The 56,065-nt window shown below is 47.5% G+C and carries 64 protein-coding genes, 2 tRNA genes, 2 pseudogenes and 1 CRISPR repeat array (1 of these 69 cut by a window edge); of the genes and pseudogenes, 46 read left to right on the forward strand and 22 right to left on the reverse strand.

Annotated features, from left to right (window positions below):
* The first annotated feature begins 490 nt into the window (after positions 1–490).
* Together NDI34_RS10705 and cutA are read left to right on the forward strand one after the other, a co-directional pair.
* Positions 491–1,396 carry a pentapeptide repeat-containing protein gene (locus NDI34_RS10705; RefSeq protein ID WP_190411915.1) on the forward strand — a complete coding sequence of 302 codons (906 nt, stop codon included), beginning with the start codon at positions 491–493 and terminating at the stop codon, positions 1,394–1,396.
* 65 nt (positions 1,397–1,461) lie between these two features.
* A complete protein-coding gene (gene cutA, locus NDI34_RS10710) occupies positions 1,462–1,797 on the forward strand; it encodes a divalent-cation tolerance protein CutA (protein WP_190411914.1) in 336 nt (111 codons plus the stop codon).
* Here the strand turns inward: cutA and NDI34_RS10715 are convergent.
* The 3 genes and pseudogenes from NDI34_RS10715 to NDI34_RS10725 form a co-directional block, all read right to left on the reverse strand.
* Positions 1,794–1,973 (reverse strand): annotated as a pseudogene (locus NDI34_RS10715) (ADP-ribosylglycohydrolase family protein); the annotation flags it as partial. The gene cutA and the pseudogene NDI34_RS10715 overlap by 4 nt on opposite strands.
* Positions 1,974–2,289: 316 nt before the next feature.
* Positions 2,290–2,994, reverse strand: a complete 705-nt coding sequence (locus tag NDI34_RS10720; protein ID WP_348232643.1) for a PD-(D/E)XK nuclease family protein — start codon at positions 2,992–2,994, stop codon at positions 2,290–2,292.
* Positions 2,995–3,180: 186 nt separating this feature from the next.
* A CRISPR array of direct repeats spans positions 3,181–4,152; the repeat unit is 35 nt; unit sequence GTTTCAACGACCATCCCAACTAGGGGTGGGTTGAA.
* A 192-nt stretch (positions 4,153–4,344) separates the two neighbouring features.
* A tRNA-Thr gene (locus NDI34_RS10725) sits at positions 4,345–4,416 on the reverse strand.
* Between the two features lie 155 nt (positions 4,417–4,571).
* Here NDI34_RS10725 and NDI34_RS10730 point away from each other — a divergent pair.
* Both NDI34_RS10730 and NDI34_RS10735 read left to right on the forward strand, forming a co-directional pair.
* Positions 4,572–4,868 carry a DUF3493 domain-containing protein gene (locus NDI34_RS10730; protein ID WP_190430332.1) on the forward strand — a complete coding sequence of 99 codons (297 nt, stop codon included), beginning with the start codon at positions 4,572–4,574 and terminating at the stop codon, positions 4,866–4,868.
* A 222-nt stretch (positions 4,869–5,090) separates the two neighbouring features.
* The gene (locus NDI34_RS10735) at positions 5,091–5,864 is read left to right on the forward strand and encodes an FHA domain-containing protein (protein ID WP_339380224.1); all 774 of its coding nucleotides are present in this window, start codon (positions 5,091–5,093) and stop codon (positions 5,862–5,864) included.
* Between the two features lie 124 nt (positions 5,865–5,988).
* Here NDI34_RS10735 and recA read toward each other — a convergent pair whose 3' ends face one another.
* Positions 5,989–7,068: a recombinase RecA gene (recA, locus tag NDI34_RS10740; RefSeq protein WP_190411910.1), complete on the reverse strand. Its 1,080-nt coding sequence runs from the start codon at positions 7,066–7,068 to the stop codon at positions 5,989–5,991.
* Positions 7,069–7,776: 708 nt separating this feature from the next.
* On the opposite strand from recA, the gene xseA reads away from it, so the two are divergent.
* Together xseA and xseB are read left to right on the forward strand one after the other, a co-directional pair.
* On the forward strand, positions 7,777–9,018 hold the full coding sequence (xseA, locus tag NDI34_RS10745) for an exodeoxyribonuclease VII large subunit (protein WP_348232670.1): 1,242 nt from the start codon (positions 7,777–7,779) through the stop codon (positions 9,016–9,018).
* A 27-nt stretch (positions 9,019–9,045) separates the two neighbouring features.
* A complete protein-coding gene (xseB, locus tag NDI34_RS10750; protein ID WP_190411908.1) occupies positions 9,046–9,315 on the forward strand; it encodes an exodeoxyribonuclease VII small subunit in 270 nt (89 codons plus the stop codon).
* Positions 9,316–9,324: 9 nt separating this feature from the next.
* Here xseB and NDI34_RS10755 read toward each other — a convergent pair whose 3' ends face one another.
* The 11 genes and pseudogenes from NDI34_RS10755 to NDI34_RS10805 all read right to left on the reverse strand — a co-directional run bounded on the left by NDI34_RS10755 (position 9,325) and on the right by NDI34_RS10805 (position 19,656).
* Positions 9,325–10,581 carry a DNA double-strand break repair nuclease NurA gene (locus tag NDI34_RS10755; protein WP_190411907.1) on the reverse strand — a complete coding sequence of 419 codons (1,257 nt, stop codon included), beginning with the start codon at positions 10,579–10,581 and terminating at the stop codon, positions 9,325–9,327.
* A gap of 128 nt (positions 10,582–10,709) precedes the next feature.
* Complete coding sequence (locus tag NDI34_RS10760; protein ID WP_348232644.1) at positions 10,710–11,507, reverse strand: HAD family hydrolase; 798 nt, start codon at positions 11,505–11,507, stop codon at positions 10,710–10,712.
* A 124-nt stretch (positions 11,508–11,631) separates the two neighbouring features.
* Positions 11,632–11,703: transfer RNA gene (locus NDI34_RS10765), tRNA-Gln, on the reverse strand.
* Positions 11,704–11,857: 154 nt separating this feature from the next.
* Positions 11,858–12,687 (reverse strand): annotated as a pseudogene (locus NDI34_RS10770) (IS1 family transposase).
* 308 nt (positions 12,688–12,995) lie between these two features.
* Positions 12,996–14,807 (reverse strand): R3H domain-containing nucleic acid-binding protein, encoded by a 1,812-nt coding sequence (locus NDI34_RS10775; RefSeq protein WP_190428646.1) that lies wholly within the window; start codon positions 14,805–14,807, stop codon positions 12,996–12,998.
* 183 nt (positions 14,808–14,990) lie between these two features.
* Complete coding sequence (locus tag NDI34_RS10780; RefSeq protein WP_348232645.1) at positions 14,991–16,223, reverse strand: LdpA C-terminal domain-containing domain; 1,233 nt, start codon at positions 16,221–16,223, stop codon at positions 14,991–14,993.
* A 111-nt stretch (positions 16,224–16,334) separates the two neighbouring features.
* On the reverse strand, positions 16,335–16,943 hold the full coding sequence (locus NDI34_RS10785; RefSeq protein WP_348232646.1) for a VWA domain-containing protein: 609 nt from the start codon (positions 16,941–16,943) through the stop codon (positions 16,335–16,337).
* A 134-nt stretch (positions 16,944–17,077) separates the two neighbouring features.
* A complete protein-coding gene (locus NDI34_RS10790) occupies positions 17,078–17,683 on the reverse strand; it encodes a VWA domain-containing protein (protein WP_348232647.1) in 606 nt (201 codons plus the stop codon).
* A gap of 162 nt (positions 17,684–17,845) precedes the next feature.
* Positions 17,846–18,340, reverse strand: a complete 495-nt coding sequence (locus NDI34_RS10795) for a hypothetical protein (RefSeq protein WP_348232648.1) — start codon at positions 18,338–18,340, stop codon at positions 17,846–17,848.
* A gap of 76 nt (positions 18,341–18,416) precedes the next feature.
* Positions 18,417–19,022: a VWA domain-containing protein gene (locus tag NDI34_RS10800; RefSeq protein WP_190411901.1), complete on the reverse strand. Its 606-nt coding sequence runs from the start codon at positions 19,020–19,022 to the stop codon at positions 18,417–18,419.
* 178 nt (positions 19,023–19,200) lie between these two features.
* Positions 19,201–19,656, reverse strand: a complete 456-nt coding sequence (locus tag NDI34_RS10805) for an NAD(P)H-quinone oxidoreductase subunit N (RefSeq protein WP_348232649.1) — start codon at positions 19,654–19,656, stop codon at positions 19,201–19,203.
* Between the two features lie 1,215 nt (positions 19,657–20,871).
* Here NDI34_RS10805 and rplC point away from each other — a divergent pair.
* From rplC to NDI34_RS10990, 37 genes are all read left to right on the forward strand, one after another.
* Positions 20,872–21,510 (forward strand): 50S ribosomal protein L3, encoded by a 639-nt coding sequence (rplC, locus tag NDI34_RS10810; RefSeq protein ID WP_190411899.1) that lies wholly within the window; start codon positions 20,872–20,874, stop codon positions 21,508–21,510.
* A 100-nt stretch (positions 21,511–21,610) separates the two neighbouring features.
* Positions 21,611–22,249 (forward strand): 50S ribosomal protein L4, encoded by a 639-nt coding sequence (rplD, locus tag NDI34_RS10815; protein ID WP_190411898.1) that lies wholly within the window; start codon positions 21,611–21,613, stop codon positions 22,247–22,249.
* A complete protein-coding gene (locus NDI34_RS10820; RefSeq protein ID WP_190411897.1) occupies positions 22,236–22,538 on the forward strand; it encodes a 50S ribosomal protein L23 in 303 nt (100 codons plus the stop codon). Before rplD ends, NDI34_RS10820 begins: the two co-directional genes overlap by 14 nt.
* A gap of 116 nt (positions 22,539–22,654) precedes the next feature.
* Positions 22,655–23,518, forward strand: coding sequence for a 50S ribosomal protein L2 (gene rplB, locus NDI34_RS10825; RefSeq protein ID WP_190411896.1), 864 nt, complete (start codon positions 22,655–22,657; stop codon positions 23,516–23,518).
* A gap of 91 nt (positions 23,519–23,609) precedes the next feature.
* Positions 23,610–23,885 carry a 30S ribosomal protein S19 gene (rpsS, locus tag NDI34_RS10830; RefSeq protein WP_190411895.1) on the forward strand — a complete coding sequence of 92 codons (276 nt, stop codon included), beginning with the start codon at positions 23,610–23,612 and terminating at the stop codon, positions 23,883–23,885.
* 66 nt (positions 23,886–23,951) lie between these two features.
* Positions 23,952–24,314, forward strand: coding sequence for a 50S ribosomal protein L22 (gene rplV / locus NDI34_RS10835; RefSeq protein ID WP_190411894.1), 363 nt, complete (start codon positions 23,952–23,954; stop codon positions 24,312–24,314).
* An 86-nt stretch (positions 24,315–24,400) separates the two neighbouring features.
* Positions 24,401–25,129 (forward strand): 30S ribosomal protein S3, encoded by a 729-nt coding sequence (gene rpsC, locus NDI34_RS10840; RefSeq protein WP_190411893.1) that lies wholly within the window; start codon positions 24,401–24,403, stop codon positions 25,127–25,129.
* 104 nt (positions 25,130–25,233) lie between these two features.
* Entirely contained in the window at positions 25,234–25,656 is a 423-nt protein-coding gene (rplP, locus tag NDI34_RS10845; protein WP_190411892.1) for a 50S ribosomal protein L16, read from the forward strand.
* 3 nt (positions 25,657–25,659) lie between these two features.
* The gene (gene rpmC, locus NDI34_RS10850; RefSeq protein ID WP_190411891.1) at positions 25,660–25,902 is read left to right on the forward strand and encodes a 50S ribosomal protein L29; all 243 of its coding nucleotides are present in this window, start codon (positions 25,660–25,662) and stop codon (positions 25,900–25,902) included.
* Positions 25,903–25,908: 6 nt separating this feature from the next.
* Positions 25,909–26,157, forward strand: coding sequence for a 30S ribosomal protein S17 (rpsQ, locus tag NDI34_RS10855; RefSeq protein WP_190411890.1), 249 nt, complete (start codon positions 25,909–25,911; stop codon positions 26,155–26,157).
* Between the two features lie 224 nt (positions 26,158–26,381).
* Complete coding sequence (rplN, locus tag NDI34_RS10860) at positions 26,382–26,750, forward strand: 50S ribosomal protein L14 (protein WP_190411889.1); 369 nt, start codon at positions 26,382–26,384, stop codon at positions 26,748–26,750.
* On the forward strand, positions 26,750–27,118 hold the full coding sequence (gene rplX, locus NDI34_RS10865; protein WP_242028859.1) for a 50S ribosomal protein L24: 369 nt from the start codon (positions 26,750–26,752) through the stop codon (positions 27,116–27,118). The genes rplN and rplX overlap by 1 nt, the downstream gene beginning before the upstream one ends.
* An 80-nt stretch (positions 27,119–27,198) precedes the next feature.
* Complete coding sequence (gene rplE / locus NDI34_RS10870) at positions 27,199–27,744, forward strand: 50S ribosomal protein L5 (protein ID WP_190411887.1); 546 nt, start codon at positions 27,199–27,201, stop codon at positions 27,742–27,744.
* A gap of 24 nt (positions 27,745–27,768) precedes the next feature.
* Positions 27,769–28,170 carry a 30S ribosomal protein S8 gene (gene rpsH, locus NDI34_RS10875; RefSeq protein ID WP_190411886.1) on the forward strand — a complete coding sequence of 134 codons (402 nt, stop codon included), beginning with the start codon at positions 27,769–27,771 and terminating at the stop codon, positions 28,168–28,170.
* Between the two features lie 154 nt (positions 28,171–28,324).
* Entirely contained in the window at positions 28,325–28,864 is a 540-nt protein-coding gene (gene rplF, locus NDI34_RS10880; RefSeq protein WP_190411885.1) for a 50S ribosomal protein L6, read from the forward strand.
* A 2-nt stretch (positions 28,865–28,866) separates the two neighbouring features.
* Complete coding sequence (rplR, locus tag NDI34_RS10885; RefSeq protein ID WP_190411884.1) at positions 28,867–29,229, forward strand: 50S ribosomal protein L18; 363 nt, start codon at positions 28,867–28,869, stop codon at positions 29,227–29,229.
* Positions 29,230–29,361: 132 nt separating this feature from the next.
* A complete protein-coding gene (gene rpsE / locus NDI34_RS10890) occupies positions 29,362–29,886 on the forward strand; it encodes a 30S ribosomal protein S5 (protein WP_190411883.1) in 525 nt (174 codons plus the stop codon).
* 132 nt (positions 29,887–30,018) lie between these two features.
* Positions 30,019–30,483: a 50S ribosomal protein L15 gene (rplO, locus tag NDI34_RS10895; protein ID WP_190985362.1), complete on the forward strand. Its 465-nt coding sequence runs from the start codon at positions 30,019–30,021 to the stop codon at positions 30,481–30,483.
* A gap of 48 nt (positions 30,484–30,531) precedes the next feature.
* Positions 30,532–31,872: a preprotein translocase subunit SecY gene (gene secY, locus NDI34_RS10900; protein ID WP_190411881.1), complete on the forward strand. Its 1,341-nt coding sequence runs from the start codon at positions 30,532–30,534 to the stop codon at positions 31,870–31,872.
* A complete protein-coding gene (locus tag NDI34_RS10905; RefSeq protein WP_190985363.1) occupies positions 31,872–32,438 on the forward strand; it encodes an adenylate kinase in 567 nt (188 codons plus the stop codon). Before secY ends, NDI34_RS10905 begins: the two co-directional genes overlap by 1 nt.
* A gap of 195 nt (positions 32,439–32,633) precedes the next feature.
* Positions 32,634–32,861, forward strand: coding sequence for a translation initiation factor IF-1 (infA, locus tag NDI34_RS10910; RefSeq protein WP_015203280.1), 228 nt, complete (start codon positions 32,634–32,636; stop codon positions 32,859–32,861).
* 127 nt (positions 32,862–32,988) lie between these two features.
* Positions 32,989–33,102 (forward strand): 50S ribosomal protein L36, encoded by a 114-nt coding sequence (gene rpmJ, locus NDI34_RS10915; protein ID WP_071782548.1) that lies wholly within the window; start codon positions 32,989–32,991, stop codon positions 33,100–33,102.
* Positions 33,103–33,163: 61 nt separating this feature from the next.
* On the forward strand, positions 33,164–33,547 hold the full coding sequence (gene rpsM, locus NDI34_RS10920) for a 30S ribosomal protein S13 (protein ID WP_190411879.1): 384 nt from the start codon (positions 33,164–33,166) through the stop codon (positions 33,545–33,547).
* A 117-nt stretch (positions 33,548–33,664) separates the two neighbouring features.
* Entirely contained in the window at positions 33,665–34,060 is a 396-nt protein-coding gene (rpsK, locus tag NDI34_RS10925) for a 30S ribosomal protein S11 (protein ID WP_190411878.1), read from the forward strand.
* A gap of 135 nt (positions 34,061–34,195) precedes the next feature.
* Positions 34,196–35,164, forward strand: a complete 969-nt coding sequence (locus NDI34_RS10930; RefSeq protein WP_190411877.1) for a DNA-directed RNA polymerase subunit alpha — start codon at positions 34,196–34,198, stop codon at positions 35,162–35,164.
* A 107-nt stretch (positions 35,165–35,271) separates the two neighbouring features.
* Positions 35,272–35,622, forward strand: coding sequence for a 50S ribosomal protein L17 (rplQ, locus tag NDI34_RS10935; RefSeq protein ID WP_190411876.1), 351 nt, complete (start codon positions 35,272–35,274; stop codon positions 35,620–35,622).
* Positions 35,623–35,680: 58 nt separating this feature from the next.
* The gene (gene truA / locus NDI34_RS10940; protein ID WP_190411875.1) at positions 35,681–36,529 is read left to right on the forward strand and encodes a tRNA pseudouridine(38-40) synthase TruA; all 849 of its coding nucleotides are present in this window, start codon (positions 35,681–35,683) and stop codon (positions 36,527–36,529) included.
* Positions 36,530–36,630: 101 nt separating this feature from the next.
* Positions 36,631–37,086 carry a 50S ribosomal protein L13 gene (gene rplM / locus NDI34_RS10945; protein WP_190411874.1) on the forward strand — a complete coding sequence of 152 codons (456 nt, stop codon included), beginning with the start codon at positions 36,631–36,633 and terminating at the stop codon, positions 37,084–37,086.
* Entirely contained in the window at positions 37,086–37,499 is a 414-nt protein-coding gene (gene rpsI, locus NDI34_RS10950; RefSeq protein ID WP_190411873.1) for a 30S ribosomal protein S9, read from the forward strand. Before rplM ends, rpsI begins: the two co-directional genes overlap by 1 nt.
* Before the next feature lie 113 nt (positions 37,500–37,612).
* The gene (rpmE, locus tag NDI34_RS10955) at positions 37,613–37,867 is read left to right on the forward strand and encodes a 50S ribosomal protein L31 (protein WP_190426504.1); all 255 of its coding nucleotides are present in this window, start codon (positions 37,613–37,615) and stop codon (positions 37,865–37,867) included.
* 93 nt (positions 37,868–37,960) lie between these two features.
* Complete coding sequence (gene prfA, locus NDI34_RS10960; RefSeq protein WP_190426507.1) at positions 37,961–39,073, forward strand: peptide chain release factor 1; 1,113 nt, start codon at positions 37,961–37,963, stop codon at positions 39,071–39,073.
* A 573-nt stretch (positions 39,074–39,646) separates the two neighbouring features.
* Positions 39,647–40,144: a hypothetical protein gene (locus NDI34_RS10965; protein ID WP_190429488.1), complete on the forward strand. Its 498-nt coding sequence runs from the start codon at positions 39,647–39,649 to the stop codon at positions 40,142–40,144.
* Between the two features lie 395 nt (positions 40,145–40,539).
* The gene (locus NDI34_RS10970; protein WP_348232650.1) at positions 40,540–42,234 is read left to right on the forward strand and encodes an ABC-F family ATP-binding cassette domain-containing protein; all 1,695 of its coding nucleotides are present in this window, start codon (positions 40,540–40,542) and stop codon (positions 42,232–42,234) included.
* Between the two features lie 295 nt (positions 42,235–42,529).
* Positions 42,530–42,709 (forward strand): hypothetical protein, encoded by a 180-nt coding sequence (locus NDI34_RS10975; RefSeq protein ID WP_348232651.1) that lies wholly within the window; start codon positions 42,530–42,532, stop codon positions 42,707–42,709.
* A gap of 401 nt (positions 42,710–43,110) precedes the next feature.
* The gene (gpmI, locus tag NDI34_RS10980) at positions 43,111–44,709 is read left to right on the forward strand and encodes a 2,3-bisphosphoglycerate-independent phosphoglycerate mutase (RefSeq protein WP_348232652.1); all 1,599 of its coding nucleotides are present in this window, start codon (positions 43,111–43,113) and stop codon (positions 44,707–44,709) included.
* A 111-nt stretch (positions 44,710–44,820) separates the two neighbouring features.
* Entirely contained in the window at positions 44,821–45,054 is a 234-nt protein-coding gene (secG, locus tag NDI34_RS10985; protein ID WP_190411866.1) for a preprotein translocase subunit SecG, read from the forward strand.
* A gap of 23 nt (positions 45,055–45,077) precedes the next feature.
* Positions 45,078–46,043 (forward strand): peptidase, encoded by a 966-nt coding sequence (locus NDI34_RS10990; protein WP_348232653.1) that lies wholly within the window; start codon positions 45,078–45,080, stop codon positions 46,041–46,043.
* On the opposite strand, the gene NDI34_RS10995 is transcribed toward NDI34_RS10990, so the two are convergent.
* From NDI34_RS10995 to deoC, 4 genes are all read right to left on the reverse strand, one after another.
* The gene (locus NDI34_RS10995; RefSeq protein WP_190529477.1) at positions 46,036–47,226 is read right to left on the reverse strand and encodes a glycosyltransferase family 4 protein; all 1,191 of its coding nucleotides are present in this window, start codon (positions 47,224–47,226) and stop codon (positions 46,036–46,038) included. The genes NDI34_RS10990 and NDI34_RS10995 overlap by 8 nt on opposite strands.
* 77 nt (positions 47,227–47,303) lie before the next feature.
* Positions 47,304–48,995: an MFS transporter gene (locus NDI34_RS11000; RefSeq protein ID WP_348232654.1), complete on the reverse strand. Its 1,692-nt coding sequence runs from the start codon at positions 48,993–48,995 to the stop codon at positions 47,304–47,306.
* Between the two features lie 6 nt (positions 48,996–49,001).
* Positions 49,002–50,006 (reverse strand): DNA repair protein RecO, encoded by a 1,005-nt coding sequence (recO, locus tag NDI34_RS11005; protein ID WP_190985368.1) that lies wholly within the window; start codon positions 50,004–50,006, stop codon positions 49,002–49,004.
* A gap of 86 nt (positions 50,007–50,092) precedes the next feature.
* Positions 50,093–50,782: a deoxyribose-phosphate aldolase gene (gene deoC, locus NDI34_RS11010; RefSeq protein ID WP_190536842.1), complete on the reverse strand. Its 690-nt coding sequence runs from the start codon at positions 50,780–50,782 to the stop codon at positions 50,093–50,095.
* Between the two features lie 253 nt (positions 50,783–51,035).
* On the opposite strand from deoC, the gene NDI34_RS11015 reads away from it, so the two are divergent.
* On the forward strand, positions 51,036–51,512 hold the full coding sequence (locus NDI34_RS11015) for a DUF3592 domain-containing protein (RefSeq protein ID WP_190536841.1): 477 nt from the start codon (positions 51,036–51,038) through the stop codon (positions 51,510–51,512).
* Positions 51,513–51,716: 204 nt separating this feature from the next.
* Here the strand turns inward: NDI34_RS11015 and NDI34_RS11020 are convergent, their stop codons facing one another.
* Positions 51,717–52,760, reverse strand: coding sequence for a metal ABC transporter substrate-binding protein (locus NDI34_RS11020; RefSeq protein WP_348232655.1), 1,044 nt, complete (start codon positions 52,758–52,760; stop codon positions 51,717–51,719).
* Positions 52,761–52,859: 99 nt separating this feature from the next.
* Between NDI34_RS11020 and NDI34_RS11025 the strand changes: the two genes are divergently transcribed.
* Both NDI34_RS11025 and NDI34_RS11030 read left to right on the forward strand, forming a co-directional pair.
* On the forward strand, positions 52,860–53,672 hold the full coding sequence (locus NDI34_RS11025; RefSeq protein ID WP_348232656.1) for a metal ABC transporter ATP-binding protein: 813 nt from the start codon (positions 52,860–52,862) through the stop codon (positions 53,670–53,672).
* Between the two features lie 148 nt (positions 53,673–53,820).
* Positions 53,821–54,720, forward strand: a complete 900-nt coding sequence (locus tag NDI34_RS11030) for a metal ABC transporter permease (protein ID WP_190411858.1) — start codon at positions 53,821–53,823, stop codon at positions 54,718–54,720.
* Between the two features lie 23 nt (positions 54,721–54,743).
* Here the strand turns inward: NDI34_RS11030 and NDI34_RS11035 are convergent, their stop codons facing one another.
* A complete protein-coding gene (locus NDI34_RS11035) occupies positions 54,744–55,151 on the reverse strand; it encodes a hypothetical protein (RefSeq protein ID WP_190411857.1) in 408 nt (135 codons plus the stop codon).
* A 615-nt stretch (positions 55,152–55,766) separates the two neighbouring features.
* Positions 55,767–56,065, reverse strand: partial view of a ribosome-associated translation inhibitor RaiA gene (gene raiA / locus NDI34_RS11040; protein WP_190425827.1) — the 3' end only. It continues 358 nt past the right edge of the window; 299 of the gene's 657 nt are visible here — the last part of the coding sequence; its start codon lies beyond the right edge, outside the window; the stop codon is at positions 55,767–55,769.

The raw sequence follows: 56,065 nt of genomic DNA on the forward strand, positions 1-56,065 counted from the left end.
CATCTACGTTTAAAGGCGCTTGGTTTGAGTTGTTTGAGTTGTTCGTAGGTCATACTGGCTTTCCCCCTTAACCTACTTTTACTCACACTCTCGCTATTCACGCAAGAAGTCTAATCTTCGCTAGAAAACTATGTTGATTGTTGAATGACACTTCACCTGTCTATAAAAATTAGAGGAATTTATAGATAAACTGACCACCGTATTTTTACGGAAAATGGGTTTTGTAGAGGATTGTTATTAGAAAAATTACTGAATTATTGAGTTTTAAGAAAATATAAAAAAATATTTGTTACATCATCTATTTAAACCTTATAAGGAGGGTAATCTAGAGAAGTAAAATATTGATTAAGGCGTCGGCAAATAACAGATAAAACTGGAATAAAGAAAGATTCTGTTATAAAAACAACCGCAGAAAATGTGGCTATTTAGCCTGGTAAGATTCGTTTCAAGTCTCTTCAACAGTTTATATAAACTAGGGAGCGATCGCGCTATGGAAGTAAGCCATTTACTTAAGCTTTATGAAGACGGACAAAGAGACTTTGCCGGGATCGATCTCAACGGAAGTGACTTGAGGGGAGTGACGCTCATTGGGGTCAATCTCACGGGCGCTAACCTGAGAGGAGCTAATCTGAGTCGAGCTTTCCTAACAAAGTCAGACTTAACGGGTGCTTGCCTAAACTGGGCCGATCTAAGTTTTATCAAACTGAGCGAAGGCAAACTGGTAGAAGCAGACTTGACGAAAGCGAACCTCAGTGGAGCGTTTCTAGTGAAGTCAAAATTGCCTGGAGCCAAACTGAGCGGTGCAAATCTCAGCAGTGCTAATCTTCGAGTAGCTAACCTTTGGGGTGCTAATCTCTGTGGAGCAAATATGCAAAGGATTAATCTGCGGGAAGCAAATCTCAGTGGCGTTAACCTTAGTTGGGCTAATTTGTGCGAAGCGAGACTCACAGGCGCGAAATTGTATGGCGCTTCCTTAAATGGTGTTAACTTCAGAAGAGCTTTTTTAAAAGGATTAGACCTGGGCGGAGTTGATTTAGAGGGAGCCAACCTTAATGATGCCAGACTGAGTGGCGCTAACCTGGAAGGCGCTAACCTGAGCGCAGTAGATCTCAGCCAAGCGACACTGCGTAGGGCCAATCTGAAAGGAGCAGATCTGCGGGGAGCAAACCTGGCAAAGGCGTCTTTGGAAGGGGCAGACTTAAGCTGGACGATTCTGAGTAGAGCAAACTTGAGTGAAGCAGATTTGAGTGAGGCAAAGCTGGTAGGAACTAACTTGGAAGATGCTCAAATGAATGGCGCTGTGCTGCCATCAGAACACCAAAACTCATACTCAGAAGCAACTGTTAGTGGTAGTGTGACACCTTTTGAACAACCAGTTAGAGCAATGGTTGGGTAGTTGGGAGAAAGCTAACTGATAATTTCTGATAGATTTGGGATTTTTTGTGGACTAAGTTACAGGTTATGGATCGGGATTCTGGTACAACTCGTTACGCTGTAGTGTTCGTAACGGCGTCTTCGCGACAAGAGGCAGAAGCGATCGCGCAAAATTTAGTTGCATCCCAGCTAGCGGCTTGCGTTAACTTAATGCCAGTGCATTCTGTCTATACTTGGCAAGGTAAGGTTAACTCAGAAGAGGAATGGCAGCTAATCATTAAAACAGATTTAGCGCACTTCCCCGCCCTCGAAGCCAAGATTCGAGAGTTGCACTCTTATGAAGTACCAGAAATTATTGCTTTGCCAATCTTAGCTGGCTCTCCACCCTATCTTCAGTGGATTTCAGATAATGTGAGAAATTAGCTATAGATAGCTGCTTCCAGACGTGTTGCTAAGTCAATGATGTCTTCAATCCTGGCAATTTGCTCGATCCATTCTTCAAGAATATTTTCAATACTGTAATAAATTCCTGCTAAGCCACCAGTAACGGCAGCAGTGGTATGCGTATCGTTGCCTAAATTCACCGCTTTTAGTACCGCCACGATTTTGCGAAGCAGAAGATAAGGGAGCTATTATCTGACCAGGTGCCAGCAGGTTGATTATAAGTTCCAGAACCTATCATCTCTGTTACAGGCGACTTCACCCGATCCATCTGGTAATAAATTTGGCTGGGAAACCCAACGTATCATTGATATAAGCACCGATTAGCCCTGCTAAAACTTTAGAGCTTCTTTTCATTTCAAGTGTTTTATCCGGACTGCTGATGATTCCAGGGTAGTTGGCGATCGCGACTGTGCGTGCATTCAGTCCGTAGTGATTTAAGAGCTAGCAGGGATGGCATTATCTTAAGGAGAATTAGATGCTTGAAGGCGTCATTGTTCCTCTACGCTGCCAAAATTCCCCAACTCTGCGCTCCCACTGCTGCCAGTAAATCATCATATTATCTGGTTCAAACCAGAACACCTCAGCAGGCATTTCCGGAACCGCTACAACCAGCAAGGCATGACGCAGATGGATACCATACTCTTGGTAAAATTGATTAACCGCGCCCATATAAGCCGCTAACTGAAGCGGGCTATCACGGAGGCGTTCAACTGACCCTTTCGGCTTATCAGCGGTTTTCCAGTCACAGACGCAGGGAATGCCCTTATAACTCGCAACGCAATCCACTCGACCCGCATAACTCAAATCGTAGTGGAAGACAGAACCTTCCACGAGCCTTACCTCGTGAATGTCTTGCAACACCGGCTCTATGCTATCCCAGTAAGGTTTAGCCGCGTCTGGACAGGCGGCATTTTCCCCCAGTAGATAACGCTGAATGTGCTTGTGAGTGGACGTACCGCGACGGCTAGCAGCACCAGAAATTCGGTTGGCTTCCTCTGCTCCAACTCGGTTGCGCCAGTTGAAGAGTGCTTCTCGATCTTCTTGCGGTTTGGTGGCGTTGAGGATAGTGGAGACGCTAGGAAAGCGATCGCCCTTAGCATCCACATAATATTGTTTCCCAGATTCCCGCAGCGTTTTAGCACGGTGATGAGGCAGCAGATTGATATTTAACGTCATTATTGTCTAGTTATTAAATCAACCAGTTAGGATGATAGCTGCCGATATGGAACGTTCAACCAGAGGCTGAGACGTCCTCTTTAAACACCTTGCTCAGGCTGATTCCGTTCCTGCTCTCTCCCCACTAAACGCAAATCCATTCGCATGATGGGACGACCTTTACAAGTCCTTGCCTGTTGTTGCTGTCATTTGTACACCATCCCAACTAGGGGTGGTAGAGTCTATCCGGATAGACTCTACCACCCCTAGTTTCAACGACCATCCCAACTAGGGGTGGGTTGAAAGCCATCGAAAAAAGGTACGCCGCCCAGCGCGACTTTGGTTTCAACGACCATCCCAACTAGGGGTGGGTTGAAAGGGTGGAGGATTTGAATGCCCGGTACGAGAAGCAGGTTTCAACGACCATCCCACCTAGGGGTGGGTTGAAAGAACCGAGATATGTGCTGGGAAGGGTTAATTGAATCAGGTTTCAACGACCATCCCAACTAGGGGTGGGTTGAAAGATGATAGCGAACGGATGACCATCAATCAATTGCAGTTTCAACGACCATCCCAACTAGGGGTGGGTTGAAAGCTGTTGGGATGTTTAGCCGGCGAATATCCCTAAAAGTTTCAACGACCATCCCAACTAGGGGTGGGTTGAAAGGCTCTTTGATTTCATTTTTAAGGGCTGTTCGTTCTTTGTTTCAACGACCATCCCAACTAGGGGTCGGTTGAAAGGTCAGCGACCTGAAGAATTCCTACCAGGCTAGCCAAGTTTCAACGACCATCCCAACTAGGGGTGGGTTGAAAGTTAACAGCTTCCTCACGGGCATAGAGCAGAAATCATGTTTCAACGACCATCCCAACTAGGGGTGGGTTGAAAGAAAATCCGATGACCGTGTTGGATCGAATTTTCAACGTTTCAACGACCATCCCCACTAGGGGTGGGTTGAAAGAGCAAGGGAGAAGAACAGGCGATCGCCTCCTATACCGTTTCAACGACCATCCCCACTAGGGGTGGGTTGATAGCGATCGCTATCAAATGCAAGATGCTGACAGTAGAGGGTTTCAACGACCATCCCAACTAGGGGTCGGTTGAAAGCGGGCAATCTTCTGGGCTTGATCTTTAAATACCCCAAGTTTCAACGACCATCCCACCTAGGAGTGGGTTGAACTGTAGGTGTTAGAGTGGATTGAAAGGAGCATTCGATTCGTGATCGTTGTGCGCTTTGAGTGATAGATATTAAATGACATCAATTTGTCACTGCTGCTTCAGCGACACTAATCTGTCCTAACGACAGATAATTATTCGCAGCGACAACAAATAGTCACCGACGACAAATAATTAGTCACTGTACATTTGATTCAAGCCGATGGGCGGATTTGAACCGCCGACCGTTCGATTACGAATCGAATGCTCTACCACTGAGCTACACCGGCACTGCCGATTTACTATCGTAGCAGGTTTAGATAGAAACTGTTGCACCCAATTTCTGGAAGAAATGCGATCGCGTTCAAATTTATAGCACCAGCCGCCGCTGCTGCCGACCACCATCATGCCAAGATGGATCTAAAGTCGGTGGGGATCGAGACGGATGGTAGACCCAAAATTAAAAAATCGCACCCGCAACATCAAAGGCACTCGGAAAGTCAGTGCTGAACAGTATGCACAACTAAAAGCTGAACTTGCTACTCCCTACAAAGGTCTTAGGCAATTTGTTTATGTGGCGTGCGGCGCTTCTGGCTTTATCGGAGGGATGGTCTTTCTTGCCAAGTTAGCCTCCGGTCGGGAAATTGCCTCAGCCGTGCCTAACTTAGCACTACAAATTGGCGTAGTTGCTTTGATGGTTTGGCTGTTTCGCCTAGAACAAAAATCCCAACGTAAGCCATAAAGCTGATCGTTTCCAGTAATCTTGCGGATTCCTCTAAGGGGTAAGACAATCTAAGCTTGAAAGAAGGGATCTGGTGAGTATTTCGCACCCTGAGAACTTGCGAGTAAAATAGGCTAGATTCAGTTATTTGGCTTAACGACATTCTTGCAGTCTTTGGCTTCCCTTGTTGAAAGCCGATAAGGTTCTGCGTTACTTCATCGGCTGAGCCTCACCTAAGATTAAGTGTCATCCCAACACATGGAACTAGAACAACGCTTGGGTCTATATCAGGTATTCCTTAAGCTCTATGAGCATCATCGTGGTTTACTAGATGAGATTCTGAAGCTAGAAGATAGCGGCAATAAATTTCTTAGTGGCATTGCACCTCGATATATCCAAGGCGTAGCGCAGGAGCAGCAAGTCTATCTAGTCACAAATTTAATAGATGCTAAAACGCAAATGTTGTTTCAGCCGCAGCGAATTTGGACACTGGGGCGGGCGCGTCAAGCTGCCCTACCGATTCCGGATAGACGGTTGTCTCGCAATCATGCAGCGATTCGATATATCGACGATCAGGGGTTTTATCTGGTTGACCTGAATAGTACAAATGGGACTTTCGTTAATGGCGAACCCGTATACAAACGTGTTCTTCTCAAGGACGGCGATCGCATTCGTCTAGGTGGTCTGGCTTTCTCCTTTTTCCTGGGCAATACTATCTGCATGGTGGATAATGTCTCTTCAACCCTAATGGCAGAAATTAATGCCCTGACAAATGCAGAGCAATCGCTTCCGGTTACAGAAGTAGAAACACCTACCTCTCCTACAACAGTTCAGCCTCCCAACACCGAGTGCCAAAAAGAGACTCTACATTTCCTCTCTGGCCCCTCTGCCATTAGAGATCCATTAGTCCCAGTTTTGGAATCTCCTGTAGACCCTCAGCTAACTCCGACTCAGCAATCAGAAATTTTAGACCGTTTTTTCAGTAGACGAATTTCCGATCCAGGCACACAAAACTAAACTTTATAAGAATTTATACGAAAAACCCGTTTCCAATAAGAAAACGGGTTTTTTATGTGTAACAGTAGCCCTAAGCTTCCCAAAAAACTATTTATAGGGTAGACTCGCCCACCCTACAGCGCTTTTAGTCGTCTAAAAGTTCTTCCTCTAACTCTTCGTCTTCGGCGTCAACTCGCGTGACAGAGTTGGCAGGAACAACTGCCCCCATCTCTAGCTTTTGACGTACCTTTTGCTCAATTTCTTGAATTAATTCAGAGTTTTCTTCCAGGTACTTAATGCTGTTATCCCGGCCTTGGGCAATGTTATCACCGTTGTAGCTATACCAAGCTCCTTTACGGGTAATGACCCCAGTTTGTTCTGCCAGGTCAACCATACACCCTAATGTCGAGATTCCCTTGCCAAAGATAATGTCAAACTCTGCGACGCGGAAGGGCGGGGCGACTTTATTTTTGGCAACTTTAACTTTAGCTCGGTTACCAAACTCTTCGTTGCCTTTTTTCAGCGTTTGAATCCGACGAATATCCAAGCGCACTGAAGCGTAAAACTTTAAGGCATTACCACCAGTGGTTGTTTCTGGGTTGCCGTAGGTGACGCCAATCTTTTGTCGCAGCTGGTTGAGGAAAACGACCGTACAACCGGATTTACCGATGTTTCCGGTAATTTTGCGAAGAGCTTGACTCATCAAACGGGCTTGCAAACCCATGTGGGAATCGCCCATTTCGCCTTCAATTTCAGCGCGAGGCACCAAAGCAGCTACCGAGTCAATGACCACGATATCCACTGCCGCAGAGCGAACTAGCTGATCGACAATTTCTAAGGCAGCTTCTCCGGTGTCGGGTTGAGAAACCAAAAGATTGTCAATATCAACGCCTAGTACAGCTGCGTAAGCGGGATCTAGGGCGTGTTCAGCATCAACAAAAGCAGCAACTCCTCCTAATTTTTGCACTTCAGCGATCGCGTGCAAAGCGAGGGTTGTCTTACCAGAACTTTCCGGGCCATATATTTCAATCACCCGTCCCTTCGGCAAGCCACCGCCTAAAGCTAAATCCAGGGTCAGCGCTCCAGTGGAAATTGTTTCCACCTTCATGCGGGTGGCATCTCCTAGGCGCATAATTGCTCCTTTGCCAAAGCTGCGCTCAATTTGGTTTAGCACCAGGCTCAGGGCTTTGTCCTTGTCGGGATTGTTCGTGATTTGGATAGCCATTAATGCCTCAAGAACAGAATCAGGTGTGGTGAGATTTTTTTCACACTTAGCAAAAGTTGCTTTTGTGTGGGCTTCTCCGCCTTGCGGACTGGAGTTTCCTGCTTCGATGGCTGGTTCTGATAGTAGAAATGTCTAACAAGACATCCTTACAGCCTCCACAGGCAGAAACGATGGAATCCACCGCCTTTTGATACAAAATGAATGCTGGTTTTAGCCATTTGCCCACTCAGGTTTACCAAGTTTTTGGCTTTGTAAGTGAGTAGGAAATTTCCACTAACTAGGGTTACTTCAACGATTGGCACCGAAACTTAAAATTGTCCCAAATAGCGACAAATTTTAGTTTCAGATATTTTATTATATCACTTTTAGCAACAAATGAGAGCCGCAAGTGCCCTTACATCAAGCTTTACACGGATGGGGGAACCCCCTGGCAAGGCTCGCGATAGGAATCTCTATTGTAGTTCAAATGTTCTACTTTTACCCAACACTGAGAGAGAAAATCGGTCAATAAACGTCTAGCCTGTTTTAAGCAACAAGTGAGATTTGCGATCGCCACTTTGGTCACGTCAGTTTTGTCAAAAATCAACGAATGCAGCCGAGTCTCGCTAATCTAGAGACAGAAACTGTAAATGGCTTGATCTAGGCTTATTTGAGCATCCTCTGCGTTTCCTGATGCCTCAATTCCTATATTTTCCTTATCTTTCGGCGATGAACTATTATCTTTCCAATCAGCTGGTTCCAGATACAGCTGTATCGGTGGCTGGGTTAACGTCTTATTTGCAACTGCTGTTAGAGCAGGATGAACAACTACAGCAAGTCTGGGTGACAGGTGAAGTCTCTAGCGCCTCTCAGTATCGCAGTGGACTATTCTTCACCCTGCAAGATCCGGATGCTAAGGCGGCAATGAGTTGTGTGATATGGAACAGTCAGCTAAATAAGCTGATGCAGCTGCCGGTGCAAGGAGAGCAGTTGATTGTTTTGGGCAGTATCCGAGTTTATCCCCAGCGAGGACAGTACCAGCTGATTGTCTGGCAGGCGCTACCAGCGGGAGAGGGGTTACAGGCATTGCGCTATCGCCAGCTGCGAAATCGGTTGGAGGCAGAAGGATTGTTCGATCCAGAACGCAAGCGATCGCTCCCCACTCATCCCCAAACCATCGCTGTTGTCACGTCGCCACAAGCTGCTGCCTGGGGAGATATTCAACGCACGCTCAAGCAACGTTATCCGGGTTTGCAAGTTTTGTTTTCACCGGCGTTAGTTCAGGGCGAACAAGCCCCAGCATTGATTGTCTCGGCGATTGAGCGAGTGGAACGGGATGGTCGCGCTGAAGTCCTAATTTTGTCGCGCGGGGGTGGTGCGGTTGAGGAGCTAGCTTGCTTCAATGATGAACGGGTAGTGCGAGCGATCGCAAATTGTTCGATTCCCGTGATTACTGGAATTGGTCATCAGCGAGATGAATCTTTGGCTGACTTAGTTGCCGATGCTTATGCTCACACTCCCACAGCCGCCGCCGAACAAGTAGTTCCAGAACTGGCAAGTCTTTACGCAGAACACCAGGAACGTGTCCTCGCCTTGACTGAAGCTGTGAATCAACACATGGAAAACGCTCAAGAACAATTACAAAGAGTGCGAAGCCGCTTGCGGCGGATTCCGTTAGACCGACAAATTCACCAAGAAAAACAAGCGATCGCTTGGAAACGTCAACAACTGTTACAAGGAACGGCGCGACATTTAGCACAGGCAAACCAACACTGTCAGATGCTCCGACAAAAGCTAGCCACGCTTGATCCTGAAAGCGTTCTGCAACGAGGTTACGCCGTAGTCCGACAACAAGATGGTGCGATCGCGCGTTCCACAGAAGGACTGGCACTCGGACAGGAACTACAAGTTCAGCTAGGCACAGGACAAATTAAAGTCAAAATTAGTGAAATTATAAATAGCAAAGAGTAGCTATTTCACGCGATACGGGGATTTTTTATGAGCAAACGCACCAGCACCACCGACGGCTCAAGCGATCGCCGCGTCAATACCCAATTTCCGAAAGATTGGAACTACGAAGCGACGGTTGCCAAAGTTGAAGGGATCATTCGGCAAATTGAAGCCGGGAAGCTAGAACTTGCCGACGTTTTTGAAGAATTTACCGCTGCGGTAGAATACTTGCGCCAATGTGAAATCTTTCTGCAAGAGCGGCAACAGCAGATGAATTTATTAATTGAGACCCTGGCAGACGAGCCAACGTCCTTTTGAGAGATGCCATCAGGCGATACTACCGCGCTTCCTGGCTTCTTTATAGGAAGTCCCGACATTTCTCAAACCAGCCTTAATCATTTGTTGTTCGAGTAAGGCAAAGAAACGAGCGCGATCGCCCCCTCGCACGACTGCCTGATTGTGTGCCTCTGCAAGCGCCACCGGATAGCCATAACCCTTCTGCACCTGAGCCAACATCAAGCTGAGCGAAACATCCAGCTTCTCTGGATTCTCCGCCACCCAAGCGGGAACTTCCACGCGAGCAATTTCAGTCCCGACATGGACGTAGCAGAAGTAGATTTGATGGGCACCGTACAACTCCAGAATTCGTGCAGAACTGCGCCATAGAGGACTGCGTTGACCGGGCTGCAATTGAGACGCCCAGAGGGCAGTATCCCGCAAAGGATCGAAAACCTGGCAGGGTGCCCGGTCAAACTGACCAGGACAATGAGTCATACAGTCGGGAACTGGATGCGGACAGGCTGGCAAACGCAGGAAGTTCAGTGCTTCGCTGCTGCGAGAAGCGCTCAGGTAGCCCATAATTGGAATCCCCGTATCGCGTAGAACATCCCAAGCTTCCAGAATCGGAGGCAAAATATGGTCGCGGGCTTCTCCTGGTAACTGCTCCAGAAACCAATAAATTAGCGATCCATCTACCATTGCTAGGGCAGGGATTGGGGATTTGGGATCGGGAATTGAAGATGGAATTTCCGATTTTCTGTTTCCGTTTCCCTGTCTTGACGTGACTTGTGAAGGTCGGTTAATCCAGCTAGCAGCCAATTCTGCCAACACAGACGCCTCCGAAGCCGTGCGTCGATAGCCCATCCATTCCTCAGGGCGAATTCCCCACTGGCGGGAAATATATAGGTCTTCCGAACGATAAAAGACTTCTGGCAGGCTATCTAAGAGCGGATACAAGCTTTGTCCGTAATGCAGCACCACCCGACCCACATTAATCAGATAGCAGTAGGCAATTTCATGGTGACTCGGAGCAATCTGAGACCCGTCTGTAGCAATAATCGTATGGACAGCCGGAGGGGTAGGAAGGTCAATGGCAGTGCTTAGAGATTCAATGGGTGCGGCTGCTGCAAACCCCAAGCGATCGCGCCACTTTTCTTGCAGATGTACTAAATCTGCCTGAGACTTTTGAGCCAGCGTCAGTAAGTGCTGGGCGCGTTCCAAGCGTTGGCGACTGGCAGCAGCCTCTACCGTCAGGTGTTGACTAATCCCCTGCATTTGCCGCGCGAGTTTGGTTAGGTCAAGCATAGTCAGCTATCCGCTTTTCGCCTATCAGCTCTCAGCTTAAAGCATGAAACATCAAGGCGATCGGGATGAATTTATAATTTACACTTGATACTTCTCCATCCCTCTAACCTTGGGTTCCCTTTTCTCATCTAAGTCCAAGCCGAAAAATCTTGAGCAAACTGAGACAGAGATAAAAGCTGAATTCGTTCCTGATACGCGACCGACTCTCGTTGAGCAGCAGTATTGTAACCCCAATCGGCAAGAAACAGCTTGATATCATTGAGGTCTGGTTGCTGTTGCACAGTTTGCAGAGTTTTCAAGCGATCTTCCACAAACCAAAGGTGAACCGACGAATCGCTACTGAGTTCGCGCAAAATTTCGTACTTAGGACGCCGATTTTCTTTCCCAATAATGCATCGATCGGGTAGTTGGATACCCTGTTGCTGCAACAACTGGCGGACAAAGCGTCCCTCTTTGGTAGTGACGATGTACGTTTGGATGGGTGTATCTGGAAGCGATGCCTTCTCCGATTCCATCCGATGCATTTTTTCAACAACACCTGGATAGAAACGATGCAAGGCTAGCCAACCCTCTAAATCCCTATCAATCCAGTCATCCCGGATACGATCGAGCTTCGTGCCGATATCAGCCGCATTCAAATTATCTTCTTGCAAGATTTGCTGAGCCACCCCTGACCAATCTTGCAACATCTTTTCGTCAGGAATGCCCAATATTAGCGCCCGGATTGCCACCGGCATTTCCCAACCGATTTCTATAATCGGTCGTCGCTGGTAGAAACTTTCAGCCAAACCATGTGGAGGTGTGAGATTAGGCGGTGCCCAAATTTGACAGTAGGTGCGCCAAGCTGTCTGAAAATACTCGATTAGCCCGTCACAGATAACACCGTCAAAGTCAAGGGCGAGAATATTTGGATAACTTGCACGCATGGTTCTAAAGCCGCAATCTTTCGGTTTATCTTGGCACAATTTGCCCAACAAGCCCAATAACCAGTAGAGACGCGAGCTATCGCGTCTCTACTAGGTTTCTCAAAACTTAGGTTTCAAAATTTAACTGGGGTGCAAGGATTCGAACCTCGGAATGGCTGGACCAAAACCAGCTGCCTTACCACTTGGCGACACCCCATCGCATCAACCTTCGTTATAGTAGCAGTTCCTACTAGGGAATTGTCAACCATTTTTAGGAAATTTCTCTTAAATCCTTCTTCATCAGTAGATAAATGGTGAAGACTCAGTATGGATTTTTGGAAATTGACGCATAGAAAAGGCTTGGTTGTGCGTCAGAGAAATGTGGGGTAGGAAACTAGATCATCCCACGACCAACGATGAGTAGCTAATCCTGCCCGTTGAGCCGCCGTCGTTTGTGATCTTGAATGGCACCAGATCCAGTTGAAATAACTGACGGCTAATCGGGTTGTCCTGATTGTCTGATACCACTGCTTGCCAAACTTATTTTGGCGTCGATGCCATCGTCCTGTTTGTTGTCTGAGGATTCCATTGGTACGCTCCACTCGTTGAGTCAGAGCTTTGCCAATGTAATGGTCAACCGTCTGCGGCAAAACTCGTTCGTAACCACCCCATCCGTCCGTATTCCATTCCTGACAAGTCGTTTTTCCCTCAGTACTCACCACTAATTCCAGCAATAACTCATCGGTATGTTTGCCCACTCGCGCGGCTAAAACTAACCCACTCTGTTGCGCCACACTCAATGCAACCCAGCAGTCTCCGACTTCGATGTCCTCTGGTTGACACTGCTTCTGCTTTTTTTCACAAACGACCAAAACTCGTCTGCTCCAATCTCCTCGGTCTCAACCGCTTGCACCTCTTGATTGTGAACCAGTTGCCCTTTGGTAGTGCTGGCTCGAATAATGCTGACAACGGTGCCATACGCCAAGCCACTGGTTCGGCTCAAGCCTCGCAGACTGCTGCCTTCACTATGAGCTTGTAGCAGGGTTCAAGCTTGCTCAGGACTGACTTGACGACGGTAGTACAGCGTATCGAAGGTATCGGTGAACGTTTCCTCACAGCTAGAGCACCGATACCGTTGGCTGCCTTTACTCGTTTTTCCATGTCGGTGCGGTCGAGGGTGATCACAGAATGGACATTTCATCGGTTAGCTCCCTAATGCTTATCCCTCTGTTTTACCAATCTCACACTTCCTTGCCTCACAACCAAAAGGCTTCTTGAACGCTTACCAGTTAAACAGTGTGGCTCTCCTAGCCAGCTTCTCCTCTTCTTATGGAAAGCCTGCCGGGAAAGTGTTTTAGCTTTTTCGACATCTTTACCTCCTCGAAACCCATATAGGGTGTTGCACAATCATGCGATGATTTTCTTTTAAACTCCGCGCTACCTCGTCTTTGCGCCAGATTATCATCTTTCTACTGTGCAACGCCCCATATAGATCCACAGCTTTTTCGACTAGGCGGGATAAATTCGCAGCCGTCGGTTCGGTTCTTCCCCAAAACTGTCAGAGTTGAGGCGATAGTGTTCGACGAGTTCGTGTTGCATTTTACGAACTTTAGAAGAACGCGGCAGGAGTTCCACCGGCTGTCCTTTGGGAATCACGATTTGCTCCACGGCAAGGCGGGCTTCTTCGAGAGCCTCAATCTCGTCTTCACTACCGCTACTAGTAAATAAGCTGAGTTCGGGGACATCTAGAACCTGAGAGTCATCCATATCCAGCAGACGCCTTAGGGCGCGGGTAATCTGGGGAATGGTACTTGCCTTGATTGCATGGATGGGAACCTGACGGGCTTTGGCAATATGTCGTAGCTTGGAATGGTTTTTTACGTGCGACCGAATCGCCAAAACTGCATCCGCGCTATCCATATCCTTCGTCAGCAAGATGGGCAAATTCAGCACCCGAATGACTTGCTCTAATTGTTGGCTGCTCACCCCATAAGGATAAACGTGCAATGGCAACTCTTCGCCATTTGGCCCCACAAAGGTTTCATTTCCGATCGCCTGAGGTTGATGCCAAGATTGATCCAGCATCTGCTCAAAAGAAGGTGCAAGGTTAGAAGAGACAGGCAATGAAGTAGAGGCAGATTCTTCTCCTCTAGCTAATAGGTTTTGCGGTTCTGCCCTCATGCCTCGCGTTGATTCTGACTGCATTGGTAATGGAGTCATTTGCCCAGAAGCCCGCCAGCCCATTGGTCGCGCTGGGGCGTCGTGGGTGGAGGATATACGGCTACCTCCGCTCATCGCTGGTCGCATGAGTGACGGTGCTTGGGGGGTCTCATGGGTAATCGTAACTTCCCCAGTCTCGCTGGTTGTCCTAACTTGATAACCCGGCTGACGCCCCCGCAGCAGGGTGTCAACGGTATCGGCAACACTTTCATGCACCACCCAGCGCTGCCGTTCTAGCATTTCAACAGCAATTTCAAAGGTTGGCGGGGCTTTGCGTTCCAAAACCGTCTTTTGGCTACCCCGGCGTCTGGCTTCGTCATCTCCCAAAGTTACGGCCTGAATGCCACCCACTAAGTCAGATAACGTTGGATTTTTAATCAGATTTTCAATCCGATTTCCGTGAGCTGTACCCACCAGTTGAACACCTCGTTCAGCAATCGTTCGAGCTGCCAAGGCTTCTAGTTCTGTGCCAATCTCATCAATGACGATGACTTCTGGCATATGGTTTTCTACTGCCTCAATCATGACTTGATGCTGGAGTTCGGGACGGGCGACTTGCATCCGTCTAGCTCTACCAATTGCTGGATGAGGAACGTCACCATCCCCAGCGATTTCGTTGGAGGTGTCGATAATGACAACTCGTTTCTGTAAATCGTCGGCTAAAACTCTGGCGATTTCCCGCAGTGCTGTTGTTTTGCCAACACCGGGACGCCCCAGCATCAGAATCGATTGACCTGTTTCTACTAGGTCGCGAATCATGCCGATGGTGCCAAACACGGCTCGACCTACCCTCAAGGTAAGACCAATGATCTCGCCGCTTCGGTTGCGGATAGCGCTAATCCGGTGCAGAGTTCGCTCTAGTCCTGCTCGGTTATCCCCACCAAAATTTCCTACCCGGTCTACACAATAATTCAGTTGTTCTTTCGACACTGGCGTTTCGGAGAGATACTCTGCCTGTTTAGCAAACCGAGCCTCTGGAAGACGCCCCAAGTCTAGGACAACCTCAACTAACTTATCCCGTCCCGGATGCTGCTCTAAAGGTTGCCGAATTTCATTCGGTAACACGTCCAGTAATTTCTGGAGATCGTCTGTAATCTGCATTCTTTGTACAGTGACGTTTTTATCCACAATTGGTGATTTAAATAACTGATGTTGATGTTTGTTCTTTACCTGGGAAGCGTTGCAGGTTGGCGATCGCGTTGAAAAGTCGATTTTTGCAAATGGTCAATCTTTTAACCTCCAACCTTTTAATCGATGGCATATCTAAAAGCGCGCTTCTACTGGCTATTGGGAAAAGGTTTTGAGTTGAGAAACTAGCGAGTGAGCAAGATCAACAGCTTGCCAGAGTAAATCCGGCTTTTCTTCCAAGCGTCCAGGTAAAGGTGTTTGACTTGACGCGGAGGTATTCCCACCTACTTCGTTTATATTCATTTTTTCTAATTCATCCAAAATGGGTGATAACAAAACACGAGCGTAGCTGCCATAAGCAATCCCGGCGATATTAGGGGATTGAGCGGGAAAAGTTTGAGTTGGTTGGAGCGGGTTTTTCGTTGATCCCTGGTTCCCTACAGGGATGCTTGATAGAGATGCCCTTCCGACTTTTGACTCTTGGACTTCTGGCTTTTGGTGGTTGTTGAGCAGTCCCATTGTCCTAAGTTTGCCAACAGTGTGGCGATTAGTGCCTCCTGCTAACTGCACATATCCGGGCAATCCCGCAGTTAGAACTTTTTGACCTAACTTTACAGCAGCTATCGTTGTGCCATCGCCAATATCGCCGCTCATAGGACGCCCATCTGTTTGCCAGATGAGAGGACAAGGTAGGGGTGCCATCAATTCGTATAGCGCTCGGAGGTAATCAAGCATCGCTTCACCATCTGGACAACTAATGGCTAAAAGCTTGAGCTGGTTTACCCAAGGCGCGATCGCACTCCAGAGTCGTTTAAAGTCCTCTATTCTGCCAACTTGCGTGTGAATTTCTAAGGCATCTACGCCGCTTTGAAATACCAAAGGTGCGATCGCTTCCGGTGCGGATACATAAGAACGAGTATAAATTAAATTATTTGGGCATACGGGAATACACCGTCCGCAGCCATAACAACGTTGATCGATCACCCCTGAAAAACCGTTCTGGCCAAAGTCAAAAGCGATCGCATCAGCCGGACAAATACTTTCACAAGGTCGCCAGCAATCTGCTGGACACTCAGTTGAGTTAAATTCAGCTTTTCGGAAATGAGGATCTTCCCCATCATTTAGGCTGACCATCAGCCACGGCAAACCTTCTACGCAATAGCCGCGATCGCGGGCGGCATCGGCAAGGGTAGCCGCAGCCTTTATACCTTCTTTCGCCGCAGCAATAACTGCTGGGTCAGCGGCAACATCGATACAGTCAGCCCCAGCAAGGGTATATGCCAACGTAAGATTTCGGACGGCAGGGAGGTGTTGGAAACTAGCTCCGCAAATGAGCTTAAACCAGTGACCCTCTCTTAAGGAACGCAAAGGATAGTAGGTATCAGTCACCCTTATATGCTAGTGCGTTCCCGGATAAATGGGGAGATCCAAGTAGCAAAAATTAGGGGAGTTTTCACCACTCCCCCTTTCATAGAAACCGTAAGCATCAGGGGTTTGCCTTTAGTCAGCGATCGCATTGAGCAGCACTTCCGCCAAGGTCATATCTGCCATATCATCCAGCGTTATCGTGTCGCAGATATCAAACTTTGCCCCTGCACCTTGTAAGTCATCATCCAACGCCTTTAAAAACCGAGCTGCTGTAGCGTCTGACCCTACTTGAATCATCGAAATCGCCAGTTCTTCATCGCGTTCCATCTGTCGGGACGCCTCAATAATCGCCCGCATCACGCCTTTTCGGTCATCGGGTTCACCATCTGTGACCACCAAAATGGTTTCGCCACCCACCTTAGTCTGACCGGCTGCTTTCCGCTGAAAGTAGGCAGTGATCGCATCTTGTAATACACCTGCCAAATTAGTTGTGCCAGCCGGGTCGTTTTCTTGAAAAATTTGTGCGACTTTACTGGAATTTACATTCTCGTAGCGTTTGAATCGGCTGGAAAATAAGTAAACTGTGATCCCATCCGGGTCAAACTGTTCGCATTTTCGCGCCAACGCCAAGGTAGACTCTTGTGCCGCATCCCAGCGGCTTCTGCCTCCCGGCTGGTCTGGCGTAGACATACTGCCGCTTTTGTCAATAATTAACGTATAATCCCGATTTTCTGCGCTCATTAGCTAACCTCCCCATTATTTTTTTAGATTGAATGACTTGCTGCTGATTCCACAACAAAATTGTGATTAAACACTGACAACAAAATTTTGGATTTCAGATGTGGAATCCAAAATCCAAAATAAACAGACAGCACCTAGTCGTTAATGGCGTTGAGCAACACTTCCTGTAAAGTCATGCCCTCCATGTCATCCAGCGTTACAGTGTCGCAAATATCAAACTTTGCCCCAGCACCTTGCAAATCATCATCCAAGGCTTTCAGAAACCGACTCGCCGTTTGATCCGAACCCACTTGAATGAAGGAGATGGCTAATTCTTCATCTCTATCCATTCGGCGAGAGGCTTCAATAATCACCCGCATCACGGCTTTGCGGTCATCGGGTTCACCATCTGTAATCACTAGAATTGTCTCGCCATTTGGCTTAGTCTGACCAGCCGCCTTCCGCTCAAAGTAGTTGTCAGTGGCGTTTTTCAAGACATCGGCAAGATTCGTAGTGCCAGAGGGATCGTTTTCTTGGAATATCTGCGCTACCTTGCTAGAAGTCACATTATCAAATCGCTTAAACCGACCGGAAAATAGGTAAAGCGTCATCCCATCGGGATCGAACTTTTCACATTTTCTCGCCAACGCCAGAGTAGATTCCTCTGCGGTTTCCCAACGGCTTCTACCGCTCGGTGGCTCTGGGGTAGACATACTCCCGCTTTTATCGATGATTAATGTATAGTCACGGTCTTCTGCCACAGATCCTCCTTCCACCAAAGATAACCTCCAGTGTTTGTCAAGATTTCCCAATCTAGCCTAGCCCACCTGCTGTGACTATCTAGTTGGATTAGATAAAAGAAATATAAAAATTTCTACAGCAGAGAGGGGATTAATTATCATTCTGGCGATCGCTGCTGGCTTCTACGGCTTAGTCTCCCGCAAGGCTTGCAAATAATCAATCGCCGCCTCAAGTTTAGAGGGATATGCATCGGCAAACTCTTCAAACCAAAGACCTTCTTCTGAAAGTGGCTTTAAATTTTTCAGCCATTCTCGCGCTTGGTTTTTGAATACTTCCCGTTGTTTCTGCCTTAGTTGCTCCTGTTTGAGTTGTTCTTCTCTGAGTTGTTGCTGTTTTTTTAGCTGTTCTGTACGTTCTTGTTCTTCAAACTCAGCCCTAATTTGAGCCAGAACAATGTCTTCAGATGAGCTAATCGGCTCGTTTTGCCATTTTTGCCGGGGAAATTCCGGAATTGCGTTTGCAAGCGGGAGGTTTGCAGAATGATTTTGTAAGAAGTTCGCTGGTTGCGGTTTGACTGGTTCTTCTTTCAGTTGTGGCGATTTTTGCAGTTCTTTTAGTTTATCTTTTGTCTCATACTCAGCCTTGACTGCCGCGAGTATGTCATCGATTGATTCCATAAATTCGGACGCCTCTAGAGAGATTTTAGATTTCTCTTCACGCTCAAAATCCCAAATCCCAAATTAGACTTTGAACTTAGTCAATAATGGCATTGATCAACACTTCCGTTAGGGTCATGTCCTCCATGTCATCCATCGTGACTGTGTCGCAGATATCAAACTTTGCCCCAGCACTTTGCAGTTCATCATCCAGCACTTTCAGAAATTTTGTTGCCTGCGCGTCTGTGCCAACTTGGATAAAGGAAATCGCGAGTTCTTCATCCCGATCCATACGACGCGACGCTTCAATAATTACCTTCATTACCGCTTTCCGGTCATCCGGTTCCCCATCTGTGACGACCAAAATGGTATCTCCATTGGGCTTGGTTTGTCCTGCTGCTTTACGCTGGAAGTAGTTATTCGTCGCATCTAGAAGGACTGCCGCTAAGTCAGTGCGTCCAGACGGTTCGTTTTCGCGGAAAATTTGTGCGACTTTACTGGCGTTTACATTGTCATAGCGTTTGAATCGACCGGAAAATAGATAGATAGTGATGCCATCCGGATCAAATTCTTCACATTTACTGGCTAAAGCGAGAGTAGACTCCTGCATCATGACCCAGCGGCTTTTCCCGCCTGGCTGGTCTGTCATCGACATACTGCCGCTTTTGTCAATAATTAATGTATAGTCGCGGTTTTCTACCATAAGAGTTTGCCTTATTTGCTTACTTCTTTAAAGGTATCAAAATCCTCTAGCCGAGCTAAAACGTCTGTAGGTCATAAAGCTTGACTATTCAGACGTTCCAGCTCGTTTTAGCTCGACATGACTTAGAGCTACACCCAAGCATTGCTGCGACCCTAAGATTGGATTGACTGACGCGGGTTTAAGCAGCAGCGATCGCGTTTTTAAGCGGTGTCCAGCGGAAAGCGCGCTCGCCTCCCATTTCTACAGCAATCTTTAGGCGTGGTTCTATACTTGGCAAGGTGGTTAAATATTCCACTTCCTCACGGGACAATACGTGTCCTTCAATTATCCACAGCACCAGTCCCTTCGATTTGGGAGGTAGTTGTTCCAACTGATAGGTCACGATAGGTGGCACGTAGTAAACACGAATGTCTTTCTTGCCCAAATGCGCGGGACGAACGCCGTGTACGCCAGTTAAATACGTTGCTACGTCGCCGAGTCCCCGTGCTGATAGGCTTAAAGTGGTATAGCCAGCTGCACGCAACCGCCGCTGGTAACGCCCTTCAAACCCTCCTTCTAAGGGTACATACGTTCCTAAAGCACCTGACTTTTCCAAGTCTTTGACGAATTGATTGCCGATGGTGATCAGTGCCATATTTTTATGTTCTACCCAGCTTTAAGTTTTGTTAATTGCTGCTGGCAATTTATTATAGTTGGGCGCTGAGGAACCTATCAACTTTAAGCAAAAAGCAATGTGCAACAAAAGCTTTGAAAATTTTAGTAAGGTTGCACTTTTTCCAGACAGTGTTGAGTTTTGAGCCTCGTTTGAACATAGGCTTACAGACAATCGAGGTTAAACTGTTTGGGCGATCGCGCTTTTTGTGGAGATGCGATCGCTACGCAGAGCTGTAAAGATTTGACTTATTTTGACTCAACATCTACTGAAAATAAGTGAATAGGCTTCTCGTGAAGATGGAATCGCAATCGACCTAATCCCAAAACTCATGTACTGGTAATCCCTTATTGCGCTTTAATACCGCAGGTCGGAAAAAAAGCTCAAACAGGTAACGTTAAACGGCTGAATCTATGCTTGAAAGCCAGCTTGCTTCTATCTGCAATCTCTTGTAGTCCATTTAACTGTAGGGAAGATGTTGCTGGAGTTGTAATACTGTGTTTACAAAGACTGTGCAAACACATTGTGAAATGCTATAACCGACCTAAGTGCGGATCGTTGGTATGCGATCGCCTTCTTCCTTATCTATCCGTAAGCCGTTAACTGGACAGTTGTCTTCTGGATCTGGAGTTGCACGACACGCGAGGCAGACGATCCAGCAGACCGCTAAATTTTTTTGGCACAATTGCTAGACAAGTTGTAACAAATCGTTTATAGTTAACGATTGTGATCAAAATTCGAGCAGCTATTGCCGCTGAAGTTGAAATCGAGTCCAGGGACAGCACGCCTTCCGAGTGAAAAACTATTGAGTCTTTCTCATAAGAGGTTAGTGCCCCCAGCGAGCGTAAAGCAACAGAGACATCGATTTCAAGATTAGCGACGATCTAGAAGGTTTCTTGAGAAGAACCCTTTTCAGCCGGAAAAAGCCCTTTCGCTTTCTCGGATACTGGATGGCTTGCCACCTAAGTCCCCGCGAATATAGGCAAAGCGCTTCTAGCGCTTACCCGACCGTCGAATAGCTTCATCCCAGCTAAAGAAAAAGCCTAAATTAGGCTGACTTGAAAGCTTGCCTCTCTCAATCCGAGGATGCGCCCCAGCTGGCTGGTTTGATAACAACGTTTGTTGGAGCAAGCGGATTTACGAAATACTCGTAATCCCGCCTCTTTGTACTGTGTAAAAAGGAGAGACCAGAAAGCCGTGTCTGTTGGTATCCTCGGCACCAAACTCGGCATGACCCAAATATTTGACGAAACAGGAAAAGCAATTCCTGTGACGGTCATTCAAGCAGGGCCATGCACCGTTACGCAAATTAAAACCAAAGCAACAGATGGCTATACTGCCGTCCAGCTTGGTTATAAAGAAGTCAAACCCAAGAGTTTGAACAAGCCTGAATTGGGCCACTTGGCAAAATCAAGCGCTCCTCCCTTGAAAAAACTGCGAGAGTATCGCTTTGAGAATGTGGGAGAGTTTGAGCTAGGGCAAGAACTCAAACCAGATATTTTTACTGCGGGTCAAATTGTGGATGTAATCGGCACAAGCATCGGAAAAGGCTTCGCCGGTTATCAAAAACGCCATAACTTTAAGCGAGGACCCATGTCCCACGGTTCCAAAAACCACCGTCTACCTGGTTCGATCGGTCCTGGAACCACACCAGGGCGTGTTTATCCTGGTAAGCGGATGGCAGGTCGTCTAGGTGGCACGCGCGTTACCGTTCGCAAATTGACAGTAGTGCGGGTAGACGCAGAACGCAATTTACTACTGATCAAAGGAGCGGTTCCTGGTAAGCCAGGGGCACTGGTTAATATTGTTCCTGCCAAGAAAGTAGGTCGAAAGTAGTCATTTTCTAAGGTTAGGCTGGCTAATCGCTAAGAGCTTTTGATACTTAGCAATCTTCAATTAGCAATTAGCAATTAGCAACGAACAAAGGACAACGGATATGGTTAACTGTGTAGTACGAAACTGGAACGGGGAAGAGGTCGGACAGGCAACTCTAGAATTAAAAGTTGCTAAAGAAGAGAATGCGGCTCATATCGTCCACCGAGCCTTAGTAAGGCAACAGGCGAATGCTCGTCAAGGCACAGCCAGCACCAAAACCCGCGCGGAAGTTAGGGGGGGAGGTCGTAAGCCTTGGCGTCAAAAAGGGACGGGTCGCGCTCGTGCTGGGTCGATTCGTTCACCACTGTGGCGAGGCGGCGGTGTCATCTTTGGTCCTAAGCCAAGAGACTATGATACAAAGATGAACCGGAAGGAACGGCGTTTAGCACTGAGAACCGCCTTCTTTAGCCGAGCTGAAGACATGATTGTGGTGGAGGAATTTGCTGACAAGTTGCCTCGGCCTAAGACTAAAGAATTGGTAGAAGCGATCGCACGTTGGGGCGTCCAACCAGATTCTAAAGTCCTGCTGATCCTAGCTGAACGGGAAGAAAACGTTTATTTGTCAGCCCGGAACGTTGCCAAAATGAAGATCATCCCTGCCACCCAATTGAATATCTTTGACCTGTTGGCAGCTGACAAAATCGTGACAACGCCATCCGCCCTTGCCAAAATTCAGGAGGTTTACAGTGAGTCAGTATAACCCCCGCGAACTTGCGGATCTGGTGTATCGACCGATCGTAACTGAAAAGGCAACTCTGCTGATGGAGCAGAACAAGTATGTCTTTGAAGTTGTTCCCAAAGCGACTAAGCCAGAAATTAAAGCAGCAATTGAAGACCTCTTTAAAGTAAAGGTTGTGAGTGTGAACACCCTTCGCCTACCGCGCAAAAAGCGTCGCGTCGGCAAATTTGCAGGGTTTAAGCCTCAGTACAAGCGAGCAATTGTAACTCTGGCAAGCGGAGAAACCATTACCCTCTTCCCAGAAGTTTAATAAGTTGGAAAGTTGGAAAGTTGAAATTTTAAATTTTAACTAATTTCAACCATCTCAACGGAAAGCCGCCCTACAAGCGTCTTCAAACTTCAACCTTCAAACCTCTTTTTTAAGTTATGGGCATCCGTTCTTATCGGCCTTATACTCCCAGTACTCGTCAAGTTACCATTTCGGACTTTGCCGAAGTTACGCGGAGTGAGCCGGAAAAGTCACTAACCTACACAAAGCATCGCCCCAAAGGTCGAAACAATCGTGGGGTGATTACTAGCCGCCGTCGGGGTGGTGGTCATAAACAACTCTACCGGGAAATCGATTTTCGCCGCGATAAGCGTAATATCCCGGCAAAAGTGGCAACCATTGAGTACGATCCAAATCGCAATGCCCGGATTGCCCTGGTTTATTACCAGGATGGCGAAAAGCGGTATATTCTTCACCCAGTCGGCTTAACCGTCGGTACAGTTATCACTGCTGGCCCAGACGCCCCAATTGAAATTGGCAACGCATTACCTTTAAGCAAAATTCCGTTAGGAACTGCCGTTCACAACGTAGAACTGACTGCTGGACGGGGCGGGCAAATTGTTCGCGCTGCTGGTGCCACTGCACAAGTAGTCGCTAAAGAAGGCGACTATGTCACTATCAAGCTACCCTCCGGTGAAGTCCGCATGATCCGCCGCGAGTGCTACGCTACCATCGGACAAGTCGGCAATGTTGAGCATCGCAACTTGAGTGCTGGTAAAGCTGGTCGTAATCGCTGGAAGGGACGCCGTCCGAAGGTAAGAGGCAGTGTCATGAACCCAGTCGATCACCCACATGGTGGTGGTGAGGGACGGGCACCAATTGGTAGAAGTGGACCAGTCACACCTTGGGGTAAGCCAACTTTAGGTGCTAAGACCCGTAAGCGGAACAAGCCAAGCAATAAATTAATTGTCCGGCGTCGTCGCAAATCTTCCAAGCGAGGTCGGGGCGGTCGGGAGTCCTAGGATTTTAGATTTTGGATTTTAGATTAGCAATACGTCCAAAATCCAAGATCCAAGATCCAAAAATCCAAAAGTAATTGGGGTTATTTGAAGTATGGGTCGTTCTCTTAAAAAAGGTCCTTTTGTTGCGGACCATTTGTTGAAAAAGATTGAAAATTTGAATGCTAGGGGCGATAAGCAAGTTATTAAAACTTGGTCTCGTGCTTCAACTGTATTGCCGCAAATGGTAGGTCACACCATCGCGGTTCATAACGGGCGGACTCACGTGCCAGTTTACGTCACCGAGCAAATGGTAGGGCATAAGTTGGGAGAATTCGCTCCAACTCGCACCTTCCGGGGACACTCGAAAGATTCCAAGGCAAAGAGGTAATTTTGAAGTTTGGGTTTTGAGATTATTCAGAATTCCAAATTCAAAATTATTAAAAGGGAGAAATCTATGGCAGTTGATACTACAGAAGAAGTGAAAGCGATCGCGCGATACATCCGGATGTCTCCCCACAAGGTGCGCCGGGTTCTCGACCAAATTCGGGGACGCTCCTATCGGGAAGCACTGATCGTTCTGGAATTTATGCCCTATCGGGCTTGCGATCCCGTCCGCAAGGTACTGCGCTCAGCAGCCGCCAATGCCGAACATAACGCCGGTTTAGACCCTGCACGATTAGTGGTTTCTAAGGCTTATGCCGACCAAGGCTCAACCTTGAAGCGCTTCCGACCCCGCGCTCAAGGTCGTGCATATCAAATTCGTAAACCAACGTGTCATATCACCGTAGCTGTTGCACAAGCAGCGGCAGATGAATAACACTACTTTGGCTAAGCGTTAATTGTCAGAAACAAGCTTTTGAACAATTAGCAATTAGCAATTAGCTGATTTAAGAGGACGCATTCGTGGGACAGAAAATTCATCCAATTGGTTTTCGGCTGGGGATTACCCAAGAACATCGCTCCCGTTGGTTTGCGGATGCTAAGCGCTACCCAGAACTCCTGCAAGAAGACCACACTATTCGGCAGGTCGTAGAGAAAAAACTCAGTAACGCTGGTATCTCCCAAGTACGGATTGAGCGCAAAGCCGATCAAATTGACTTAGAAATCCACACAGCTCGACCGGGTGTTGTGGTAGGTCGCGGTGGTACTGGCATTGAAGTATTACGCGGCGATCTTCAAGAAGCTTTAGGCGGTGGCAATCGTCAAATTCGGATCAACGTGATCGAAGTAGCACGGGTAGATGCCGACGCCGGACTGATTGCTGAGTATATTGCTCAACAGTTAGAGCGACGAGTTTCCTTCCGGCGCGTCGTGCGTCAAGCGATTCAACGTGCCCAACGAGCTGAAGTCCAGGGAATTAAAGTACAAGTCAGCGGACGGTTAAACGGGGCGGAAATTGCCCGAACCGAGTGGACAAGGGAAGGCAGAGTTCCTCTGCATACTCTTCGAGCCAACATTGACTACGCTTACCGCACTGCCAAAACTATTTACGGCATTCTTGGCGTTAAAGTTTGGATCTTCAAAGGTGAAGTGATTCCTGGTCAGGAAGAAATTCCGGCTCCTAACAACGCTCAGCCTAGACGTCGTCAACAGCGTCGTCGCCAGCAATTTGAAGACCGCTCTAATGAATAGGTTGATAGGTAATCGGTAATCGGTAATGGGTAATCAAAAAGAAAACGCCCAATTACCAGTTACCAATTACTAATTACCAATTATCAATTACCCATTACCAAGTCATGTTAAGTCCCAGAAGAACAAAATTTCGCAAACAGCAGCGCGGGCGGATGAACGGTTTGGCAACTCGCGGCAGTAGCCTAAACTTCGGTGACTTTGGCCTCCAATCCACAGAACCTTCTTGGATTACCTCCCGTCAAATTGAAGCCAGCCGCCGAGCCATGACCCGCTACATCCGTCGGGGTGGAAAAATCTGGATTCGGATCTTCCCCGATAAACCAGTTACAATGCGCCCTGCTGAAACCCGTATGGGTTCTGGTAAAGGTTCGCCGGAATTTTGGGTAGCTGTCGTGAAGCCAGGCCGGATCTTGTTTGAGATTGCCGGGGTTCCTGAAGAAACCGCCAGGGAGGCGATGCGTCTAGCTTCCCACAAGTTGCCAATTAAGACGAAGTTCATCACTCGTGAAGAAGAAGGGACTGTGTGAGTTATGGCTCTGCCCAAGATAGAAGAAGCCAGAAATTTAGGCGATCGAGAACTGGCTGAAGAAATTTTAGCTGTCAAGCGTCAGCTGTTTGATTTACGGCTGCAACAGGCAACCCGACGCTTGGAAAAGTTACACCAGTTCAAGCATACGAAGCATCGTTTAGGTCAGCTCCTAACTGTAGAAGGGGAGCGGCAACGGGCTGCAAAGGCTCAAAAGCCACAACCAGATGCAACATCCGAGGAGTAGACCCCAATGGCAGTTAAAGAACGAGTTGGCTTGGTCGTCAGCGACAAGATGCAAAAGACCGTAGTGGTTGCTGTCGAGAACCGCTCACCGCACCCCAAGTACGGAAAAATTGTAGTGCGTACAAAGCGTTACAAAGCTCACGACGAAGAAAATCAGTGCAAGGTAGGCGATCGCGTCCGGATTTCCGAAACACGTCCTCTAAGCCGCACCAAACGATGGGCAGTGGCTGAAATTCTCAACCGTGAGGTTCAATAAGTAAAGTTATGAGTTTTGAGTTTGTAAAGGCGGGTTCATCGAAAATTTCGATTCGACACCGATATTTAATGAGGTAAACCCGTCAGTAACAAGTTTTAAGCGGAAATCTAACGAAAGAATGTCGGGAATAAAAATCAAACTTCTTACGTTCTTTCTTTTGCTAAAACTTAAAACTTACAGCTCAAAACTATTATTCAAAACTTACGCATCCGAAGCTAAGAACTATGATTCAGCCCCAATCTTACCTTAATGTCGCAGACAACAGCGGCGCTCGTAAATTGATGTGCATCCGCGTCTTAGGTGCCAGTGGCCGACGCTATGCCGGTGTTGGCGACGTAATCATTGCGGTCGTCAAAGATGCCATTCCCAATATGGCGGTTAAAAAGTCGGATGTTGTGCGAGCCGTGATTGTCCGTACCCGAAAAAATATGCGCCGGGACAGCGGTATGAGTATTCGCTTCGATGATAACGCCGCCGTCATCATCAACGCAGATGGCAACCCTAGAGGGACGCGCGTTTTTGGGCCAGTTGCACGCGAGCTGCGCGACAAAAACTTCACCAAAATTGTTTCTCTAGCTCCGGAGGTACTCTAATGGCCGCAAAAAAACAGTCTAAAAGAAACGGGACGAAGCTTCCCCAGCGCTATAAAATGCATGTCAAAAAAGGCGACACAGTACAAGTGATTGCCGGTCGTGATAAAGGCAAGGTTGGTGAAATTTTGCGGACGCTTCCCCAAGAAAGTCGAGTAATTGTCAAAGGCATCAACATTAAAACCAAGCACGTTAAACCTCAACAAGAAGGTGAATCCGGTCAAATCGTGACAGTAGAGGCACCAATCCATAGCTCTAACGTGATGCTTTACTCGGCTCAACAAAAGATTGCCAGCCGCATTTGCTACACCTTGAATGAAGAAGGACGCAAAGTGCGGATGCTCAAAAAAACGGGTGAAATTATTGACTAAATAGTTGTTAGTTACAGCATATTGCTAATTACTAACTGCTATTTCCCCTGACCAAGCCCAGGGATATTAAGGAAAAAACAATGACACAAAAACTGAAAACGCTGTACCAAGATACGATCGTTCCTAAACTGATGACTCAGTTTAATTACACGAATACCCATCAGGTACCCAAAGTCATAAAGGTTACGGTTAATCGAGGTTTAGGTGAGGCTTCTACCAACGCTAAAGCGTTGGAATCTTCCCTTGCTGAAATTGCCAAAATTACGGGTCAAAAACCAGTAGTGACGCGGGCGAAAAAGGCGATCGCTGGATTTAAACTTCGCCAAGGGATGCCAGTCGGCGTGATGGTGACTCTGCGGGCGGATCGGATGTATGCCTTTCTCGACCGATTAATTAACCTGTCCTTGCCACGGATTCGGGACTTTCGCGGCATTAGTCCCAAGAGCTTTGATGGTCGGGGAAATTACAGCTTAGGCATTAGAGAACAGCTGATATTTCCAGAAATAGAATACGACAGCATCGACCAAATTCGGGGCATGGACATTTCCATCATTACTACAGCAAATACCGACGAAGAAGGCCGCGCCTTGCTAAAAGAAATGGGAATGCCTTTCCGGGATCAATGAGGCAGTCAAAATAAGGAGGGAATAATGGCGGCAAACGACACAATTTCAGATATGCTGACTCGCATTCGGAATGCGAATCTGGCGCGGCACCAAACAACAGAAATACCAGCGACAAAGATGACTCGCAGTATTGCCAAAGTCCTCAGGGAGGAAGGCTTTATTGCTGAATTTGAAGAAGTTGGCGAAGGGATTAAGCAACACTTGCTAATTTCTCTAAAGTACAAAGGCAAAAACCGTCAACCGATTATTAATACCTTGAAGCGGGTCAGCAAACCTGGTCTGCGGGTCTACTCTAACCGCAAAGAACTACCCCGCGTGCTGGGCGGTATCGGAATTGCGATCATTTCTACCTCCAGCGGCATTATGACTGACCGGGAAGCACGGCGTCAGGGTGTAGGTGGAGAAGTGCTTTGCTACATCTGGTAGATAAGCTAATAGCTATTAGTTATTAGCTATTAGCTCGATTGGCTGGTAGGTTTCAAAAACCTAGAAAAGCACAGACTTTCGGACTCACCGATAGACCAAAAGCTAACAGCTAACAGCTAACGGCTAACGGCTAATTGATTAGGAGGATTAAGTCATGTCTCGTATTGGCAAACGCCCTATTAATATTCCTGCTAAGGTACAAGTCTCGATCGAAGGGCAACATGTTGCAGTGAAAGGGCCTAAAGGAGAACTATCCAGGGTTCTACCATCTGAGGTGAGTATAGAGCAGGAGGGAGAAACGATCTTGGTCAAGCGGCGGGATGAATCTCGCGCAGCTCGTCAACGCCACGGTCTTTCTCGTACTCTGATTGCCAACATGGTCGATGGAGTTTCTCAAGGATTTCAGCGTCGTCTAGAAATCCAGGGAGTCGGTTATCGTGCGGCAGTTCAAGGTCGCAATCTGATTCTGAGCGTGGGTTACAGTCATCCAGTTCAGATTGAACCTCCCGACGGTGTTCAAATGGCCGTAGAAAACAACACAAATGTAGTTGTAAGCGGCATTGATAAAGAAATCGTAGGAAATATCGCTGCTCGAATCCGTGCTGTCCGTCCACCGGAAGTTTACAAGGGTAAAGGCATTCGCTATGCGGGTGAAGTCGTAAGACGTAAAGCTGGAAAGGCAGGTAAGAAGTAAAGATGAAGCTAACTCGTAAAGAACTAATTCAACGTCGGCATCACCGGGTGCGGCGTAAGGTAAATGGCAGTAGTGAGCGTCCTCGGTTAGCTGTCTTTCGATCCAATCAGCATATTTATGTCCAGGTAATTGACGACACTCAACAACGTACTCTTGCCTGTGCCTCAACTTTGGAACCGGATCTAAAATCACAGTTAACAACAGGAGCTTCCTGTGCCGCCTCTGTTGAGGTAGGCAAGTTAATTGCTCAGCGAGCGATCGCTCAAGGCATTTCGAGGGTTGTCTTTGACCGAGGCGGCAACCTTTATCACGGTCGAATCAAAGCCCTGGCAGACGCTGCTCGCGAAGCTGGGTTGGATTTCTAAAGACAAGCATGCAAAAGGCAAAAGTAAAAAGAAAGAAGTTTTTATGTTCATATTTCTACCTTTGATTTCTCTTTCTTTTGCCTTTTTACATTTTTAGTTTTTACTCTCACTCTCAAGGTTCAGGATAAAACTATGGCAAAAGAGCGTCGGAAAAGTTCTGCGCGTCGGGAAAAAGAAATTACCTTTCAAGAACGGGTGATCCAGATCCGTCGTGTTAGTAAGGTCGTCAAAGGCGGTAAAAAACTCAGCTTCCGCGCGATCGTTGTCATTGGCAATGAGCGCGGTCAAGTTGGCGTCGGCGTTGGCAAAGCAAGTGATGTAATTGGAGCTGTTCGTAAAGGCGTTGCCGATGGCAAAAAACACTTAATTGACATCCCCTTGACCAAGGCAAATTCTATCCCCCATCCTATTAACGGAGCCGGGGGTGGTGCCCAAGTGATGATGCGACCCGCAGCTCCAGGAACGGGCGTTATTGCCGGTGGTGCTGTACGTACTGTGCTGGAGTTAGCAGGTGTGCGTAACATCTTGGCAAAACAGCTGGGTTCTAATAACCCCTTGAACAATGCTAGAGCTGCCGTGAATGCTCTTTCCACCTTGCGTACATTTTCTGAAGTGGCTGAAGAACGCGGGATTCCTATCGAAAATCTCTACGCCTAAATTTAGCCATCAGCGATTAGCTATTAGTGACTCTCAGTTTAAAGGCAACTTTAATATCTTGGACAAACAACAAAACACTAACAGCTAATAGCTTCCCCAAAAAATAAGTCGTCAATCCTCAAGGTCAAGCGAATGAGATTAGAAGATGCAGTTCCTAAAAAAGGCTCAAAGAAGCGCCGCCGACGCATTGGACGAGGTATAGCAGCTGGTCAAGGTGCCAGTGGTGGCTTTGGGATGCGCGGTCAAAAATCTAGATCGGGGCGGGGCACACGACCCGGATTTGAAGGCGGACAAATGCCACTGTACCGTCGCCTGCCTAAGTTAAAGCACTTTACGGTCATTAATCGTAAGCAATACACTACGATCAACGTAAGTAAGCTGGCATCACTCCCTGCTAACACGGAAGTGACTCTAGACTCATTGATGGAGTTTGGCATTCTCACCGCAAATCATGGTTCTCTGAAAATCCTCGGTGACGGTGAACTGAATGTGGCTCTGAACGTAAAAGCAGCAGCTTTCACTAGCTCGGCTCGCAGCAAGATTGAAGCCGCTGGTGGCAGTTGTGAAGTTGTTGCTGCCCGTGCCCATAAGGGTTAAACATATTGCATGCCAGCGTCTCTTGCTCATCGTTGAGGTATTCCTTACATGGTCGTTAGTCGAGACAAAAGCCCAACTGCTCAGGAAACCTTTGCACAGATGGCTCAAGCAGCCGGTCTTAGAGGTCGGCTGCTTCTCACCATCGGCTTGCTGATTTTAGTTCGCATTGGCATCTTTTTGCCAGTACCGGGAATTGACCGGGCTAGGTTTGCTCAAGATATTCAAAATAACCAATTAATTGGATTTCTGGACATCTTCTCTGGGGGCGGAATTACCGCCTTGGGAATTTTTGCTCTAGGGATTTTGCCCTATATCAATGCCTCCATCATTATCCAATTACTAACAGCTGCCATTCCTTCTTTGGAAAAATTGCAGAAGGATGAAGGAGAAGCTGGAAGGCGAAAAATCTCTCAGATTACTCGCTATGTAGCGCTGGGAGGGGCTTTGATTCAAACTAGCTTCATTGCGGTATGGCTTGAACGCTATGCAACAAACGTTCGGGGACCCCTGTTTATCGCGGAGACTGCACTCGCTCTAACCGCTGGTTCAATGTTTGTTATGTGGGTGTCAGAGCTGATTACCGAGCGGGGGGTTGGTAACGGCGCTTCTTTGTTGATTTTCATCAATATTGTTGCAGTTCTACCTAAATCCCTTGGGCAAACTATTAATTATGCCCAGGTTGACAATCGCAATGTAGGACCCGTGATCATTCTGCTGCTAGTTTTCCTAGTCATGATCTTGGGAATTGTGTTTGTGCAGGAGGGAACCAGGCGGATTCCGATTATTTCGGCACGCCGACAGGTAGGTAAACGACTCTACCGGGAAAGGACGAGCTACCTGCCTTTGCGGCTGAACCAGGGTGGAGTTATGCCGATCATTTTTGCCTCTTCCGTTCTAATTTTCCCAGGTTTCCTAGCTCAGATGACTCAAAATACGGGCAATAATCCGGTCTTGAGTCAAATACATCAAGTTCTCAATCAAGTTGCGAATGCTCTAAATCCCAATAGTCAGACGCCCGGAGTTTATGAGGTCGTTTATCTGATCTTGATTCTGTTTTTCAGCTACTTTTACGCATCTTTGATTGTAAATCCTGTGGATTTATCACAGAACTTGAAAAAGATGGGAGCCAGCATACCTGGCATCCGTCCAGGTCGGGCTACTAGCGATTACGTGGAAGGAGTTTTGAATCGGCTAACTTTCTTAGGCGCTATCTTTTTGGGATTAGTGGCAATTGTGCCCACAATTGTAGAAAGAGCCACCGGCATTACAACTTTTCAAGGGCTGGGAGCTACTTCTTTGCTGATTTTGGTGGGCGTGGCAATTGATACAGCAAAGCAAATCCAAACCTATGTCATTTCCCAGCGCTATGAAGGAATGGTGAAGCAGTAGTGACGCGATTGATTTTTTTGGGGCCGCCAGGAGCGGGGAAGGGAACTCAGGCACATATCCTCGCTCAAGAGCTGGAAATTCCTCATGTTTCCACGGGTGATATCTTGAGAAATGCCAAGGCGGCTGGAACTGAACTCGGTTTGAAGGCGAAGTCCTATATGGATCGAGGTGAGTTGGTTCCCGATGCTTTGATATTGGATTTGGTGCGCGATCGCTTGACCCAAACAGATGCCCAACCTGGTTGGATTTTAGATGGTTTCCCCCGTAACGTCTCTCAGGCAACTTTTCTGGATGAATTGTTGCAAAAATTAGACCAAGTCTCCGATTACGTTCTCAATCTGGAAGTTGCGGACGAAGTTTTGGTAGATCGGATGCTGGAACGAGGTCGCAAGCAAGGACGAACGGATGATACAGAAGAAGTCATTCGTCATCGTTTGGAAGTTTATCGCAACCAAACGGCTCCGCTAATTGATTTCTACAAGCAGCGCCAACAGTTGGTTTCAATTGATGGCGATCGCTCTCTAGAAGAAGTTACTTCCGCACTCAAACAAGTTGTTCGTTCTTGACAGGAGCGGGTGCGATCGCCCAATGTCAGGGGTCAGTTCGTTGCTAATCTACTTTCCAGACTGGCGGCTGCGACTGACCCCCAACCTGATGAAGTAAATTTTTGATAAAATATGTTAATAAGACCTTGACTGTCAGTCAGGGGAATGAGCTGTGAATGACAGTAGGCAAGCTGAAGAATTGAGGAAAAGGATAACTTGGCTAAACAAGATTTAATTGAAATGGAAGGCACGGTAACAGAATCCCTGCCTAATGCAATGTTTCGCGTTGATTTAGACAATGGGTTTAATGTATTAGCCCATATTTCCGGGAAAATCCGCCGGAATTACATCAAGATTCTACCGGGCGATCGCGTCAAAGTGGAACTCACCCCATACGACCTAACCAAGGGTAGAATAACTTACCGGCTACGCAACAAAAAGTAGTTGCGAAAAAAAGCGACTCGCTCGTTTTTAAAAGCTTGTGTTATGAAAAAATTCATCAATCAGATGAACTTTTAAATACACTTAAAAAGTGATATAATGTAGAGCTTGCAATGTAGCCAAAATAGGCATGAAAGTTCGAGCATCAGTCCGAAAAATTTGTGAAAAATGCCGTGTCATTCGGCGGCGCGGTCGAGTCATGGTGATTTGTTCTAACCCAAAACACAAGCAACGCCAAGGTTAACTCAACCCGATCCTCAGGACAAGTTTATAGCACTAAAAACAAGACTAGGGAGACAACAAGCGTGGCACGGATTGCTGGGGTAGACCTTCCTCGCGATAAGCGCGTAGAAATTGGTCTGACTTACATTTATGGAATTGGACTCTCGCGCTCCAAAGAAATTTTGGCAGCATCCAAAGTTAATCCAGACACAAGAGTAAAAGACTTAAGTGATTCCGACGTTGCTGCTCTGCGCGAAGCAGTGGAAAGCAACTATCAAATTGAAGGGGATCTCAGACGCTGGGAGGCAATGAACATCAAGCGCCTGATTGACATTGGCACCTACCGGGGTCGGCGTCATCGAATGGGCTTGCCAGTTCGGGGTCAACGAACCCGTACAAATGCGCGAACCCGTCGCGGCAGACGTCTCACAGTCGCAGGTAAGAGAAAGGCACCAGGGCCGAAATAACCTTCTTGTGCTAGCTGAAAAGCTAAAAGCAGAGGCTTGGATTTCGTTCGTTTGCTAAAAGCAAAATTGACCAACCAATTCAGCCAACCCATTATAACTACTGTCAACTAGATCCACATGGCGCGACAACCAACAAAAAAAACAGGTCCAAAAAAACAAAAACGCAACGTACCTAATGGCGTAGCCTTCATCCAGTCTACTTTTAACAACACGATTGTCACGATTTCTGACACGAATGGGGACGTCCTATCCTGGGCTTCAGCTGGCTCAAGTGGCTTTAAAGGAGCGAAAAAAGGAACTCCTTTTGCAGCGCAAACCGCAGCTGAAAGCGCGGCTCGCCGAGCGACCGATCAGGGGATGCGTCAGATTGAAGTCATGGTTAGCGGTCCAGGAGCTGGTCGAGAAACCGCGATTCGAGCGCTGCAAGGGGCGGGGCTAGAAATTACCTTAATTCGAGATGTGACGCCAATCCCCCACAATGGCTGCCGTCCGCCCAAGCGACGTCGAGTCTAGAATTGCTTTGACAGCGATCGCTGTCAAAGCAATTCGTAATTAGCAGCAAGTGGCAAACAGCTAACTGCTAAATTGGCATTGAGACAGTAGGGGCAATGCTAGGGAAGAGCTTCTAGCGTTCTTTCCAGGGGTTTTATGAAGAAGGGAGGTCACTCCGTGGCGCAGTTTCAAATTGAGTGTGTAGAGTCCAAAACTGAGAATAATCGGAGCCAATATAGCAAATTTGTCCTGGAGCCTCTAGAACGGGGTCAAGGTACCACCGTCGGCAATGCGCTGAGGCGGGTTCTACTGTCTAATTTAGAAGGGACAGCCGTGACAGCTGTTCGGATTGCTGGGGTTAATCATGAGTTTGCCACAGTTGAGGGAGTTCGGGAGGATGTCCTAGAAATTCTGCTGAACATGAAGGACATTGTACTCAAAAGTCACTCCTCCCATCCCCAAATTGCTCGATTAACTGTCACAGGCCCAGCAACGGTGACAGCCGGACGATTTGATTTACCCTCTGAAGTTGAGGTGGTCGATCCTAATCAATACGTTGCTACCCTAGCAGACGACGCTAGGTTGGAAATGGAATTCCGCATCGAACGAGGAAAGGGATATCGCGCCGTAGACCGGGGACGAGATGACACTGCTGCTTTGGACTTCCTCCAGATTGACGCTGTGTTTATGCCCGTGCATAAAGTTAACTACAGCATTGAAGATGCCCGGATTGACGGTTCTCTGGAAAGAGACCGACTAATCCTTGAAATCTGGACGAATGGCAGCCTCAGTCCCCAAGAGGCACTTTCTCAAGCGGCAAGTATTCTGGTGGATTTGTTCAATCCCCTGAAAGATATCACCCTCGATCCGATGACGGTAGACTATGCCGATGATGAAGATCCTACTAGCCAGATCCCAATCGAAGAATTGCAGCTTTCGGTGAGGGCATACAACTGTCTCAAGCGAGCGCAAATTAACTCTGTAGCTGACTTGCTGGATTACAGCCAAGAGGATCTACTAGAGATTAAAAACTTTGGTCAAAAGTCGGCAGAAGAAGTCATCGAAGCCTTACAGCGGCGACTAGGAATTACCCTGCCTCACGAAAAGGCTGCGAAAACAACTTGAAGTAAAGAGTAATGGTAATAGGTAGAATTAATTACCGATTACCCATTACTTCTTCACCGAGTACCCATTAGCAGTTACCAATTCCCAATTAGCAATTCAAAATCGTTATGCGTCACTGTCGTCGTATTCCAAAACTAGGTAAGCCTGCCGACCAGCGTCGAGCGCTGTTAAGGGCGCTGACAACCGAATTAATCCGTCAGGGCCGAATCACAACCACAAAGACGCGTGCTAAGGCGCTGCGCCCGGAAGTGGAAAAAATGATTACTCTGGCAAAGGACGGCTCTCTGGCAGCCCGCAGGCAAGCCATGGGCTACATTTATGACAAACAGTTGGTTCATGCCCTGTTTGAGCAAGCCGCTAGCCGTTACGGCGAACGCAACGGGGGATACACCCGTATCCTGCGAACTGTGCCACGTCGGGGTGATAATGCTGAAATGGCAATTATCGAGCTGGTTTAACGTGAGGACTGAGGACTGAGAGAATTCAAAACTCACTACTCACTACTCAAAGCTCATCATGTTACAAGCCATGCCATTATCAACCCAGCGAGTTGCCCTGGTAATCCAATACCTGGGCACTCATTTTCATGGCTGGCAGCGACAACCTAATGGGCGCACCGTGCAGGAAGAGATTGAAACAGTTCTGTCTAAGGTGCAGGAACGACCTGTTACTCTACACGGTGCGGGGCGCACTGATAGCGGTGTGCATGCAGCAGCACAAGTGGCACACTTTGAGGCTACGGGTCCCATTCCGCCTGATAAATGGGCTGCGATTCTTAATTCTCATCTGCCCGATGATATTCTGATTCGAGCCTCAGCGGCTGTAGGTTCAAATTGGCACGCTCGGTTTTCTGCGAGCTGGCGTCGGTATCGATACACGCTCTATACAGATCCCAAGCCAAACTTGTTTGTGCAGCCCTTCAGTTGGCATTATTATTATGCACCGCTAGATGAATCTCTCATCCAGGCAGCTTTAACCCCTTTGATAGGTAGCCATCATTTGGCTGCTTTTCACAGGGCAAATTCGGCGCGATCGCATTCCTGGGTGGATGTGCAGGCGGCAGAGTGCTACCGAGACGGCTCATTTATTCATATTGAGATTCAAGCCAACGGATTTTTGTATGGCATGGTGCGGCTGCTGGTGGGATTACTGGTGCAGGTAGGAAAGGGAGAGCGATCGCCAGAAAGCTTCACCGAGTTGTGGGTAAACCAGCGTCGTCACGAAGTAAAGTACTCTGCGCCCGCTAAAGGCTTGTGCCTGTTGCGAGTTGGCTACCCAGAGTTTCCCTTTCCCCCGGAAGTCTGGTTTGACACCCAGCCTAAGTTGGTCTTGCCGACTGTCACCGCCGAATATTGCCTAAGTTGAAAGCTTGAAGATGAGAAGGTTGAAGGTTACAAGGTTCTTCAACATTCAAAGCTCCAACTTACCAACTTTTGACTCACCCCTTGAAGCGTATAAAAAGAACCATGAACAAAACCCCCATCCCATCTCAAGATTCCATCGAACGCAATTGGTACGTCGTTGATGCCGCAGAGCAGCGGCTGGGTCGTCTGGCGAGTGAAATTGCCATGATTCTCAGAGGCAAAAACAAGCCTACCTTTACTCCCCATCTGGATACCGGCGATTTCGTGATCGTCGTCAATGCCGAAAAAGTGGTAGTCACCGGAAAAAAACGCACTCAAAAGCTCTACCGGAAACATTCTGGACGTCCGGGCGGAATGAAGACGGAAACCTTTGCTAAGCTACAGGGCCGTATCCCAGAGCGGATTATCGAACACGCCGTGCGCGGGATGTTGCCCAAGAGTTCTCTAGGGAAACAACTGTTCACCAAGCTAAAAGTTTATCCGGGGCCATCCCATCCCCATGAATCTCAACAGCCCCAGGAACTCAAAATTCAAACAATTCCAGGAGGAGAAAATTAATGCAAGCAGTAGAACAAAGTGGTCGAGTCGTTTATTGGGGAACAGGTCGCCGGAAGTCGTCCGTAGCAAGAGTTCGCCTGGTTCCCGGAAGCGGTCAAATGATTGTCAATGACCGACCGGGCGACAATTACTTCAATTACCAACCGGCTTATATGTCAGCGGCAAAAGCCCCCCTGGAAACTCTGGGTCTGGAAAATGAGTATGACATTCTGGTGAAAGCCCACGGTGGTGGATTAACGGGGCAAGCTGATTCGATTCGTTTGGGAGTAGCGAGAGCCTTGTGCCAACTCGACCCGGACAATCGCCAACCGCTGAAAAGCGAAGGCTACTTAACCCGCGATCCCAGAGCGAAAGAGCGGAAGAAATACGGCTTGCACAAAGCCCGGAAGGCTCCGCAGTACTCGAAGCGATAAAAAAGCGATCGCATTTGAGTTGGTTATCGATGGTAGGTGCGAGGTCTGCCTCGCACTCGCTGATGCTGGAAAGCTAGAATTATATAGGGACATTACCCAGTCGAGGAGTAATCATGGCAAGACAAGGAATTCATCCAGAGTGGTATCCAGAAGCAAAAGTTTACTGCAACGGAGAAGTGGTAATGACCGTTGGCTCAACACAGCCAGAACTTCACGTTGATGTTTGGTCGGGGAACCACCCCTTTTACACTGGAACCCAGAAAATTATTGACACCGAAGGTCGGGTAGAGCGCTTCATGCGGAAATATGGAATGTTGGAAACTACCCAACCCCAAGGTGATGGTTCGGGTTCCCAAGGCAAAAAGTAGCGGGTCGGCTTGCTCGTAGCGCGACCCGCCTGTTGGGTCGAAGTTATTGATGATAAGCTTTCCTGCTGTTTTTGTGGAGCGATCGCATTTCCTATGGCTGAAACATACCTGCTGGAAAAATTAAATTCCGTTGAGCAAACCTTTAATGAGTTAACTCGCCGACTGGCAGATCCAGATACCGCCTCCAATCCAGATGAGTATCAACGGGTGGCAAAAGCTCGTTCCTCATTGGAGGACGTTGTTAATACCTATGAAAGCTGGAAAACCACTCAGCAAAACTTGGTAGGAGCAAAACTGGTACAGAAGGAATCTGCCAGCGATCCTGAGTTGCAGGAAATGGCAGCCTTGGAAGTGGAAGAACTGGAAAGCAAGCTTGAGCATTTGGAAACACGCCTCAAGATTTTACTTTTGCCCCGCGATCCCAATGATGACAAAAACATCATGTTGGAAATTCGCGCGGGTACGGGTGGAGATGAGGCGAGTATCTGGGCTGGAGATTTGGTGCGGATGTACTCGTACTATGCCCAAACTCAAAACTGGAAGATTAAGTTACTCAGCGAGTCGCGGGCAGAGTCGGGTGGTTTTAAAGAAGCCATTTTGGAAATCCAAGGCGACAACGTTTACAGCCAACTGAAATTTGAAGCAGGCGTCCATCGGGTACAACGAGTGCCAGTGACGGAAGCTGGAGGGCGGGTTCACACCTCAACGGCAACAGTGGCAGTGATGCCAGAGGTGGATGATGTAGAGATACACATTGACCCGAAGGATATTGAAATGAGTACAGCTCGCTCTGGCGGTGCTGGCGGTCAAAATGTGAACAAGGTAGAAACTGCTGCCGACTTGTTCCACAAGCCGACGGGGATTCGGATTTTCTGTACGGAAGAGCGATCGCAGTTGCAAAACAAAGAACGCGCGATGCAAATCCTCCGTGCCAAGCTTTACGAAATGAAGCTGCGCGAACAGCAGGAAGCTGTGACCTCCATGCGGCGTTCTCAGGTAGGTACTGGCTCCCGTTCGGAAAAAATTCGTACTTACAATTACAAAGATAACCGCGTCACCGACCATCGTCTGGGTCAGAATTACAGCCTTAACCCAGTTCTGCAAGGCGACCTAGAACATATTATTCAGGCTTGTATTTCTCAAGATCAGCAAGAACGCTTGGCAGAATTAGCCGCTTCCACTACCAACGCTGAGTCGCTTAATTAAGATGAGCGCTAAATGTATCGACAGACGCGATTAATCGCGTTTTTGCCATCCTGAACCCAGCCGACGTATAAACGGCTGGGTTTTTATTTTTATCCAGATCATCTCTAGTAAATTGCCCAAAATCAGGGAAACTCAGCCTGCCAGCGAATACTGGAAAATTAACAAACCTGCTCTTAGACGCGATCGCTTCAACATCAGCGGTTTTGCCTCCTATATCACTATCCGCAGGCTGAAATTCTGGCAAAATTAGCTAAGGAACGGTTAGACCCTGCTGTGTTGCTCGAAAATTGGAATAGCGATCACCCTTACCTAAAAAAGAGCTAACTTTTCCTCTATCTATGTGGATTGGAAGTGAGACTAGGATAAATCAAACTGTCCAAATGCCTTTTTTTCTTGTATTTTATTCTTATTAGAGAGATATCAATAATTCCTCATGTATTATTAATAACACTATTAAGTCAAGGTTCTCTAACTCTATGTTTAAGTAAATCAATGTAAAAATAGACTCTTGTAAATTCCTTAAAAAAACCGTTCTAAAGGCTTGTATAAATAGCGTTGACCAGAGGTGCCGAGATGCCAAACAATAATCAAGCTTCGGATTGGAATTACGATCCAAACGATCCCTATTCTCCAATCTACTATAAGGGAGCAGTCGTTGGATTTATAAAACCAGAATATGCACTCCGAATCGTTGACTTTCTCAATGAAGATGAACGGCTACGCAAAGCTCTCAAAATGGCTTGTTTTGACTTGATAACTGAGGCAGGGGGCGATACGAGTAGAGTCGATCTTTTAATGAAAAGATATATTGCAAGTACCGAGCGTCCTAAATATGGATCGGCGGCGGTCGCCTTGCTGTTGAGGGATAGACAAGATGAACTTGATATTAGTGATAAAGAATTTGCCCGATTCTGCGACTCTTATCGATTGTCTTGGAAAGAGCTGAAAGAAATTTTCTTAGGAAAAGAAATTAACGATAATCAGCTAGGGCCAATTGCACGAATCGTAGGGAAATCTATTGAAGAGTTGATTGAAGTGCGGGATGGGCCACCTCCCAGAGGCGATCGCTAATGTGAGTCAGCGTGCGGGAAAAAATAAATACAACTGATTATTTGGGAAATTTGAGGCTGGAGAAGATTTACCAATTTTTGATCGCGTTCCTGAATCAAGGAATATCAGTAGTTGTTATTTGCTCTGAGCAGGTGATAACAAAAGCGCCTGAAGTCATAGACGAGAAGAAGGACTTATGTAATCTAAAATCAGCTTTCCACTCAGTACACCTAGAGAAAGGCGATCGCGCTGTTGGATTTTCAAGTTGTCTACCAACAGTTGCCAATTCCGATTTTAGAATTAAATTTTGTTAAGATAAACTGGACTCTCTCGATCGCCTGACGGACTTACTGGCAATACCAACGGACATCCGTCAAATAATTCGCTCATCCCCCCAGCATCCTTGGAGACTCTTGATGTTACGACTTGAACATATCAGTAAAATTTATCCCACCGGCGAAGTTCTCAAGGATGTCAACTGGGAAGTCAAACCGGGCGATCGCATTGGCTTAGTCGGCGTTAACGGTGCAGGAAAATCGACTCAGCTCAAAATTATTGCGGGGGAGATGGAACCCACTGCTGGGGAAGTGATTCGTCCTGCAAATTTGCACATTGCCTATCTGACTCAAGAATTTGAGGTAGATCCGACGCGCACTGTGCGAGAAGAACTTTGGACGGTTTTCAAAGAAGCCAATGAAGTACAGCACGCTCTGGCGCAGGTGCCGAGAGAAATGGAAACTGCGAATCCAGATGAATTAGACCGACTGATCCACAAATTGGATCGGCTACAGCGGCAGTTTGAAGCGTTGGATGGCTACGGGTTAGACGCGCGGATTGAGAAGATGTTGCCAGAAATGGGGTTTGCGCCAGAAGATGGCGATCGCCTCGTTAGCGCTTTCAGCGGTGGCTGGCAAATGCGGATGAGTTTGGGCAAAATTTTACTCCAAAAACCCGATTTATTACTACTGGATGAACCAACGAACCACCTGGATCTAGAAACCATTGAGTGGTTGGAAACCTATCTCAAAGGGCTGAAGACTCCAATCGTGATAGTATCGCACGATCGAGAATTTCTCGACCGTCTTTGCACCCAAATTGTAGAAACAGAACGCGGCGTTTCTACCACCTACTTAGGCAACTACTCGGCTTATTTACAACAAAAAGCAGAAAACCAAGAAGCCCAACTCAGCGCCTACGAACGCCAGCAAAAAGAACTAGAAAAGCAGCAAGTCTTTGTTGATCGTTTCCGTGCTAGTGCTACCCGCAGCACCCAAGCGAAAAGCCGTGAGAAACAACTAGAAAAAATCGAACGGATTGAAGCGCCGACTGGGGGATTAAGAACCCTGCGCTTCCGCTTTCCTGACGCTCCCCGCAGTGGTCGCGAGGTGGTAGAAATTCAGAATTTGGTACATACTTACGACGAAAAAATTCTATTTTTAGATGCGAATCTACTAATGGAACGAGGCGATCGCATTGCCTTTCTCGGTCCGAACGGGGCTGGAAAATCAACCTTGTTGCGTCTAATTATGGGCATGGAACAACCTACTGAAGGTTCAGTTCAATTAGGCGCTCACAACGTGATTCCTGGCTACTTTGAGCAAAATCAGGCGGAAGCGTTGGATCTGTCTAGAACTGTCATGGAAACTATCCATGATGAAGTTCCTGAGTGGAAAAATGAGGAGGTTCGCACACTTCTAGGACGCTTCTTGTTCAGCGGTGACACCGTATTTAAAAAAGTTGAGGCTCTGAGCGGAGGTGAAAAAGCTCGTCTGGCGTTAGCAAAAATGCTTTTGCGCCCAGTTAATTTAATGATTTTGGACGAGCCTACTAACCACTTGGATATTCCGGCTAAAGAAATGTTGGAAGAGGCAATCCAAAACTACGAAGGTACGGTAATTTTAGTCTCCCACGACCGATATTTTATTTCCAAAGTTGCCAATAAAATTGTCGAGATCCGTGACGGCGAATTCCGCCTGTATCGAGGAGATTACCATTACTATCTAGACAAAATTGCTGAAGAAAAAGAGCAGGCAAGATTAGAGGCGATCGCTGCTGATAAAGCTGCTAAGAAAGCTGCAAAAGCTGCTAAGGAATCTAGCAAACGCAAATAAAGTCTAGAAGTCGTTTTTTAAATGCAGAGAACGTAAAGAATCGTCGCAAAGGAACGTCAGCAGTAGTCTCACCACTGCTGACGTTCCTTTGGCAATAAAGATAGGTTTAAACCCTTGCTTATTGCGTTCTTGAGAGCTAAAAAGGTACGGCGCTTAGGGTGGGCTTTCCAAGTTTCCAAAAGTCTTACTTTAGGTAGATGCAAGTTATAATAAAAAGACTAAGTTTCCATCGGGGGAGGAAATCGTGCCCACTTTCCTCGACCTGGCGAACAACTAGCAACAAGCCTTAGAAATCTTGGAGCCTTGGAAGCCGCTTTATGCAGACTTTCCTTGTCATCTCAATTACGAACCGCCTGTGCATCTGCTGCTGGCTGTAACTATGGCGGCTCAAGGCACCGACGAGCTAGGCATCCAAGTTACCGCAGAACTGTATCGCTGGTTTCTCAATGCGATCGCTCTTGGCAGATCCCGCTGAGTTAGAAACCACTCTACGCTCCAGCAAGAATCGGGAATTGTTTCGTTTTCTTGACATATCACGGTCGATCTGTTCTTAAAGCCAAAAAGCCTGCTTGCAAAGCCTGTACCTTATTAGACTTGTTTCCATGTGTGGGCTTGACGCCTACTAGTCTCGCAGGTGCGTCAAGGGATTGTCATCAAGGGAGTAGCGCTCCCTTACGTACTTTTAGCGATCGCTTCCTACCAGGACTGTCTTCAGAACCCTGTAATAAAATAGTCATCCGATCTAGAGAGAATTGCTGTGCTGTCCCTGGCAAAAAAACTAAAAAAGCTAACAGAAGCTGCTAAAAATAACACTGCGAGTACAAAGGGCGATGATATCATGACGGAGAAATTACTGAAAACAAAGGGCAATTGAGTATGGCGCAAGCACCTGTGTCTCCCGTGGTGCTAGTCATTCTAGACGGCTGGGGCTACCGCGAAGAAACCGATGGAAACGCCATAGCCGCCGCTAACACACCTGTGATGGATAGCCTCTGGGCAGTCTATCCCCACACACTCATTTACACCTCCGGCAAGGCTGTAGGATTGCCAGAAGGTCAGATGGGTAACTCAGAAGTAGGCCATCTCAACATTGGTGCTGGTCGGGTTGTACCGCAAGAATTAGTTCGTATCTCAGACGCCGTGGAAGACGGTAGTTTACTGAGCAATCCTGCACTGGTGCAAGTCTGTCAGGAAGTCAAGAGCCGGGGTGGTAAGCTTCACCTAGTTGGGCTTTGTTCTGAAGGTGGGGTGCATTCTCATCTGGCGCATCTTCTAGGATTACTGGATTTAGCGAAAGCGCAAGAGATTCCCTCAGTTTGTATCCACGCGATCGCAGATGGGCGCGATACCTATCCCCACGAGGGGATAGAGGCAATTCAGAAGATTCAAGACCACATTGACCAGATTGGGGTCGGGCGCATTGTCACCCTCAGCGGTCGCTACTACGCAATGGATCGAGACCAGCGGTGGGATCGGGTGAAACGCGCCTACGATGTGATGACTCAGGATGGCTTAGGAGATGGTCGCTCGGCGCAAGAAGTTTTGCAGGCTTCCTATGCTGAAAATGTCACAGATGAATTTATCATCCCAACCCGAATTGCTCCTGGAGCTATAGAAGCGGGGGATGGTGTGATTTTCTTTAACTTCCGACCTGATAGATCCAGACAACTTACCCAAGCCTTCGTGTCTCCAGGCTTTAAGAGGTTTGAACGACAGCATATCGAGCCACTGAGCTTTGTTACTTTTACTCAGTACGAACCGAATTTACCAGTTTTGGTGGCTTTTGAACCCCAGAACTTGAGTAACATCCTGGGAGAAGTCATTGCCAATCGGGGACTGCGCCAGTTTCGGACTGCTGAAACCGAGAAATACGCCCACGTTACTTATTTCTTCAACGGCGGTCGGGAACAGCCTTTTGAAGGGGAGGATCGGGAACTGGTACCGAGTCCAATGGTTCCAACCTATGACCAAGCACCGGAGATGTCAGCAGCAGCGGCGACGGATGTAGCGATCGCTGCTGTTGAAAAACGCATTTACTCCCTTATGGTCATCAACTACGCCAACCCAGACATGGTGGGACATACAGGTCAGATAGAACCGACAATTCAAGCACTGGAAACGGTAGACCGATGTTTGGGACGCCTTCTAGAAAGTATCAATAAGGCGGGTGGCACGGCGATTATCATTGCCGACCACGGGAACGCTGAATATATGCAGGATAAAGAAGGCAACCCTTGGACTGCTCACACAACAAACCCTGTGCCCTTTATCCTGGTGGAAGGGGAAGGGTTAAAAATTCCCGGCTATGGGACTGAAGTGACTTTGCGAAGTGATGGACGTTTGTCGGACATTGCACCAACGATTCTGGAAATCTTAAAGCTGCCACAGCCAGTAGAAATGACAGGTCGTTCGATGCTGGTTCCTCTGGAATTTGATGTCCGCGCCAACCGCACACCCGTGCGAGTTTCTTTGTAAAGTGCTAGGAGCTAATAGCTAATGACTCATTGCATCTTTCTGATGCTTAGCGGTTAGCTCTTAACGATCCGCAATTCACAATTCTTAAAAACTGACACCGAACAACCAACTATGAATTTATATAGCATTCTGCAAATTATATGGGCGGTTTCTTCCGCAATTCTGATTGTTTTAGTGCTGCTACATAGTCCTAAAGGAGACGGAATTGGGGGGATTGGCGGACAGGCTCAATTGTTTACCAGCACTAGAAGTGCAGAAACAGCCCTGAACCGAGTAACCTGGATATTCACTGTCATCTTTCTGGGTTTGTCGGTAATTTTGAGCATGGATCGGTTATGGCAATAGCATCAAATCGTGACGCATGATAAATGATGATTTTTGAGTGGAAAAAGGAGAAAAGTGGGAAAGTTGAAAAGGCGAAACCCTCAAATTTTCAAACTCTTAAACGAAGCCTACAGAACCGCCTGTGGTATCCAAACTCTTTTCAAAACTCAAAACGATTCATTCGGGTGGGGATCGCGATCGCTACTTGCTTATTGGCGGTTTTAGCCCATTTTCGAGTGGTGGATGCGGGTGATGTTTGGGCGTCTGAAGGGTCACGCCCGCTATCAGCAACCTCCCTGCCGACACTCCAAGCGCACGTCCTACCGCCGACACTGTTGCAATGGCAAGATACCAGCAACAGTGGTGATTACTTCTCTCAGGTGAAGCCTACCCCTGTTGGCTATCTGGTTTGGTCGCAGTTTCCAGTTAAGGTGTTCGTAGAGCGGACAGAAACTTCCGCCGCCAGCCAACAGTGGGCAAGTGCTGTGTTAAAAGCCGTGCAGGAATGGGGCGTTTATTTGCCTCTCCAAGTGGTCGAGCAGTCAGAAATATCTGACATCAAGATTGTGCGATCGCTTCCTCCCCTCAAGCCATCCTTTAACCGCCGCACCGGGGAATTTCACCTGCCTCGCGCTCGTTCTGCTGAAACCCGCTATGAATTCTACCTCAACCCAGCGACGGGCACGCCATCTGTACTATCCCATCGATTTACGATCCAACTGAGTCCAACTCAAACCAGCGACTATATTCAATCCGCTGCCCGTCACGAACTAGGGCACGCACTAGGTATCTGGGGGCACAGTCCTTTAGAAACAGATGCCCTGTATTTTTCTCAGGTGCGTAATCCTCCCCAAATTTCTTCGAGAGACATCAACACCCTCAAGCGGATCTACCAGCAGCCAACGCGACTGGGATGGCCTTTGCCCAATGCCACCCAAAGCCAGCTTAAGGGTAGAGTATTGGCGAATAAAACAATACGCGATTACTCCTTGAGGAGGATGACTAGCTGATTTTCGTTCTCCCTGGATAACGCCAATCACTCAACTGGACTCGGCGTTCCTGTAGCAACTCAGTATAAAGTTTTACTAGTTGCTCGATGTTGCGGCTGAGGGTATATCGCTCTAAAACCCTTGCGATCGCTTTTTGTCCCAGTCGCTGCGTAAACTCCGGGTTGCCTCGTAACACAGGCAGTAGAGTTCGCAACTGCCCCGCAACCCCTTGAGTTCTGAGAATTATCCCAGCGTCTCCCTCTAAGGGATTCCCCTCCAAAACTTCACCATCAGCACCAGCATCAGTTGCTACACAGGCGACGCCACAAGCCATTGCTTCTAGTAGGGAAAGTGAAAGTCCTTCCACCAGAGAAGGCAGAATAAACACATCAGCTCCCCGCAAAATTTCGATTCGCCGTTGCTCATCCGGTTCGGTTCCCCACCAGATGATTCCGTATTCTGAGTCGTAAAAAGGCTCTAAAGAGGGCTTCATCGGCCCGTCGCCGACAATTAATAATTTACACTCTGGCCCCATTTCTGACTCTTTCCAGGCTCGGAGCATTGCTTCCACATTTTTTTCGGTAGCAATTCGACCCTGGTAGACAAAGAGGCGCTTAGCGTTTAATTCAGATTTGATGTTAGAAGGCCCTGGACAATACTTCTGGACATCAACGCCATTCGGAATTACAGCTACCTTTGATGCTGCCACTCCCAATCGTGCGAGTAAATCCCGCTGAACTTGAGAAAAGATAACCGTTCGGTCGTAATACGCCAGGAAAGGTGCATACAGCTGATAAGTCAAAAGCTGAGTCCCTGATTTGAGATTTCGTCGCTTCCCGTCAAAAGGGGTATGGAAGGTGGAAACCAGGGGTAAATTCAGTTCTTCGCAGATTTCCGGCAGTAGGAAATCTAGGGGTGATAAAGTGAGCGAGGCATGCACCAGGTCTGGCTTTAGCTCTTCAAGCGATTGCGTCAAAACCTTTCTCGATCTCAGGGTGGGAATCGTATAAACCTGGGACTTGTACAGGAAAGGTAGAGACACTTCTTCACATCCAGGCCAAGCCTGGAGGTCAGATTCTTCGTCTTGGGCAAAGTGGAGAAAGCTAACTCGATGGCCCTGGTCTAACAACGCATTCGTAACTTCTCGACTGTAGGTGACATTGCCGCAAAAGGGTGATTTTTTTCCGAGCCAGGCTATGTGCATTTTCTAAGAGTTTTGAGTTTTTAGTTTTGAGTTTTGAGTTATGAGTTAATCATTCAAAACTCGTCATTCAAAACTCATCACTTTTCTTTTCCTGTACCGGAAATATACCAGGTTAAGAGTCCTCCTGCGATCGCGATCGCTGCTAAACCGAGAAATACTGCCTGTAAACCCAAAATCGTCTCTGCAACGCCTGCTAAGGCTAAAGGCAGGCTTAGAGCAATATTAATGACGTTGTTTTGTAACCCAAAGACTTTCCCTCGCATTTGGTCGGGAGTTTCGGCTTGGATGGTTGTCTGCATCGGGATAGCCACCAGCGACCCAAAAAAGCCCAAAAGCGTTGTCAACAGGAATGCCAGCAATAGCTGCTTCGTAAACAATCCCAGACCAACCAAAGAGGCTGCCGTTCCGATAGAACCATAGAGGCTGAGCCGAGTATGGGAGAACCGCTGCCCAAAGTGTCCTAGCACCGTTGCCCCCCCAACCATGCCAACCCCACCAGCTGCGAGTAAAAAACCGAACTGAGAGGATTTCAAACCAGGAATAACTTCTGCCATCCGCACAGCTAGAACCGACAGCGCCGCAAAAACTGAAAATAAAATTACCAGTTGGATCAGGGCATTGCGAACGCGGCTTTGTTCGTTTAGGTAACGCAGTCCGTCGCGCAGGTCTTCCCAAACATGGGGTGATTCGTGTTCGGGAGCGTTCGTTTTTTCCCCTGTGCGGAGGATCATCAACAGCAATCCCGCGATCGCATAACTGCCACCCACCACCAATTCTTTGCCAATGTCCGCTCCCCCACCCAAGCGTCCCACCAAGGTGTCGGCAATTCCGAGTAACGGCTCTCCCACAGCAAATCCCACGATCACTGAAGCCATCATTGTCATCGTGTACAGCGAGTTCGCTGAAAGCAGATGATGGCGTCCCACAACTAGCGGAATCACTGACTGCTCGGCAGGAGCAAAAAACTGCGTCAGTGTAGAAATCAGAAACGTTAATCCCAGCAGGATGCAGAATCCCACCGGCAACCCTCCAAGCGTTAACCAGCCATGCGAAATCCACAGCAGCGGTGGCACTGCCAAAACCAGTGCCCCCCGCAGCAGGTTCGTTGCCACTAGCACTGCCTTCTTAGGCCACCGATCCACATACACACCCGCCACGGAACCAAACAGTATGGCGGGAATCGTAAAAGCCATCATGATCGCCGATACCCACACGCTGATTGTCTGATCGGGTGCTTGAAAGTGAGTGGCAATCAATGCAATCACCAGCACCAGATACACCTTATCCGCTATCTGTGAGAAAACTTGTCCCCCCCATAGCGCCAGGAAATTCCGGTTTTTTAGAACCGGCAAAAATCCTTGTGCGTCCTCCTCTACTTCCTCATTCTTTACTTCCTCATTGACAACCAGATTGGACGGTGAGGCGCTGTGGTTCAACCCTCCATTTGAGGGAGCATCCGTTTCTGTTTCTGTATCTATCTCTGGGGTTACAGCATCGTCCACGGGGGAGTGGGGGAAAGAAATCGCAGGGCGAACCTCTTCCCATTCAGAAGTTTCAGGGGGTGTTAAGCGCTCGTCAGACAAGGGGCGTGATGTGGTAGGTGTTGACGATCCAGTAAAAGCAGGGTGGGGGCGCTCGGAAGCGGGAACGCTGAGTCCGGAAGAGCCAGGAAATTTTCCTTCCTCAGTCCACCGTTCGCCGTCCTCAATCCTCTGTCTAGACTGACTTAGGGACATTCGAGCTTGTAGATCGGAATCATACCGTTGCATTATGGTTCAGGATAAATTCAGCTGGGACGAGAAACAAGCATCCATCAAAGCAGCAGAGCGAATTGACCGACCAAAGTGATACTGGACGTACTGACGTAACAGTTGCTCTACTGAAACCCAAGCGGAGTCTTCGGAAGGATGAGGGGTTAGGGATGTCGGATGAGTTAATTTTTCATTGCTTTTTCCGTTCTGGGGTAGCTCTGGCTGAGCCAGCTGCTGTAGCAGCGCCAGCTCGATGGCGTTCAGTTTGGTGTTCAGCATCAAGGGCGTTTGTGGATGAACAACTGTTTGGTAGTTTCCACTGACTTCCTCTGGCACTGTGCCTTGACCTTGAGGTGAAAAGCCGATGGCTGTAGGCGAGAATTTCTCCTTTACTGCCATGCCTTTTGCTGTACTACCAGACATGCGCGATCGCGCTTCGGCTTGCAGGCGTTCTAATGCTGGTAAGCTCACCGTTCCACCAGCAGCAGTACTAAACCCAACCCGCCAGTCTGGATCGGTAAATTCCGGCATCAGGGGATGCCGCGAGACACAACAATGTTGAACCTGAGGCGCAACGCCAGCCAAAGCCATCAGGTGAAACACCCCGTGGGCTAAGTGAGCTAAAACCAGAGCCGCGCTGTTGGCAGGCAACCGCTCTAACCGATGCAGATGTTCGTTGAGCAGCTCATACAATTCCATTTGCGGTTGGTCGCTCAACGCTTGACATAGAACCACTTCCGCCAGGTATTGGCTGGCTGTCAGTTTTTGGAGATCCTGACTTAAGCCGGGGAAAGATTCTAGCGTTTCTGCCTGAGTAATTTTATCGAGCGATCGCCCTTTGGCAATCAGTAGCTCATTCACTACAAACAAAGCACTCCTACCGCCTAGCTTCGAGTGGTGCTTGCGTGCCCCCGGTGCTACAGCCCGAATCAAACCAAATTCAGGCGTCAAAATCGTTAGCAGCCGGTCAGACTCGCCCAGCGCCATACTCTTTAGATTGATTCCGGTTGCTTTGTAAGTTCGACTCATGACGTGGGGTAATTGGTCAAGAGGTGATGGGTAATTGATCAAGAGGTAATGGGTCAAGAGTTAGCAGACTCATTCCCGATTACTCATTACCAATTCCCCTTTCCCTCCTTCTCCAGCGTATCGCGCTGACGAATGAGATCGGGGCCGTGCGACGTGCCTAACCGCGTCGCTCCTGCCATGATTAACTCCAAGGCTTGCTCCGGGGTACGGATTCCCCCCGATGCTTTAATTCCGACCCGTTCTCGTGCGACTTCTTTCAAAAGTTGGATATCCGCTACTGTGGCACCCCCAAACAAACCAGTGCTGGTTTTTAAAAATGCCACTCCTGCATCCATACATATTTCCGCTGCCAGTCGTTTCTCTGCATCTGTCAGGCGAGTGGTTTCTAAAATTGCCTTGACGGTTTGACCCGTTTCACAAATTTCTGCAATTTCCCGGTGTAGTTCCTCAGTCTTCCCAGTTTTCAACCAACCCTGGTTGATGACAACATCCAATTCCACCGCCCCATTTTCGACGGCTTCTTGGGCTTCGTAGAGCTTAACCGCTGATGTCGTCGCTCCAGAGGGAAAACCGATGACTGTACAAACTTTCGGCTGCTTGCCTTTGAGAAGCTCAGCCGCTTGCCGCACGTATGCCGGATAGACGCACACTGCCGCGAACTGAAACCTGTCAGCCTCTTCACACCACTGCTTAACCTGCTCTGGGGTTGCCGTTGGATTTAGCAGCGCATGATCGATAAATGGAGCAATATCAATATTTGGCTGAGTAACAGCCATTGCTTCTCCTCTCGCTCACCTTACCTATTGTTAACTTTTATCAGATATTTAAGCAAAATTAAACAAAAGATCGCGGAATCATTACCGGCTAGCCTGTAGCTTTAATCGGACAGGCGATCCAGACAGACAGGTGTTCTTCCCTTACCTGATGGGAGGTTGACACTACCGACCCAAAAATGGTGAGAGCAATTGGATAGTTAAGCCGTCGCAAACTTAGGTTAAAAATATTTAGAGAAAGGAAAACAAGTTAAAAATGTCTGATAAGCCAGGGTTAATGGGACTGGGGGGTATATTTTTTGTAGTTGGAGCGGGTATGGTACTTGGCAGTTTTGTAAATTACCATCAAAAGCAAGATTTTATTAAAAGCTCATCCTCTACTACAGGTACAATCATTAATTTAAAACTTCAAGTATCTAGAAAATCGCGGGCTTATTTCCCTGTATTCCAATTTCAAACCCCCAATGGAGAAACGATAAAGGTTGAATCTAATATGGGGAGTAATCCACCCGGATATGAAATTGGGCAATCCGTGCCGATTATTTATAGCCCTAATAATCCGAGCGAAGCAGAGATAAACTCTTTTTGGTCACTTTGGTTTGCGGCAATATTTTTATTGGGAATGGGAGGTCTTTTTGCCGTAATAGGTTTAAGTATGCTTGTTCACGCTTTACCCTTCAAGAAATCTAAAACTACAGGAGATTTTGCTGATGAAGAATCTTTGATAAATTAGGAGTAAATTTTGGTGTACAAAGAATATATCTAGTAATTTTTAGCTCAGTTAAAAAAAATCCAAAAAATTTTTCCGATATCAGACAGTTAAGTTTTAAGTCTAAGTTTTAGAGCGATCGCTTTGTGTAACCTACTCTAGCTTCAGTTTAATGCAGGTGAAAGCGATCGCTCTTTATCTTAATTGACGCTAGTTTATCTAAAAAGCTTATTTCTTCGGTGTCTTTGCTGCCTCAAAGGGCGTGTACTTCCCCCCCAAAGCTTCCACAATCGTGCGGGTATTCGCAACCATCATCTTAATGTAAGAATCTCCATCGCTACCAGCAGCACCAATCGAGTCAGAATAGAGTTGGCGCGGAGCTAATTTCACCCTAGATTCCTCTGCTACAGTCTTAATCAAAGCTGGGTTAATGGTGGTTTCTGCAAAAATCGCCGGTACAGTTGCCGCCTTCACAGATTCTACTAATCGCTTTACTGTTTGGGCACTAGGTTGTTCTTCCGTACTGATGCCAATCAAAGTACCAGCAACGGGAATGCTGTAGGCACGAGCATAATATTGAAAAGCGTCGTGGCTTGTTACTAATTTGCGCTTATTTTCTGGGATAGTTTTAATTTCCTGAGTAATCCAACTATCCAATTGTTTTAACTCACCTGTTAGTTGTGCCGCATTCTGAGTAAATTTCTCTCTGTCTTCTGGTGATAGCTCAATCAAGGCGTCACGAATGGCACCTACCATTTGAATGACGTTATCAACATCGCCCCAAACATGGGGATCTGGCACTACTTGTCCTTTGCCTTTATCAAGTTGCAAAGACTTCACAACTTCCCCCACCGCTACTTTGCGAATCTCTCCGCTGGTTGCGTTCATCAGCTTAATCAGCCCTGGTTCCAGGTTGTAGCCGTTATACAGAATCAGGTTCGCTTTTTCCAAAGCCTGACTATCTTGGGGCACAGGTTCATAAACGTGGGGATCGGCTCCCGGTTCGAGGATTCCTTGGAGCTGAATTTCGTCTCCCGCTACCTCCGCAGCCAAGTCTTCAATGATGGTGCTGGTGGCAACTACATTAGGTTTGCCGTTTGCAATTGGATTCGCACGATTTGAGGAAGGCTGGGTACAGCTGGATAAGGCAAAAGGCAAGAGAATTCCTAGGCAAAGGCTAGAAACCAGAGCCAGAGGATTCCCCGATTTTGCCTGGGAAAGGCAAAAATTACTTTCTTTTACCTTTTGGGAGAGCCTAGAGCGCTGTACCATCAATTTCACCTATCTTTTAGATTATTTCTCTTTATAGATGTTTTCATATTCTTTTCATTATTAGAGTAATCTAAAAAGAAAGCAAGATAAAACCACCCTATGAATACTGCCACCTTCTCTCCTGATACCGATTGGGCAAAAATGGTTTGCCATCTGCCAGCCGTCTCGCTAGAGGCATCTACAGCAATTAAAATCAGCCAGGTGGGAGTGCAGTACCGCACGGTGGAGGCCCTACGGAATGTCAGTTGTGTAGTGGCATCGGGACGTTTAACGGGGATTATTGGCCCCAATGGTGCGGGAAAAAGTACCTTGATGAAGGCGATGTTGGGATTGATTCCCGTGACGGGTGGCACGGTACTGTATGGCGATAGACCTTTGATGGAGCAACGGGAACGGGTGGCGTATGTGCCGCAGCGATCGCAAATTGACTGGACTTATCCGGCGACTGTTTGGGATGCTGTAATGATGGGGCGTGTCAAGAAAACTGGCTGGTTTCGTCGCTTCTCTACGGTAAGCCGACGGGTGGCAGCAGAGGCTTTGGATCGGGTGGGGATGAGCAATTATCGCGATCGCCCGATTGGGCAACTCTCCGGAGGACAGCAGCAGCGGGTATTTTTAGCGCGGGCTTTAGCCCAAGAAGCAGAGGTTTTCTGCTTTGATGAACCGTTTGCCGGGATCGATCAGAAAACCCAAGCAATTATTTTTGACATTTTCCGCGACCTTGCCGACGCTGGAAAAACGGTTCTCGTTGTCAATCACGACTTAGGGGCATCTATCACCCACTTTGATGACTTAATTTTATTGAATACTGAGTTAATTGCCTCCGGTTCGCGCCACGAGGTGCTGAGTCAGGAAAACCTGTATCGTGCCTATGGCGGACAGGTGATGTTCTTTACAGAAGCAGCTGCGTAGAGGCGGTCTTTATCTCATTATCTATCCGCCCAGAAATATATTTCATCAATCCGCCCGGAGTGAGTTTTAAATTAAAGAAATCACTTCTCACTCCCCCTTAAACTTTGTGTCCTTTGCGCCTGGAGCGGTTAGAATCCTCTAAATTTTTATGTTAGAAGCGTTGATTGAGCCGTTGCAGTACGGCTTCATGCAGCGATCGCTGATTATTGCCATTCTCGTCGGCTTGCTGTGCGCTGTTGTCGGTAGCTATCTGATGGTGCAACGGCTGGCATTGTTGGGAGATGCCATCAGCCACTCGGTTTTGCCAGGGTTAGCGATCGCGTTTATGGTAGGTGCCAATATCTTTGTCGGGGCATTTATTGCCGGGGTTTTGAGTACGATGGCGATCGCTTGGATCAGAACGCGATCGCCAATTAAAGAAGATGCCGCAATGGGTATTGTTTTCTCTGCCTTTTTTGCCCTCGGCGTTACCTTAATTACCACGATCCAAAAAGATAACAAAATTGACCTCAATCACTTCTTATTTGGCAATATCTTGGGTGTTACCGTTGAAGAAGTCCGCGACACTGCGATCATTGCCGCAATTGTCCTATTGGTGGTCGTGCTACTGTACAAAGAATTATTATTTTATACCTTCGATCCATTGGGAGCGCAGGCAGCGGGATTGCCTACTAACTTGCTCAATTTTGGCTTAATGCTGCTGATTGCCTTAACCATTGTTGCCAGCATGAAAGCTGTGGGTGTCATCCTAGTGCTATCGCTGTTAATTACACCAGGAGCAACCGCCTATCTATTAGTGAAGCGGCTGCACAATGTGATGATAGTTGGGGCGGGGATTGGCATTATTTCCAGCATCAGCGGGATGTACCTCAGTTATTACCAAAATTTGCCTTCCGGCCCAGCGATTGTATTAGTTGCATCAGGATTATTTGTTTTAGCTTTATTATTCAGCCCTAGCTACGGAATCTTCACGAATAAACAATCGGATTTTGGACAACTCTCGCCAGTTTGGCGAGAGTTGAAACAGCTGATGCGATCGCGCTCGTAAGGCATATAGATATCCAAATCAAGTTATCGTTTGTCCAACAATTTCTTGGATGTCTCTACCTGCTCCTGTGCTACCTGGACGAACTCCTGTGCTACCTGGAGGAACTCCTTGACTGCTTTGGTATGTTTTTCTGTTGCTTTGGAGTGTTCCTGTGCAGCTTTCACGAATTCCTCTGTTGAGTTTCCATCATGCTGCTGCGATGCCTTCGCGTGCTGCTGCGATGCCTTCGCATGCTGCTGTGTGGCCTTTCCGTACTCTTCTATCAACTTTCCATGCTCTTGGGCGCTCTTTCCACGCTCCTTTAGAGTCTTTCCTACCTCCTCGATTAACTTCCCATGTCCCTCTGAGACCTTCGCGTGTTCCTCTGCGGCCTTCGCGTGTTCCTCTGATACCTCATGCATAATGACTTTACCTTCCTTTTTCTCTACCAACCTGTTTTTTGTACAACCCGCTTGTCTCAGGTTAATACTTGTTTATCCTTCTCATCCTCTGGCTTAATATAGGTTTGGTCATGTTGACCCACTCATCGCAACGACGATCCTACTTATTGCCAACTAGCTCCTTTAAAAGTTGAGAAAGAAGTTGTTTTGAAGTTTCAACTGCATCTGGTTGATTTTGAAGGGAACGATAGCAGCACTTAGTTGACCGATCCCTGCAAGTGGCTGCCTAAGAAAACCCAGGGATAAAACTACTGTGACGCTAAGTTTATCTAATTTCTTATTTGTGTTGATCGTTAGAAATTAGGGTTTCAACAAAGTGTTATGTAGACAAATTGTTTAAGAATTTCAGAAGATGAACTACGAGCAATGCAAGGTGCGATCGCTCAGTTTCGTAATGAGGCTGGGAAAGCGATCGCAACCTAAATTGGAATCAATACCAGCACAGTAGTGGCGAGTGCGATTTGCAAGAAAAAGTTTCTCTACAACCTGTGGGGCGATCCTGTGAAATCAGGAAGGTAGGGGCATCCACAAAGAATGCTCCTACCCGATCAAATCAGAGTCAACTAAGAGTCTGCGAACGAGAATCTAGATACTCTTCAGTTCTGTTTACGCTTTTGCAGAGCTTGACTTTTCTGGCGTTCCAGTGCTGTGGTTGTCAGTTTTGCCATTTTTGTGATGGGTATGTCCATTCCCGTTACGCGGCAAAATTACTCCATAACCACCGTGGTTGCGCTCATAAATGACGTTAATCTCACCGCTTTCAGCATTGCGGAACATATAGAAGTCATGATCCACCAGTTGCAACTGTTCCAAGGCTTCGTCCATCGTCATTGGCGGCATTGCAAAGTACTTGGTACGCACCACTTCTGAGGGGAGTTCGGGGGTGCGAGAACCAATGAGATCCT

Origin of the sequence: Trichocoleus sp. DQ-U1, assembly GCF_039961925.1 — a bacterium.
Lineage (GTDB): Bacteria > Cyanobacteriota > Cyanobacteriia > Cyanobacteriales > FACHB-T130 > FACHB-T130.

Coding starts and splice junctions, on each gene's coding strand:
- NDI34_RS10705 (WP_190411915.1), top strand. CDS start 491: ATGGAAGTAAGCCATTTACTTAAGCTTTATGAAGACGGACAAAGAGAC.
- cutA (WP_190411914.1), top strand. CDS start 1,462: ATGGATCGGGATTCTGGTACAACTCGTTACGCTGTAGTGTTCGTAACG.
- NDI34_RS10720 (WP_348232643.1), bottom strand. CDS start 2,994: ATGACGTTAAATATCAATCTGCTGCCTCATCACCGTGCTAAAACGCTG.
- NDI34_RS10730 (WP_190430332.1), top strand. CDS start 4,572: ATGGTAGACCCAAAATTAAAAAATCGCACCCGCAACATCAAAGGCACT.
- recA (WP_190411910.1), bottom strand. CDS start 7,068: ATGGCTATCCAAATCACGAACAATCCCGACAAGGACAAAGCCCTGAGC.
- xseA (WP_348232670.1), top strand. CDS start 7,777: ATGAACTATTATCTTTCCAATCAGCTGGTTCCAGATACAGCTGTATCG.
- xseB (WP_190411908.1), top strand. CDS start 9,046: ATGAGCAAACGCACCAGCACCACCGACGGCTCAAGCGATCGCCGCGTC.
- NDI34_RS10755 (WP_190411907.1), bottom strand. CDS start 10,581: ATGCTTGACCTAACCAAACTCGCGCGGCAAATGCAGGGGATTAGTCAA.
- NDI34_RS10760 (WP_348232644.1), bottom strand. CDS start 11,507: ATGCGTGCAAGTTATCCAAATATTCTCGCCCTTGACTTTGACGGTGTT.
- NDI34_RS10775 (WP_190428646.1), bottom strand. CDS start 14,807: ATGCAGATTACAGACGATCTCCAGAAATTACTGGACGTGTTACCGAAT.
- NDI34_RS10785 (WP_348232646.1), bottom strand. CDS start 16,943: ATGAGCGCAGAAAATCGGGATTATACGTTAATTATTGACAAAAGCGGC.
- NDI34_RS10795 (WP_348232648.1), bottom strand. CDS start 18,340: ATGGAATCAATCGATGACATACTCGCGGCAGTCAAGGCTGAGTATGAG.
- NDI34_RS10800 (WP_190411901.1), bottom strand. CDS start 19,022: ATGGTAGAAAACCGCGACTATACATTAATTATTGACAAAAGCGGCAGT.
- NDI34_RS10805 (WP_348232649.1), bottom strand. CDS start 19,656: ATGGCACTGATCACCATCGGCAATCAATTCGTCAAAGACTTGGAAAAG.
- rplD (WP_190411898.1), top strand. CDS start 21,611: ATGGTTAACTGTGTAGTACGAAACTGGAACGGGGAAGAGGTCGGACAG.
- rplB (WP_190411896.1), top strand. CDS start 22,655: ATGGGCATCCGTTCTTATCGGCCTTATACTCCCAGTACTCGTCAAGTT.
- rpsS (WP_190411895.1), top strand. CDS start 23,610: ATGGGTCGTTCTCTTAAAAAAGGTCCTTTTGTTGCGGACCATTTGTTG.
- rplV (WP_190411894.1), top strand. CDS start 23,952: ATGGCAGTTGATACTACAGAAGAAGTGAAAGCGATCGCGCGATACATC.
- rplP (WP_190411892.1), top strand. CDS start 25,234: ATGTTAAGTCCCAGAAGAACAAAATTTCGCAAACAGCAGCGCGGGCGG.
- rpmC (WP_190411891.1), top strand. CDS start 25,660: ATGGCTCTGCCCAAGATAGAAGAAGCCAGAAATTTAGGCGATCGAGAA.
- rpsQ (WP_190411890.1), top strand. CDS start 25,909: ATGGCAGTTAAAGAACGAGTTGGCTTGGTCGTCAGCGACAAGATGCAA.
- rplN (WP_190411889.1), top strand. CDS start 26,382: ATGATTCAGCCCCAATCTTACCTTAATGTCGCAGACAACAGCGGCGCT.
- rplX (WP_242028859.1), top strand. CDS start 26,750: ATGGCCGCAAAAAAACAGTCTAAAAGAAACGGGACGAAGCTTCCCCAG.
- rplE (WP_190411887.1), top strand. CDS start 27,199: ATGACACAAAAACTGAAAACGCTGTACCAAGATACGATCGTTCCTAAA.
- rpsH (WP_190411886.1), top strand. CDS start 27,769: ATGGCGGCAAACGACACAATTTCAGATATGCTGACTCGCATTCGGAAT.
- rplF (WP_190411885.1), top strand. CDS start 28,325: ATGTCTCGTATTGGCAAACGCCCTATTAATATTCCTGCTAAGGTACAA.
- rplR (WP_190411884.1), top strand. CDS start 28,867: ATGAAGCTAACTCGTAAAGAACTAATTCAACGTCGGCATCACCGGGTG.
- rpsE (WP_190411883.1), top strand. CDS start 29,362: ATGGCAAAAGAGCGTCGGAAAAGTTCTGCGCGTCGGGAAAAAGAAATT.
- rplO (WP_190985362.1), top strand. CDS start 30,019: ATGAGATTAGAAGATGCAGTTCCTAAAAAAGGCTCAAAGAAGCGCCGC.
- secY (WP_190411881.1), top strand. CDS start 30,532: ATGGTCGTTAGTCGAGACAAAAGCCCAACTGCTCAGGAAACCTTTGCA.
- rpmJ (WP_071782548.1), top strand. CDS start 32,989: ATGAAAGTTCGAGCATCAGTCCGAAAAATTTGTGAAAAATGCCGTGTC.
- rpsK (WP_190411878.1), top strand. CDS start 33,665: ATGGCGCGACAACCAACAAAAAAAACAGGTCCAAAAAAACAAAAACGC.
- NDI34_RS10930 (WP_190411877.1), top strand. CDS start 34,196: ATGAAGAAGGGAGGTCACTCCGTGGCGCAGTTTCAAATTGAGTGTGTA.
- rplQ (WP_190411876.1), top strand. CDS start 35,272: ATGCGTCACTGTCGTCGTATTCCAAAACTAGGTAAGCCTGCCGACCAG.
- truA (WP_190411875.1), top strand. CDS start 35,681: ATGTTACAAGCCATGCCATTATCAACCCAGCGAGTTGCCCTGGTAATC.
- rplM (WP_190411874.1), top strand. CDS start 36,631: ATGAACAAAACCCCCATCCCATCTCAAGATTCCATCGAACGCAATTGG.
- rpsI (WP_190411873.1), top strand. CDS start 37,086: ATGCAAGCAGTAGAACAAAGTGGTCGAGTCGTTTATTGGGGAACAGGT.
- rpmE (WP_190426504.1), top strand. CDS start 37,613: ATGGCAAGACAAGGAATTCATCCAGAGTGGTATCCAGAAGCAAAAGTT.
- prfA (WP_190426507.1), top strand. CDS start 37,961: ATGGCTGAAACATACCTGCTGGAAAAATTAAATTCCGTTGAGCAAACC.
- NDI34_RS10965 (WP_190429488.1), top strand. CDS start 39,647: ATGCCAAACAATAATCAAGCTTCGGATTGGAATTACGATCCAAACGAT.
- NDI34_RS10970 (WP_348232650.1), top strand. CDS start 40,540: ATGTTACGACTTGAACATATCAGTAAAATTTATCCCACCGGCGAAGTT.
- gpmI (WP_348232652.1), top strand. CDS start 43,111: ATGGCGCAAGCACCTGTGTCTCCCGTGGTGCTAGTCATTCTAGACGGC.
- secG (WP_190411866.1), top strand. CDS start 44,821: ATGAATTTATATAGCATTCTGCAAATTATATGGGCGGTTTCTTCCGCA.
- NDI34_RS10990 (WP_348232653.1), top strand. CDS start 45,078: ATGATGATTTTTGAGTGGAAAAAGGAGAAAAGTGGGAAAGTTGAAAAG.
- NDI34_RS10995 (WP_190529477.1), bottom strand. CDS start 47,226: ATGCACATAGCCTGGCTCGGAAAAAAATCACCCTTTTGCGGCAATGTC.
- NDI34_RS11000 (WP_348232654.1), bottom strand. CDS start 48,995: ATGCAACGGTATGATTCCGATCTACAAGCTCGAATGTCCCTAAGTCAG.
- recO (WP_190985368.1), bottom strand. CDS start 50,006: ATGAGTCGAACTTACAAAGCAACCGGAATCAATCTAAAGAGTATGGCG.
- deoC (WP_190536842.1), bottom strand. CDS start 50,782: ATGGCTGTTACTCAGCCAAATATTGATATTGCTCCATTTATCGATCAT.
- NDI34_RS11015 (WP_190536841.1), top strand. CDS start 51,036: ATGTCTGATAAGCCAGGGTTAATGGGACTGGGGGGTATATTTTTTGTA.
- NDI34_RS11020 (WP_348232655.1), bottom strand. CDS start 52,760: ATGGTACAGCGCTCTAGGCTCTCCCAAAAGGTAAAAGAAAGTAATTTT.
- NDI34_RS11025 (WP_348232656.1), top strand. CDS start 52,860: ATGAATACTGCCACCTTCTCTCCTGATACCGATTGGGCAAAAATGGTT.
- NDI34_RS11030 (WP_190411858.1), top strand. CDS start 53,821: ATGTTAGAAGCGTTGATTGAGCCGTTGCAGTACGGCTTCATGCAGCGA.